This window comes from Pseudomonas sp. FSL W7-0098 (assembly GCF_005930585.1).
GTDB lineage: Bacteria > Pseudomonadota > Gammaproteobacteria > Pseudomonadales > Pseudomonadaceae > Aquipseudomonas > Aquipseudomonas bubulae.
This window is the reverse complement of the sequence record NZ_RXHW01000002.1, coordinates 1-57,671: the sequence shown is the minus strand read 5'-3', so window position 1 is coordinate 57,671 and position 57,671 is coordinate 1. Positions and strand designations below refer to the sequence as shown.

49 protein-coding genes and 2 tRNA genes (1 of these 51 running past the window's edge) are annotated in these 57,671 nt (G+C 56.3%); 25 read left to right on the top strand and 26 right to left on the bottom strand.

Features of this window, described 5'->3' with window-relative positions:
- Positions 1-576, bottom strand: the 5' portion of a protein-coding gene (locus tag FHL07_RS03265; RefSeq protein ID WP_095018272.1) for a tetratricopeptide repeat protein. It extends 186 nt beyond the left edge of the window; the window shows 576 of its 762 coding nt (coding positions 1-576); its start codon is at positions 574-576; its stop codon lies off the left edge, out of view.
- A 3-nt stretch (positions 577-579) separates the two neighbouring features.
- Complete coding sequence (locus FHL07_RS03260; RefSeq protein ID WP_095001596.1) at positions 580-1,260, bottom strand: Fe2+-dependent dioxygenase; 681 nt, start codon at positions 1,258-1,260, stop codon at positions 580-582.
- Between the two features lie 218 nt (positions 1,261-1,478).
- Here FHL07_RS03260 and FHL07_RS03255 point away from each other — a divergent pair, with 218 nt between their 5' ends.
- Positions 1,479-3,779, top strand: coding sequence for a TonB-dependent receptor (locus FHL07_RS03255; RefSeq protein WP_095001597.1), 2,301 nt, complete (start codon positions 1,479-1,481; stop codon positions 3,777-3,779).
- Positions 3,780-3,897: 118 nt separating this feature from the next.
- Entirely contained in the window at positions 3,898-6,408 is a 2,511-nt protein-coding gene (locus FHL07_RS03250; RefSeq protein ID WP_138738109.1) for a sulfite reductase flavoprotein subunit alpha, read from the top strand.
- A 179-nt stretch (positions 6,409-6,587) separates the two neighbouring features.
- On the opposite strand, the gene FHL07_RS03245 is transcribed toward FHL07_RS03250, so the two are convergent.
- The 3 genes from FHL07_RS03245 to ptsP are packed head-to-tail and all read right to left on the bottom strand — an operon-like array spanning position 6,588 to position 12,138.
- Positions 6,588-8,324, bottom strand: coding sequence for a PTS fructose-like transporter subunit IIB (locus tag FHL07_RS03245; RefSeq protein ID WP_138738108.1), 1,737 nt, complete (start codon positions 8,322-8,324; stop codon positions 6,588-6,590).
- Positions 8,325-8,335: 11 nt separating this feature from the next.
- On the bottom strand, positions 8,336-9,277 hold the full coding sequence (gene pfkB, locus FHL07_RS03240) for a 1-phosphofructokinase (protein WP_138738107.1): 942 nt from the start codon (positions 9,275-9,277) through the stop codon (positions 8,336-8,338).
- Complete coding sequence (ptsP, locus tag FHL07_RS03235) at positions 9,277-12,138, bottom strand: phosphoenolpyruvate--protein phosphotransferase (protein WP_095026378.1); 2,862 nt, start codon at positions 12,136-12,138, stop codon at positions 9,277-9,279. Before ptsP ends, pfkB begins: the two co-directional genes overlap by 1 nt.
- 339 nt (positions 12,139-12,477) lie before the next feature.
- Between ptsP and cra the strand changes: the two genes are divergently transcribed.
- Both cra and FHL07_RS03225 read left to right on the top strand, forming a co-directional pair.
- Positions 12,478-13,473: a catabolite repressor/activator gene (cra, locus tag FHL07_RS03230; protein ID WP_095001602.1), complete on the top strand. Its 996-nt coding sequence runs from the start codon at positions 12,478-12,480 to the stop codon at positions 13,471-13,473.
- Positions 13,474-13,475: 2 nt separating this feature from the next.
- On the top strand, positions 13,476-14,258 hold the full coding sequence (locus FHL07_RS03225; RefSeq protein ID WP_095038604.1) for a TatD family hydrolase: 783 nt from the start codon (positions 13,476-13,478) through the stop codon (positions 14,256-14,258).
- 57 nt (positions 14,259-14,315) lie between these two features.
- Here the strand turns inward: FHL07_RS03225 and ampE are convergent, their stop codons facing one another.
- The 3 genes from ampE to FHL07_RS03210 all read right to left on the bottom strand — a co-directional run bounded on the left by ampE (position 14,316) and on the right by FHL07_RS03210 (position 17,238).
- A complete protein-coding gene (ampE, locus tag FHL07_RS03220) occupies positions 14,316-15,152 on the bottom strand; it encodes a regulatory signaling modulator protein AmpE (protein ID WP_095001604.1) in 837 nt (278 codons plus the stop codon).
- Complete coding sequence (gene ampD / locus FHL07_RS03215; RefSeq protein WP_095001605.1) at positions 15,149-15,712, bottom strand: 1,6-anhydro-N-acetylmuramyl-L-alanine amidase AmpD; 564 nt, start codon at positions 15,710-15,712, stop codon at positions 15,149-15,151. The genes ampE and ampD overlap by 4 nt, the downstream gene beginning before the upstream one ends.
- 83 nt (positions 15,713-15,795) lie before the next feature.
- The gene (locus tag FHL07_RS03210; protein WP_446730756.1) at positions 15,796-17,238 is read right to left on the bottom strand and encodes a DUF1631 family protein; all 1,443 of its coding nucleotides are present in this window, start codon (positions 17,236-17,238) and stop codon (positions 15,796-15,798) included.
- Between the two features lie 402 nt (positions 17,239-17,640).
- Here FHL07_RS03210 and nadC point away from each other — a divergent pair, with 402 nt between their 5' ends.
- Complete coding sequence (gene nadC, locus FHL07_RS03205) at positions 17,641-18,489, top strand: carboxylating nicotinate-nucleotide diphosphorylase (RefSeq protein WP_095001607.1); 849 nt, start codon at positions 17,641-17,643, stop codon at positions 18,487-18,489.
- 122 nt (positions 18,490-18,611) lie between these two features.
- On the opposite strand, the gene FHL07_RS03200 is transcribed toward nadC, so the two are convergent.
- Entirely contained in the window at positions 18,612-19,103 is a 492-nt protein-coding gene (locus tag FHL07_RS03200) for a methylated-DNA--[protein]-cysteine S-methyltransferase (protein ID WP_095001608.1), read from the bottom strand.
- Between the two features lie 2 nt (positions 19,104-19,105).
- Complete coding sequence (locus FHL07_RS03195) at positions 19,106-20,596, bottom strand: DNA-3-methyladenine glycosylase 2 (RefSeq protein ID WP_138738105.1); 1,491 nt, start codon at positions 20,594-20,596, stop codon at positions 19,106-19,108.
- Positions 20,597-21,633: 1,037 nt separating this feature from the next.
- Between FHL07_RS03195 and FHL07_RS03190 the strand changes: the two genes are divergently transcribed.
- The gene (locus FHL07_RS03190) at positions 21,634-21,933 is read left to right on the top strand and encodes a hypothetical protein (RefSeq protein ID WP_138738104.1); all 300 of its coding nucleotides are present in this window, start codon (positions 21,634-21,636) and stop codon (positions 21,931-21,933) included.
- A 277-nt stretch (positions 21,934-22,210) separates the two neighbouring features.
- On the opposite strand, the gene FHL07_RS03185 is transcribed toward FHL07_RS03190, so the two are convergent.
- Positions 22,211-23,104, bottom strand: a complete 894-nt coding sequence (locus tag FHL07_RS03185) for a LysR family transcriptional regulator (RefSeq protein WP_019825723.1) — start codon at positions 23,102-23,104, stop codon at positions 22,211-22,213.
- 128 nt (positions 23,105-23,232) lie between these two features.
- On the opposite strand from FHL07_RS03185, the gene FHL07_RS03180 reads away from it, so the two are divergent.
- The 5 genes from FHL07_RS03180 to FHL07_RS03160 all read left to right on the top strand — a co-directional run bounded on the left by FHL07_RS03180 (position 23,233) and on the right by FHL07_RS03160 (position 27,762).
- A complete protein-coding gene (locus FHL07_RS03180) occupies positions 23,233-24,420 on the top strand; it encodes an MFS transporter (RefSeq protein ID WP_138738184.1) in 1,188 nt (395 codons plus the stop codon).
- A gap of 27 nt (positions 24,421-24,447) precedes the next feature.
- Positions 24,448-24,963 carry a cyclophilin-like fold protein gene (locus tag FHL07_RS03175; RefSeq protein ID WP_138738103.1) on the top strand — a complete coding sequence of 172 codons (516 nt, stop codon included), beginning with the start codon at positions 24,448-24,450 and terminating at the stop codon, positions 24,961-24,963.
- Between the two features lie 25 nt (positions 24,964-24,988).
- The gene (locus FHL07_RS03170; protein ID WP_138738102.1) at positions 24,989-26,017 is read left to right on the top strand and encodes an alpha/beta hydrolase; all 1,029 of its coding nucleotides are present in this window, start codon (positions 24,989-24,991) and stop codon (positions 26,015-26,017) included.
- A 191-nt stretch (positions 26,018-26,208) separates the two neighbouring features.
- Entirely contained in the window at positions 26,209-26,829 is a 621-nt protein-coding gene (locus FHL07_RS03165) for a tyrosine-type recombinase/integrase (RefSeq protein ID WP_138738101.1), read from the top strand.
- A gap of 192 nt (positions 26,830-27,021) precedes the next feature.
- The gene (locus FHL07_RS03160; RefSeq protein ID WP_138738100.1) at positions 27,022-27,762 is read left to right on the top strand and encodes a hypothetical protein; all 741 of its coding nucleotides are present in this window, start codon (positions 27,022-27,024) and stop codon (positions 27,760-27,762) included.
- A 259-nt stretch (positions 27,763-28,021) separates the two neighbouring features.
- On the opposite strand, the gene rclC is transcribed toward FHL07_RS03160, so the two are convergent.
- Together rclC and FHL07_RS03150 are read right to left on the bottom strand one after the other, a co-directional pair.
- On the bottom strand, positions 28,022-28,597 hold the full coding sequence (gene rclC / locus FHL07_RS03155; protein ID WP_016779378.1) for a reactive chlorine resistance membrane protein RclC: 576 nt from the start codon (positions 28,595-28,597) through the stop codon (positions 28,022-28,024).
- A gap of 177 nt (positions 28,598-28,774) precedes the next feature.
- Positions 28,775-29,116 (bottom strand): carboxymuconolactone decarboxylase family protein, encoded by a 342-nt coding sequence (locus FHL07_RS03150; RefSeq protein ID WP_016779377.1) that lies wholly within the window; start codon positions 29,114-29,116, stop codon positions 28,775-28,777.
- Between the two features lie 110 nt (positions 29,117-29,226).
- On the opposite strand from FHL07_RS03150, the gene FHL07_RS03145 reads away from it, so the two are divergent.
- Positions 29,227-30,138, top strand: coding sequence for an AraC family transcriptional regulator (locus FHL07_RS03145; protein WP_047273856.1), 912 nt, complete (start codon positions 29,227-29,229; stop codon positions 30,136-30,138).
- A gap of 180 nt (positions 30,139-30,318) precedes the next feature.
- On the opposite strand, the gene FHL07_RS03140 is transcribed toward FHL07_RS03145, so the two are convergent.
- Positions 30,319-31,257, bottom strand: a complete 939-nt coding sequence (locus FHL07_RS03140; RefSeq protein WP_016779375.1) for a LysR family transcriptional regulator — start codon at positions 31,255-31,257, stop codon at positions 30,319-30,321.
- A gap of 121 nt (positions 31,258-31,378) precedes the next feature.
- Here FHL07_RS03140 and FHL07_RS03135 point away from each other — a divergent pair, with 121 nt between their 5' ends.
- A complete protein-coding gene (locus FHL07_RS03135; protein WP_016779374.1) occupies positions 31,379-32,305 on the top strand; it encodes an alpha/beta hydrolase in 927 nt (308 codons plus the stop codon).
- Positions 32,306-32,816: 511 nt separating this feature from the next.
- Here FHL07_RS03135 and FHL07_RS03130 read toward each other — a convergent pair.
- Entirely contained in the window at positions 32,817-35,216 is a 2,400-nt protein-coding gene (locus FHL07_RS03130; protein WP_088500413.1) for a membrane-bound PQQ-dependent dehydrogenase, glucose/quinate/shikimate family, read from the bottom strand.
- Between the two features lie 874 nt (positions 35,217-36,090).
- Here FHL07_RS03130 and FHL07_RS03125 point away from each other — a divergent pair.
- Positions 36,091-37,383 (top strand): carbohydrate porin, encoded by a 1,293-nt coding sequence (locus tag FHL07_RS03125; RefSeq protein WP_047292077.1) that lies wholly within the window; start codon positions 36,091-36,093, stop codon positions 37,381-37,383.
- A 375-nt stretch (positions 37,384-37,758) separates the two neighbouring features.
- Here the strand turns inward: FHL07_RS03125 and FHL07_RS03115 are convergent, their stop codons facing one another.
- Together FHL07_RS03115 and FHL07_RS03110 are read right to left on the bottom strand one after the other, a co-directional pair.
- Positions 37,759-38,190, bottom strand: coding sequence for a hypothetical protein (locus FHL07_RS03115; RefSeq protein WP_133144166.1), 432 nt, complete (start codon positions 38,188-38,190; stop codon positions 37,759-37,761).
- Between the two features lie 293 nt (positions 38,191-38,483).
- Positions 38,484-39,302, bottom strand: a complete 819-nt coding sequence (locus tag FHL07_RS03110; protein WP_047292072.1) for a hypothetical protein — start codon at positions 39,300-39,302, stop codon at positions 38,484-38,486.
- Positions 39,303-41,346: 2,044 nt separating this feature from the next.
- On the opposite strand from FHL07_RS03110, the gene FHL07_RS03105 reads away from it, so the two are divergent.
- A complete protein-coding gene (locus FHL07_RS03105; protein WP_052959363.1) occupies positions 41,347-42,270 on the top strand; it encodes a phage integrase N-terminal domain-containing protein in 924 nt (307 codons plus the stop codon).
- Positions 42,271-42,494: 224 nt separating this feature from the next.
- On the opposite strand, the gene trfA is transcribed toward FHL07_RS03105, so the two are convergent.
- From trfA to FHL07_RS03075, 6 genes are all read right to left on the bottom strand, one after another.
- A complete protein-coding gene (gene trfA, locus FHL07_RS03100) occupies positions 42,495-43,367 on the bottom strand; it encodes a plasmid replication initiator TrfA (protein WP_238705497.1) in 873 nt (290 codons plus the stop codon).
- 14 nt (positions 43,368-43,381) lie between these two features.
- Complete coding sequence (locus FHL07_RS03095) at positions 43,382-43,585, bottom strand: helix-turn-helix transcriptional regulator (RefSeq protein ID WP_047292068.1); 204 nt, start codon at positions 43,583-43,585, stop codon at positions 43,382-43,384.
- 118 nt (positions 43,586-43,703) lie between these two features.
- Entirely contained in the window at positions 43,704-44,453 is a 750-nt protein-coding gene (locus tag FHL07_RS03090; RefSeq protein WP_047292067.1) for a hypothetical protein, read from the bottom strand.
- The gene (locus FHL07_RS03085) at positions 44,450-45,667 is read right to left on the bottom strand and encodes a tyrosine-type recombinase/integrase (RefSeq protein ID WP_047292065.1); all 1,218 of its coding nucleotides are present in this window, start codon (positions 45,665-45,667) and stop codon (positions 44,450-44,452) included. The genes FHL07_RS03090 and FHL07_RS03085 overlap by 4 nt, the downstream gene beginning before the upstream one ends.
- Before the next feature lie 164 nt (positions 45,668-45,831).
- Positions 45,832-45,907, bottom strand: a tRNA-Thr gene (locus FHL07_RS03080).
- 157 nt (positions 45,908-46,064) lie between these two features.
- Entirely contained in the window at positions 46,065-46,472 is a 408-nt protein-coding gene (locus FHL07_RS03075; protein WP_095001615.1) for a pilin, read from the bottom strand.
- Positions 46,473-46,683: 211 nt separating this feature from the next.
- Here FHL07_RS03075 and FHL07_RS03070 point away from each other — a divergent pair, with 211 nt between their 5' ends.
- From FHL07_RS03070 to yacG, 4 genes are read left to right on the top strand one after another with little or no spacing between them, the layout of a single operon-like run.
- Positions 46,684-47,901, top strand: a complete 1,218-nt coding sequence (locus FHL07_RS03070) for a type II secretion system F family protein (protein ID WP_095020321.1) — start codon at positions 46,684-46,686, stop codon at positions 47,899-47,901.
- A complete protein-coding gene (locus FHL07_RS03065; RefSeq protein ID WP_178084366.1) occupies positions 47,898-48,764 on the top strand; it encodes a prepilin peptidase in 867 nt (288 codons plus the stop codon). Before FHL07_RS03070 ends, FHL07_RS03065 begins: the two co-directional genes overlap by 4 nt.
- Position 48,765: 1 nt before the next feature.
- Complete coding sequence (gene coaE / locus FHL07_RS03060; RefSeq protein WP_095018262.1) at positions 48,766-49,389, top strand: dephospho-CoA kinase; 624 nt, start codon at positions 48,766-48,768, stop codon at positions 49,387-49,389.
- Positions 49,386-49,589 carry a DNA gyrase inhibitor YacG gene (gene yacG / locus FHL07_RS03055; RefSeq protein WP_016779444.1) on the top strand — a complete coding sequence of 68 codons (204 nt, stop codon included), beginning with the start codon at positions 49,386-49,388 and terminating at the stop codon, positions 49,587-49,589. The genes coaE and yacG overlap by 4 nt, the downstream gene beginning before the upstream one ends.
- Positions 49,590-49,701: 112 nt before the next feature.
- On the opposite strand, the gene FHL07_RS03050 is transcribed toward yacG, so the two are convergent.
- Positions 49,702-50,391, bottom strand: a complete 690-nt coding sequence (locus tag FHL07_RS03050; protein ID WP_095032559.1) for an energy-coupling factor ABC transporter permease — start codon at positions 50,389-50,391, stop codon at positions 49,702-49,704.
- A 109-nt stretch (positions 50,392-50,500) separates the two neighbouring features.
- Here FHL07_RS03050 and FHL07_RS03045 point away from each other — a divergent pair, with 109 nt between their 5' ends.
- The 4 genes from FHL07_RS03045 (at position 50,501) to FHL07_RS03030 (ending at position 53,250) form a co-directional block, all read left to right on the top strand.
- The gene (locus FHL07_RS03045; RefSeq protein ID WP_095001620.1) at positions 50,501-51,130 is read left to right on the top strand and encodes a DUF1780 domain-containing protein; all 630 of its coding nucleotides are present in this window, start codon (positions 50,501-50,503) and stop codon (positions 51,128-51,130) included.
- A complete protein-coding gene (locus FHL07_RS03040) occupies positions 51,127-51,654 on the top strand; it encodes an MOSC domain-containing protein (RefSeq protein ID WP_095020318.1) in 528 nt (175 codons plus the stop codon). Before FHL07_RS03045 ends, FHL07_RS03040 begins: the two co-directional genes overlap by 4 nt.
- Before the next feature lie 54 nt (positions 51,655-51,708).
- Entirely contained in the window at positions 51,709-51,882 is a 174-nt protein-coding gene (locus tag FHL07_RS03035; protein ID WP_088378952.1) for a DUF3094 family protein, read from the top strand.
- Positions 51,883-51,948: 66 nt separating this feature from the next.
- Positions 51,949-53,250: an NAD(P)/FAD-dependent oxidoreductase gene (locus tag FHL07_RS03030; RefSeq protein WP_095001623.1), complete on the top strand. Its 1,302-nt coding sequence runs from the start codon at positions 51,949-51,951 to the stop codon at positions 53,248-53,250.
- A 147-nt stretch (positions 53,251-53,397) separates the two neighbouring features.
- On the opposite strand, the gene FHL07_RS03025 is transcribed toward FHL07_RS03030, so the two are convergent.
- Positions 53,398-54,795, bottom strand: a complete 1,398-nt coding sequence (locus FHL07_RS03025; protein ID WP_095001624.1) for a glutamate decarboxylase — start codon at positions 54,793-54,795, stop codon at positions 53,398-53,400.
- A gap of 171 nt (positions 54,796-54,966) precedes the next feature.
- Here FHL07_RS03025 and glsA point away from each other — a divergent pair, with 171 nt between their 5' ends.
- Both glsA and FHL07_RS03015 read left to right on the top strand, forming a co-directional pair.
- On the top strand, positions 54,967-55,920 hold the full coding sequence (gene glsA / locus FHL07_RS03020; RefSeq protein WP_095001625.1) for a glutaminase A: 954 nt from the start codon (positions 54,967-54,969) through the stop codon (positions 55,918-55,920).
- Positions 55,921-55,935: 15 nt separating this feature from the next.
- Entirely contained in the window at positions 55,936-57,468 is a 1,533-nt protein-coding gene (locus FHL07_RS03015; RefSeq protein WP_095001626.1) for an amino acid permease, read from the top strand.
- Positions 57,469-57,586: 118 nt separating this feature from the next.
- On the opposite strand, the gene FHL07_RS03010 is transcribed toward FHL07_RS03015, so the two are convergent.
- Positions 57,587-57,662 (bottom strand) — tRNA-Lys (locus tag FHL07_RS03010).
- Positions 57,663-57,671 lie beyond the last annotated feature (9 nt).

Below are 57,671 nucleotides of genomic sequence, written 5' to 3'. Positions count from 1 at the left end.
CGAGGCATGGCTGAACTGGCCACGAAAATCACCGCCGCGTGCCGAGCGCTCGTACCAGAGACAGGCCTCGGCTTTGTCGGCCGGGCAATGCTCGCCTTCTTCGAGGTAACGCCCCAGCAGGTTCATCGACTTGGCATGGCCCGCCTGTGCCGCCACCCGGTACAGCTGGTACGCCGCGTTCTGGTCTTGGGTTACGCCGCGACCGGTAGCGAGCAAGTTGGCGTAGTTGTAGAGCGCCCAATCCAGTCCAGCTTCAGCGGCTTGTCGATATTCCAGGCTTGCCAGGGTGCAGTCGACGGGCCCGCCCCAACCATGCTCCCAGCAGCGACCCAGCATGTTGCGGGCCATCAAGTGGCCGGCATTGGCCGCAATCTGAAACCAGCGCTTGGCCAGCACCGGGTCGCGCTCGATGCCCTGGCCGTCGAGCAGGATCTGCCCCAGCAACGCCTGACCATCGACGATGCCCTCTTTGGCCGCCATCAAAATGGCCTGGGCCGCTTTGGCCGGGTTCTCGCTCAACATGGCGCTCAGCTGGTCACCATTGAGTACTTCTTCGCGGCGTAATTGAAAGCTCATGAATTACACCTCGGCCCAGCGACGCAACAGGTTGTGATAAGTGCCGGTGAGCTGGATCAGCGAAGGATGATCAGGAACGTCACGGGTCAGTTGCTGGATCGCGCCGTCCATTTCAAACAGCAACGTGCGCTGACTGTCCTCGCGTACCAGGCTCTGAGTCCAGAAGAACGACGCAAAACGTGCCCCACGGGTAACGGCATTGACCTTGTGCAAACTGGTACCGGGGTACAAGACCATATCGCCAGCAGGCAGTTTGACCTGCTGCACACCATAGGTGTCCTGAATCACCAGTTCGCCGCCGTCGTACTCCTCGGGGTCACTGAAAAACAGGGTCGCCGACAGATCAGTACGCACCCGTTCAGGGCTGCCCTTGGGCTGGCGCACGGCATTGTCGATATGGAAGTCGAAACTGCCGCCCCCGGTGTAGCAGTTCACCAACGGCGGGAAGACCTTGTGTGGCAGGGCCGCCGACATATACAGCGGATTTTTCCACAGCCTGTCTACCATCGCCGCGCCGATCTCCTTGGCGAGGGGATGGTCTTCGGGCAGTTGCAGATTGTGCTTGGCCTTGGCCGATTGAAAGCCGGCGGTGATTTTACCGTCAGCCCATTGCGTCTGCTGCAGCGCCTCACGGATGCGCTGCACCTCTTCACGGGAGAACAAGCCGGGGATATGCAGCAACATGACGCAATACCTGATAGCAAAGGGATGGCAATGGTATTGATTCTTATTGTCTGTGTAAAACTTTGTTAAGAGACCTGTAGACGAACGAGTGTGAAAAAACCGTAAAGGCAATTTGTAAAGAATGTAAATTCAGCGCAAATAGTAATGCCTCTCAATTGATAGTCAGAATTGTTTGCCATATATTTCGCGGCTCAAATTCTGGGGGAAGGGATCTTCAAATGTCGCGCCAACAAATAAAAATACCCGTCAGCTCACCGCGTTTACTGGCTTCGGCCATCGGTGTCGCGATTACCGCGACCTCGGCAGGCCATATGGTTCAGGCTGCCGAGAGCACTGACAGCAAGGCACAGGGCAGCAGTATTTCCCTTGGCGCGACCACAGTTACCGGTGAACAGACCGAGCAGTCTTATCAAACCGAAAAAGCCAGCTCCCAAAAATACACAGCGCCCCTGGTAGATACCCCGCGCTCTGTCACCGTGATCCCACAGCAAGTGCTGCAGGACACCGCAGCCACTTCGCTGCAGGATGCATTGCGCACCGTACCGGGCATCACCTTCGGCGCAGGCGAAGGCGGCAACCCACAGGGCGACCGTCCATTTATCCGTGGTTTTGACGCACAATCCGATATGTACCTGGACGGCGTGCGCGATGCTGGCGGCCAGACCCGGGAAATCTTCGACATCGAATCGATCGAAGTCAGCAAAGGCCCGAACTCCACCTTTGGTGGTCGTGGCTCGGCTGGCGGCAGCCTGAACATGGTGAGCAAGACCGCCAAGGCGGGTGACTTCCTCAACGGCGGCTTCACCTATGGCTCCGACCAGACCCGCCGCTACACCCTGGATGTAAACCGCCAGTTCCTGGACACCGCAGCGTTCCGCCTGAACCTGATGAGCCACGAGCAGAATGTCGCTGGCCGTGAGTCGGTCAACTACGACCGCTGGGGCGTAGCGCCATCGCTGACCTTCGGCCTGGGCACTGAAAACCGCCTGAACGTCAGCTATTACCACCTGGAAAGCAACGACCTGCCGGACTCGGGCATTCCATACGGCTACAGCAACAGCTCCAAGACCGCTGTTCACGCCCACGACAAACCGGACGATGGCGGCGACAGCAAAAACTTCTACGGCTTGAAAGACCGTGACTTCCGCAAGACCCGCGTGGACATCAGCACCATCTCGTTCGAGCATGACTTCAACGATGCGATGACCCTGAAAAACACCTTCCGTCACGGCAACACCGGCCAGGACTACATTCTCACCCAGCCGGACGACAGCCAGCACAACGTCAACCAGTACGGTACCGTATGGCGTCGCGCCAACACCCGGGTTTCGACCACTGAAACCACTACCAACCAGACCGATCTGTTCGGCAACTTCCAGGTCATGGGTTTCAAGAACAACTACTCCACAGGTGTTGAATTCACTCGTGAAGAGACTCGGGCCAGCGGTTACACCGTGACCCCGAACAGCAACCCCAACTGTACACCGGATAAAGTCGGTAACAGCGGCGGCCAGTGCACCTCGCTGTCCAACCCGAACCCGAACGATGTGTGGACCGGTACTGAAGCGCGTAACTACTACGGCACCAACACCGTGGGTGTGACCAAAGCTGCCTACGTATTCGACACCATCGAGCTTGATCCGAAGTGGCTGTTGAACGCCGGCCTGCGTTACGACGCATTCAGCACCACCGCCAATACCAATGCGGCGAGCGGTCGTACCAAGGCCTCAAACGACAGCCATTTCTTCAACTGGCAGACCGGCCTGGTCTGGAAGCCACTGGATAACGGCAGCGTTTACCTGTCCTACGCGACCTCGGCTACACCGCCAGGCGGCGTGGTGGGTGAAGGCGTTGAAGGCAACGGCCTGGTTGCCCCAGGCAGCACCATCACCAGCGACCTGAAGCCGGAAGAAACCGTCAACTACGAACTGGGCACCAAGTGGGACGTGTTCCACGATCGTCTGTCGCTGACAGCAGCCATCTTCCGTACCGAGAAGAAAAACACTCGCGTCCTGACTGACTCGTTCACCTACGAAAACGCCGGTGAATCCCGCGTTGACGGTCTGGAACTGTCGGCCAGCGGTAAAATCACTGACAAATGGCAAGTGTTTGCAGGCTACAGCTACCTGAAAAGCGAGCTGGTTGATCCAGGCCAGAAAGCCAACCGTAACGGCACTATCAATACCGCAGCGGTTTCGGACAAAGGCAACGAAATGCCGAACACCCCGAAAAACAGCTTCAGCCTGTGGACAACCTATGAAGTGATGCCAAAGCTGACCATCGGCGGCGGCGCGTTCTATGTTGACGAAGTCTACGGCGACACGGCCAACACCGTTTACGTGCCGGCTTACACTCGCTACGACGCAATGGCCAGCTACAAGCTGACCAAAAACATCGACCTGCAACTGAACGTACAAAACCTGACCGACAAGACCTACTACGACAAAGCCTACGCTGCGCATTTCGCCAGCCAGGCAGCGGGCCGTACTGCCCTGTTGACCACCAGCTTCCACTTCTAACTCGAAGTTGAGCTGAACCAGGCCCCGTCCATTCAATGGTCGGGGCTTTTGTGTGTAAAAAGACGTACACGGCATACTGCGCCGTGATGAATTCAATTGAGCAAGCAAGGCGGTCGTTGTGTTTAAGAAAACACTGTTTCAGCTGCACTGGTTTTTCGGCATAACCGCCGGGCTGGTTCTGGCCCTGATGGGGATAACCGGTGCCACGGTGTCGTTTCAGGACGAGCTGCTGAACTTGCTCAACCCTTCAGTGCTCAAGGTCGAGAAACTCGACAGCGGCGTGCTGCCACCGGCCGAGCTGGTGCGCAGGGTCGAGGCCACCGAGGGCAAGCAAGTCGCCATGCTCTGGGTGGGCGTGGACAGCGGCACCGCTGCACGCATCTTCTTCACCCCGCCACCGGGCGAGCGTCGTGGCCAGTTGCGTTATGTTGACCCCTATACCGGTACCTATCAGGGCGAGGCCAACGGCCAGGGCTTTTTCGACCTGATGCTGCAATTGCACCGTTTCCTGGCCATGGGCCAGAGCGGTCGCCAGATCACCGGTGCCTGCACCCTGATGCTGGTGTTCTTCTGCCTCTCGGGCCTGTACCTGCGCTGGCCGCGCCAGGCGCTTAACTGGCGCACCTGGCTGACCCTGGACTGGGCGAAAAAAGGTCGCAGCTTCAACTGGGATCTGCACGCCGTGGCGGGCACCTGGTGCATGGTCTTTTATCTGCTGGCCGCACTGACCGGCTTGTCGTGGTCCTATGAGTGGTACAACCAGGGCCTGCAAAAACTCCTGTCCGATGCCCCGAGCGGCGAGCAGCGCCAGGGCGGCGGTCGCGGCCCCCGTGGTCAGGGCGGGCCAGCCGGGCCAGCTCCGGTCGCCGATTACGATGCCATTTGGGCCAGCATCCAGAAAACCGCCGGGCCTGAGTTGAGCATGTACAACGTGCGTATGCCGCCAGTGGCCGGCCAGCCTGCCACGGTGTTCTACCTGTTGAACACCTCACCCCATGAGCGCGCGTTCAACCAGATTGTGCTCGACCCGGCCACCGGTGCCGTCAAAAAAGTCGATCGTTATGACGACAAGTCCTACAAGGCACAATTGCTGACCAGCATTTACGCGCTGCACACAGGCAGTTACTGGGGCATTACTGGGCGCGTGCTGGTGACCGTAGCCAGCCTGACCATGCCGCTGTTCTTTATTACCGGCTGGTTGCTGTATCTGGACCGTCGACGTAAAAAGCGTCAGATCAAGCAGGCACGCCAGGGTTTTGCCGCTACGAGCAGCGATACGCCGTCCTGGCTGATCGGTTTTGCCAGCCAGAGCGGCTTTGCCGAGCAACTGGCCTGGCAGACCGCCGGGCAATTGCAAGCCGCCGGATTGCCGGTACGGGTGCAGCCCTTGGCCGCCCTGAGCGAAAACGATTTACAACAGGCCAGCAACGCGCTGTTTGTGGTGAGCACCTTTGGCGATGGCGAAGCGCCTGATAGCGCGCGGGGCTTTGAACGCAAGATCCTCGGCCAGCCTTTGGGACTGAACCGCCTCAAGTACTCGGTGCTGGCACTGGGCGATCGTCAGTACCCGCACTTTTGCGGTTTTGCCACGCGGATCCAGCACTGGCTGAGCGAGCGCGGTGCCCAAGCGTTGTTCAGCCCGGTGCAGGTGGACAGCGGCGATGCCGAGGCCCTGCATCAATGGCAACAGCAGCTTAGCCAACTGACCGGAGGCACGCCGAATGCCAACTGGCAGGCGCCTGGTTACAACAACTGGCCCCTGACTGAGCGCAAGCTGCTCAACCCCGGCAGCAGTGGCTCGGGGGTGTACCTGTTGGGGCTCAGCGCGCCTGACACCAACAGCCTGTGGCAGGCCGGTGATCTGGTGGAAGTGATGCCGCGGCAATCGAGCTGGGCGGTTGAGCACTTCCTGGAGGGGCTGGGCCTGTCGGCTGACACTCCGGTGCAACTCGATGGCCTGCAGGAAACTTTGGCTCAGGCCCTGGCTGGCCGACAACTGCCGGAAAATCGCGGCCATCTTGTGGGCATGCACGCCCAGGCACTGGTGGACGCACTGATCCCGTTGAACATGCGCGAATACTCCATTGCCTCGATCCCGCAGGACGGTCTGCTGGAGTTGATCGTACGTCAGGAGCGGCATGCTGATGGCAGCCTGGGCATCGGTTCGGGCTGGCTTACCGAACATGCCGCAGTCGGCTCGGCGATCAGCCTGCGCGTGCGCCGCAACAGCGGTTTTCATTTGCCGGCCGAACCGGTGCCAATGATTCTCCTCGGCAATGGTACCGGCCTGGCAGGGCTGCGCAGCTTGCTCAAGGCTCTGATTGCCCAGAGCCAGCAGCGCAACTGGCTGTTCTTTGGCGAGCGTAATGCCGAGCACGACTTCTATTGCCGCGATGAGCTGCAGGGCTGGTTGGCCAGTGGCGATCTGGCGCGGCTGGATCTGGCGTTTTCACGGGATCAGGCGCAGAAAGTGTATGTGCAGGACCGCTTGCGCGAATCTGCCGAGCAGGTACGCCAATGGCTGGACCAAGGCGCGGCGATTTATATCTGTGGCAGTTTGCAGGGAATGGCGGCGGGTGTGGATCAAGCGCTGATCGACATGCTGGGGGCATCGCCACGGTTTGCCTGACAGACCCCAGTGCCTGCATCGCAGGCGAACCAGCTCCTACTGGATTTGCGGTGACATTGTGGGAGCGGGCTTGCTCGCGATGGCATCGCCACGGTTTGCCTGACAGACCCCAGTGCCTGCATCGCAGGCGAACCAGCTCCCACTGGATTTGCGGTGACATTGTGGGAGCGGGGATTGATTTATGCTTTGGCCGTCTCCAGCGCCATTTCAACCGGCTCCGGACGCTTGATCACCGCGTACACCACCGCCGTCACCAAGCTGCCCGCCACGATCGCCAACAAGTACAGCAGCGCATGGTTGATCGCGTTTGGAATCAGCAATACAAACAAGCCACCGTGCGGTGCCATCAGTTTGCAACCGAAGTACATCGACAATGCCCCCGTCAACGCGCCCCCCACGATGCTCGCCGGAATCACCCGCAGCGGGTCCTTGGCAGCAAATGGAATGGCACCTTCGGAAATAAAGCACAGCCCCAGCACCAGCGCCGCCTTGCCCGCCTCACGCTCAGTCTGGGCGAACTTGCGGCGCGCCAGGAACGTAGCAATACCCAAGCCAATCGGCGGCACCATGCCAGCAGCCATTGTGGCAGCCATCGGTGCATAACTTTGCGAAGCCAGCAGCCCCACCGAAAACGCATAGGCGGCTTTATTGATCGGCCCGCCCAGGTCTACGCACATCATCCCGCCCAGCAATACGCCCAGCAGGATGGCGTTGGTGGTGCCCATGCTGTCGAGGAAGTGGGTCAGGCCTTCAAGCATTCCGGCAACCGGCTTGCCCACCACGTAAATCATCACCAGGCCGGTAAACAGGCTGGCGAACAACGGGATGATCAAAATCGGTTTCAGCGCCTCAAGGCTCTGCGGCAAGCGCGCATAACGGTTGATCGCCTTGGCACAGTAACCGGCGATGAAACCGGCAATAATCCCACCGATAAAGCCCGCACCCAGGGTACTCGCCAGCAAGCCGCCGATCATCCCCGGCGCCAGGCCCGGGCGGTCGGCAATCGAGTAGGCGATATAACCCGCCAACAACGGCACCATCAGTTTGAAGGCGGCGTCACCACCGATCTGCATCAGCGCCGCCGCCAGCGTGCCGGGCTCTTTATAAGCTTCAATGCCAAATACGAAAGACAGCGCGATCAGCAGCCCCCCTGCCACCACCATCGGCAGCATAAAGGACACGCCCGTCAGCAGGTGCTTGTAGACCCCGGCCTTCTCCTGCTTGACAGGCGCCCCGCCCGCAGCGGCGGCACTCTCCTGCTTGCCTTCGCTCAACGCCTTGTTCAGGGTGGCTTCGGCTTGCTTGAGGGCGATGCCTGTGCCGCAACGGTAGATTTTCTTGCCGGCAAAACGCTCGGTCGGCACTTCGATATCCGCCGCCAGCAACACCACATCGGCGTCGCGAATGGCTTCGGCGCTCAACGGGTTGCGCGCGCCTACCGAACCCTGGGTCTCGACTTGCAAGTCGTAGCCCAAACGCTTGGCCGCTTGCTGCAAGGCTTCGGCTGCCATAAAGGTATGGGCCACGCCTGTCGGGCAGGCGGTGATGGCGACGATTTTTGGAGCTTTCTGCGCGTTTTCAACTGCAGCTGTTGGCACAGGTGCAACGTAGACCTCGGCCTCCTCCACGCCACGCTGCAACACCGCCTCTACATCTTGCAGGGCCTGGGCAGGCGTGCTCTGGAACACACGCTTGCCGATAAAACGCTGCATATCCAGCGGCGTACTGCTGACCAGCAACACCCACTCGGCTTCATCGATGGTCGCCGCCGATAACTGACGTTCAGGGTGCTTGGGGTCGTGGACTTCAACGCTGGTGCTCCAGCCCTTACGCTGAGCCGCCGCATCAAGCAAACGGGCGCACAGCACGCTGGTCACCATGCCGTTGGGGCAGCCCGTCACAATGGCTAATTTCATGTGGATTCCTTTTATTCTTCTGTCAGGGGGCGAACGCGAACGCCGCTTTCGAGCGTCGCCAGGTGCGCTGCATCGCTGATACCAAAACCGATCTGAGTAACGGCCATTGCCGCAATGGCAGTGGCGGTGCGCAGGGTCTGCTCGGGGCTATGGCCGCTGAGCAAACCGTGGACCATGCCCGCCAGCAGCGAGTCGCCTGCGCCCACCGTGCTGGCGACGCTGACCTTGGGCGGCAACGCTTGCAAGGCCGGCCCAGGGCTGAACCAGTTCACACCTTCTGCACCGTGGGAAATCACCACGTGCTCAACGCCCTGTGCCTGCAAAGCGGTTGCGGCTTCAACCTGGGCTGCAAGGTCGCTGATATCGCGGCCCAGCGCATCGCTGAGTTCTTCGGTGTTGGGTTTGATCAACCACGGCCCCGCTGCCAGGCCCTGCTTCAAGGCCTCACCGCTGGTGTCCAGGACCACTTTCAGGCCCTGAGCCTTCAAGCCCAGCAGCAGATCGTGCAGCCATTGCGGGCTGACGCCTCGGGGCAAACTGCCAGCCACCACGACCGCGTCATGCCCGGGAGCAATGCGCTCAAGGGTATCGAGCAAGGTTTGCTGCGCCTGTGCGTCAACCTGCGGCCCCGGCCCGTTGAGGTCGGTGACGCGGCCATCGTCTTCAGCCAGCTTGATATTGCTGCGGGTTTCGCCCGGCACACGGATAAAGGCATCGACAAAACCGCGACGCTTGAACAGGGCATCGAATGCTTGTGCATTGTCCTCACCCAAAAAGCCACTTACCGTCAGCGTGTGGCCCAGATCGGCCAGTACTTGCGCCACGTTCAGGCCCTTACCGGCAGCATGGGTCAGCATCAGCGGGCTACGGTTAACCTCCCCCGGTGCCAGTTGCCCAAGACGCACGGTCAAGTCCAGTGCCGGGTTGAGGGTGACAGTCAGAATACGGGCCATCAGAGCGCCTCCACCAACGCACGAACTTCATCCGGGCTGCCCACGCTCAACGCTTCGGCGGCCAGGGTTTTCAGACGATCCATGCTCAACTCGCGCACCCGCGCCTTGACCTCGGGGATGCTGCGCGCCGAAACGCTCAGCTCATCCACGCCCAGGCCCACCAGCACAGGCACGGCCAGCGGATCAGCCGCCAGCTCGCCGCACACGCCCACCCATTTGCCATGGGCATGAGCCGCACGCACGGTGATATCGATCAGTTGCAATACCGCGGGGTGCAAGCCGTCAGCCTGGGCCGACAGGGTCGGGTGGCCACGGTCGATGGCCAGGGTGTATTGGGTCAGGTCGTTGGTGCCGACGCTGAAAAAGTCCACTTCCCTGGCCAGCACGGGCGCCAGCAAGGCAGCCGACGGCACTTCGATCATGATCCCCAATTGCAGGTCAGCCACTGGAATTTCCAGGCGCAAACGCTCGGTCATGTCACGGGCGGCACGCCACTCGGCCACGCTGCCCACCATCGGGAACATGATACGCAGCGGGCGGTTGTCGGCTGAACGTAGCAAGGCGCGCAACTGACTTTCCATGATCTGCGGCCGCTGCAGCGTAAGACGAATGCCACGTACACCCAAAAACGGGTTTTCTTCTTTCTCGATCGGCCAGTACGGCAGCGGTTTGTCACCGCCCACGTCCAGCGTGCGTACCACCAGCGGCCGGCCAGCCAGGCCGTCGAGTACACGACGGTATTCGGCTTCCTGAGTCGCCTCGTCCGGTACTTGCGAATGGGCCATGAAAATCAGTTCGGTGCGCAGCAGGCCAATGCCTTCGGCGCCCTGCTCCACTGCCGTGGCGACGCCCTTGCTCTCACCGATATTGGCAAACACTTCAACCGCATGACCATCCTGGGTCACGGCCAGTTCGTGGCGCTGGGCAGAGGCTGCCAGCAAACGCTGCTCACGGCTGTCGCGCTCCTGGGTGGCACGCTGCAAGGCGTCGGCATCCGGGGAGACGTGCAGGCGACCGCGCTGGCCATCAATCAACAATTCAGTGCCCGGCGCCAGCAGCAGCACCGCCTCGCCCGCGCCAACCAGGGCCGGAATACCAAGCGCGCGGGCGACAATGGCGCTGTGCGCAGTCGCACCACCGCGGGCGGTTAAAATGCCTGCCACCCGCGCCGGATCAAGGCGCGCCACATCAGAAGGGCCGACCTCATCCATTACCAGCACATAAGGCTGGTCAGGCTCGGCCGGGGTTTCGACGCCACACAGCTGGGCCAGCACGCGACGGCCGATATCCCGCAGGTCCGCTGCCCGCTCGGCCAGCAGCGCATCCTGCAAGGACTCCTGCTGACGCGCAGCGGCCTCGATCACCGACATCCACGCCGCTTCAGCGCTTTCGCCCTGCTTGAGGCGCGAATCCACTTCATCGGTCAGCTCCGGATCATCGAGCATTTCCTGATGGGTAATGAAAATCTCGCGGATGGCCTTGGACTGGCTGCGCGTAATCAGGCCTTCAATGTCCTTGCGCACTTCGCTCAGGGCTTTTTGCAGACGCTCGCGTTCGACCACGGAAGACTCGCCACGCAGCGGGTAATCGAACGTTTGCAGCACCTGTATATGGGCCGGGCCAATGGCAATGCCGGGCGATGCGGCAATCGCCTGCACCAGGCTGCCAGCCGCCGGGGCGGTAAGCACCGTGGCAATTTCGGCGACACCGGGCACGGCTTCAGCCAACGCCGGCAACGGCTCGACTTCCTCACCCAAACCCGCCTCGACCGCAGCCAGTAGTGCAGGCAGCGCATCGTTGGCGATATTCGGCTCGGCGACAAATTCCAGCACCTGACCGCGACGGGCACCCAGGCTCAGCAGCTTGCTCAAGCTCTTGGCAGATACCGCCGAATCCTGGCCATCGACGATCCGGACGCGGATTTCGCCTTCAAAACTTTTCGCCAGTTGCGCCAGCACTTTGGCCGGCCGCGCATGCAGGCCGTGGGCGTTGGCCAAGGGAATACGGGCACTTGGCCAGTCGGCCGGCAGCTCGCCGCCCAATACTTCAAGCACGGCACGGCGGCTGGTTGCACTGCCCAGTTCGTGGCCACGACCGGCAATCAGTAGCGCGCACAAGCGCTCCAGCAAGGCCTGATGGGCCTCGCCCAGACTGGCTAGGCAGAACAGACCGCTCAGCGGCTGGCCCAGATAGCGCATCGGTTTGTCCGGTGTCACAAACGCCAGCCCCGGACGTTTGACGGTTTGCTCGCTATGCAGCCACCACAGGCCATCGCCCAGCGGCAGCGCATCGACTTGCTGCAGTACGGCAGCAAAGCCATTGCTCACGCAATCAGCCTGGCGCAGCAGACGGGCACCACGCCATACCAGTTCCTCAAAGTCATCGGCAGACACACCCAGGCCGATCATCTGTGCATCCAGCGCCAGTTCCTGTGGTGCGCCCTGCAGCAGTTTAAGCAAGGCTTCGGCGGAGCTGGCGCGACGCAGGGCCTCGCCCAGATCGGTTTCGCCCAGGGCACGGGTCAGCAGTTGCAGCAAACGTAAATGTTCGTCGGACTTTGCGGCAATACCGATGGCCAGGTACACCATCTGGCCATCACCCCAGTCCACCCCCTCGGGGAACTGCAACAGGCGCACGCCCGTGGTGAACACCAGCTCACGTGTTTCGGGCGTGCCGTGGGGGATGGCAATGCCCTGACCCAGAAAGGTCGAACCCTGAGCCTCACGCGCTTGCAAGCCACTCAGATAGCCTTCGGCTACCAAGCCATCGGCGACCAGTTTATCGGCAAGCAATTGCAGCGCCGCAGACTTGTCCACAGCCGTCTGGCCCATGGATATCTGCTCTATGGTGAGCTCGAGCATGCGTTCTCCTTTCCGGTACTCAATGGCAACCGGTATTGTTTTGAATTAAGTCAGCTTAGGTCGCTCTTCCCGTGCTGCGTCAGTTGATGCGTGGCAAGCACATCACTGCCGGGTTCGAGGCCTTTAAATGCGCAGGCTGAAACGTTTAATCAAGAATACCCGGCACGTTACTGCATAATTGCCCGCGCTTGAAGTCCAACTTGTCGTATTGCCTGGCGGCAGCGGGTAGATGTCGCAAATAAATACAGCGCACCCATGACAGACGATGGTCGGCTGCCTTTATCGGTTAGGATTGTTCACAATGTCGACATGTACTACAAAAAATAAGGAATTTTCGGCGTGAAACTCAGTGATATCGCTCAATTGGCAGGTGTTTCCGTAACGACTGCCAGCTATGTCATCAATGGAAAAGCCGAACAGCAGCGCATCAGCAGCAGCACGGTCGAGCGCGTACGTGCGGTGGTCGAGGAGCACGGCTTTACTCCCAACCCGCAGGCAGCCGGGCTGCGCAGCCGACACACGCGCACCTTGGGGTTCATCCTGCCGGACCTCGAAAACCCGAGTTATGCGCGCCTGGCCAAGCAGCTCGAACAAGGCGCCCGTGCCCGCGGCTATCAGTTGCTGATCGCCAGCTCCGACGATGCACCGGACAGTGAGCGCCAATTGCTCAAGCTGTTTCGTGCCCGTCGCTGCGATGCCCTGTTCGTAGCCAGCTGCTTGCCCGCAGAAGATGACAGCTACCGCCAGTTGCAGGACCTGGGCATGCCCATCATCGCCATCGACCGGACCCTGGAGCCGGAGCGCTTCTGCTCGGTAATCAGTGATGATTGCGAAGCCAGCCTGCAATTGACCCGCAGTCTGTTGCAGCCTTTGCCGCGCCAGATTGTGTTGATCGGTGCACGCCCCGAACTGAGCGTCAGCCAGGCCCGTGAAGCGGGTTTCAAGCAAGCGGTCGAAGGGTTCAAGGGCGAGGTCCTGATCGAACACGGCAGTGCGTTCAGCCGTGAATGTGGACGGCGGATCATTGATGATTTGCTGGCACGCCAGGGGCACTTCCCCGAAGCGCTGATCACCACTTCATATGTGCTGTTGCAAGGGATGTTCGACGCGTTGCTGGAGCACCCGACCCAGCGCCCGCCATTGCGCCTTGCCACGTTTGGTGACACCCAGTTGCTGGACTTCCTGCCGCTGCCAGTAAATGCTATGGGCCAACAACACAAGCTGATTGCCGAAACAGCCCTGAACCTGGCCCTGGCGGCGATTGAAGAGCAAAACTACGTACCCGGCATCCATGCCATTGCCCGTAACTTCAAACAACGTATCCATCAGGCCTGAGCATGCAGCTGATCGACACCCACACTCACCTCGACTTCCCTGAGTTCGACGCCGACCGCCCACAGATACTGGCGGGCAGTCGGGCACTGGGGGTTGAGAGCATGGTGGTTCTGGGGGTTTATCAGAGTAATTGGCAGAGCGTGTGGGACTTGATCCAAACCGACAGCCAACTGTATGCCGCGTTTGGCCTGCACCCGGTGTACATCAATGAGCATCGCCCCGAGCATATGATTGAACTGGGGCAATGGCTGAGCCGCCTGGCAGGGCATCCTCAGGTGTGTGCTGTGGGCGAGATCGGCCTGGACTACTTTCTGCCCGAGCTGGACCGCCAGATCCAGCAACAGTTGTTTGAAGCCCAATTGCAATTGGCCGCCGACTTTAATCTGCCCGCCCTGCTTCATGTTCGGCGCAGCCATGCGCAGGTAATCGCCACCCTCAAGCGTTTCAAGCTTCAGCGTGGCGGGATTGTTCATGCCTTTTCAGGCAGTCGCGAAGAAGCCCGTGAATATATAAAACTGGGATTCAAGCTGGGCCTGGGGGGGGCTGCCACCTGGCCACAAGCCTTGCGCTTGCGCAAAGTGCTACCTGATCTGCCGCTGGACGCCATCGTGCTGGAAACCGATGCCCCCGGCATGGCCCCGGCCATGTACCCCAACCAGCGCAACAGCCCGCAGTACCTGCCTGATATTTGCCGGGCGCTGGCCGAGATAATGGGCATCAGCCCCGAGCAATTGGCAAAGGCGACAACAGCCAATGCCTGCGAAGTCTTTGGCTGGAAGCGCTGACTTATACCCCTGTAGCAGCTGCCGAAGGAACGAGGCTGCTACAGATCTTGTGTAATTTCAGAGCAACAACGCCCACACCGCGAAGCACGCATACCACAACACCGCCGCCCGCAGCAGCAAGGCCCACAGGGTGTCGAGGCTGCTCACGCCCTCAGGCCCGGCCTGTGGCGCAGGGATTTCAGCAGCTGCGCAGCCGGCTTTGTTGATCAGCTGCGCAGCACTGATGTCCCAGCTCAGCAACTCATGCAACATCACCCGGCTAACCGCTGCAAAATTACCCACCAGGGCAAAACTCGCGGCCAGCAACCGCACCGGCAACCAGTCAAAAGCATGGCGCAATTGCCCGGCACGCTCCACCAGCGCCGGGTTTTGGCTGTGCTCCTGCGCCAGGGCCAGCAGGCGATAGCTCAGGATCACCACAGGCCCCAGCAGGAAGTACCAGAAAATAACCGCAAAGAAGCTCTGGTAGGCCTGCCATAACAAATGCCCCTGCACCCTCTCCAGCAATTGCTCACCGCTGTCCGCATTTATGCTCAGGTCACGCTCGGCAACATGGGCGGCGGCCTGCAAATCACCACGACGCCAGGCATCACGAAACGGCCCGAGCCCCCCCAGCAAGTCTCCACGCCCAAGGCTGTAGATCACCACCAATAAATGTATCGGCAGTGCCAACAGGCCATAAGCCACCGGATGCAGTACCACCAGCAGCAAGCCCAGCACCGCCGCAGGCAAGGCAATCAGGATAAACAACACCCACCATGGCTTGTTGCCAAGCCTTGGGCTGGTTTCAAGTTTGTGCAACTCGCGCAACCAGCCGCCATCACGCTGCAGACGCTGACGCAGCCCCGAGAATTTCTCGACCACAATCGCCAGCAGTAACACCACAAAACTCATTGTTTATCTCCTGTGTGCTGCAACGCGCTGCGAAAACGCGTCCAGTCAAAAGCCGGTCCCGGGTCCGTCTTGCGTCCCGGCGCCACGTCGCTATGGCCGCAAATCCTGTGCCGGGTAATGGCAGGAAACTGCATCTGCAATTGTCGGGTCAAGGTTGTCAGAGCCTGATACTGGGCATCCGTAAAAGGCAGCTCATCGGTGCCCTCAAGTTCAATGCCCAGAGAAAAATCATTGCAGGTCTCACGTCCTTCGAAGCTCGAAACGCCAGCATGCCATGCGCGATCAAAACAGGAGACAAACTGGGTAACAGTGCCGTCACGCTCGATCAGAAAATGTGCGCTCACGCGCAGGGCACTTATACCTTCAAAGTAAGGATGTTCTGTGACGTCCAGTCGATTCTGGAAGAATTCCTGGACCTTACCGGTGGCGAACTGCCCCGGCGGCAAGCTGATGTTATGAATGATCAGCAGGGAGATTTCATCACCCGGGCGCGCATTGAAGTTGGGTGACGGGCAATGGCGCACGCCTTGAAACCAGCCGCTCGCGGGGTCCATCTGCATACAGGCTCCTTTAACAGGCAAAACCAAAGGCCCAGTATGCCGCGATGCGCGCATCGATGGGGAGCAATCTGCGCTATACGCGATTACTCGCCGCCAGCCTGACGCAAACTGTCTATCACCGACTCCAGAGCCCGATCAATCAACAGGCGGTCATCGACCAGCAGGATACTGCCATTGCGCAGGTGCACGATTAAATCGTTGCGGCTTTTTTCCAGCACCTTGGCCCCGATACGGTTTACAAAGATATGCGTACCGTCCGGCTCAAGAATCGTAATCAGCTTGCAACGCAGGCGGGTGGTCTCATCTTCTTGCAGTTCGATCCAGGCCCCAACCCGCAACTGACTGACCAACAACAACCCCAACTGAGCTTGCTCATCGAGAACCGGTGAAGGCCATGAGCGCACCGGGTTGCGCTGCACCGCAGGGCGGCAGCGCACCTGTTCGGCATCACGGGTGCGCTGCTCAAGCAGCTCGGTGCGGCTGCGCTCGCCGCGGGTAAACATCGAAAAATCATGCAGCAACGACTCAAGCAGCGCCGGATTATTGCCCGCGTACCGGGCCAATTGCAGCACCACCTGCTCGACCTTGCGGTACAGCGGATCGTTGCAACTATTGGCACCGGCGTCCCAGCCAATGGCTGCATCGGCCATGACATTGAGCAGACGCCGGGCCGGATGGCTGTCACAGCTGAAGAAGTTCTGATCACGCCGGGCGATCTGGAGCATGGGTTCACGCAACAAGCCCAGCAGTTTTTTCAAAGGCTGCGAAAGGTTGCGATCATCGCTGATGTAGTCGAACAAAAGCCCGATCAGGTTACTCGCATCCTCACCCGCCCCTGGCAATTCCTGGGCATGGATATCGGCTTTGGCGGCGCAGCACGACTCCCTGTCCGACAGATCTGGCAGCACTCCGGTGGCAATCAACAGCTGGTTGGCGTCGGCGTACAGCTGCCCGGTCTGACTGAGCAGGTACTTGTCGAACAGGCGCAGCATGATCAGCTTGACCTTGATGTCCATGCCTTGGTCACGTTCGGCCTGCAAAAAATATTCGCACAGCATCGCCGGCCCCAGCGGGTTGTTCTGTTCATCCAGTGGCATGCAGCTCAGGGTGTTGAGGCGTGTGCTCAACTGGCACAAAGCCAGCTGGTTGCGGCTCAGGACCTTCGTCACCATTGCATTGGTTACCTGAGCGCGCTCAATGTTATCGGCCATCAGCGAGAACACCGCATGCCCCGCGGGAACGACGTGCAGGGCTGGCTCACTGACATCAGGCAGGGTCAGACGGATAAAGGCATCGAACAGACGCTCAAGAAAACCGCGTTCAATGCTTTTACGTTTGAGCCGCACATCGCGCATGGCCTCAAAGAACAGGCTCTGATCGGTATCGCTCTGCGCCTTGTCGGCCATTTCAAACAGGGTCTGGTCGGCATTTTCGAACAGCACCTGCAGTTCGTTGCGCAACTGCTGCGCAGCCTTGTCATGCACCTGCAGCAGGATCACAGGCAGGCGGGTAAGCGGCGAGTGCATCGCCAACTCCTTAGTGGTCCTGCTCCCAGGCCCCACTTTCCCGTCATTTTGCATCCTGGCCTCCCGGAAGGATTTCTTCGTTTGCCAGTGAACGCGCGTGGTCAGAGCCATTTTTGCCGCTCACTAACAGAAACCGGCGAGTGCATTGGGCACTGGCCGGTGAATCGGAATTTAGGGCAATGGCAGCACGTCAAAGCTATGGCGCCAATAGCAAGGCGGATTATCTTGTAAAAGATGGCGCTTGTACCAGCGGACTCTTCATTTGAGTGATTGCAGGTGCAAATTAATGTTCAAAGTGCCGAAAACAGCACATTGCAGGTATTTGCATGTGACTCTTCGCACACCTTGGGTTCACCGGTGGCATGCCCCTATAATCGGCGCACTTTGTTTGTGGAGCTCGTTATGCCGAATTTACGCCTGGCCGACCTCACTGCCGAAATAGAAGCCAACGTGCGCCGTGCGTTAGCCGAAGATATTGGCAGCGGCGATATCACCGCACGGCTGATCCCGGCCGAGCGCCTGGCCAAAGCCACGATCATTACCCGTGAAGCAGCAGTGATCAGCGGCACAGCCTGGGTCGACACTGTGTTCCGCCAGCTTGACCCTCGGGTTGCCGTGCATTGGCAGGTGGCCGATGGCGATCGCGTGAGCCCCGACCAGGTACTGTTTCATCTTGAAGGCCCGGCCCGCTCGCTGCTCAGCGGTGAACGTAGCGCGCTGAACTTTCTGCAAATGCTGTCAGGCGTCGCCACCCATGCCCAGCACCTCGCTGATCAGGTGGCCGATACGCGGGTCAAGCTGCTGGACACACGCAAGACCCTGCCGGGTTTGCGTATGGCGCAGAAATACGCGGTGACCTGCGGTGGCTGCCACAATCACCGTATTGGTCTGTACGACGCCTTTTTGATCAAGGAAAACCATATCGCTGCCTGCGGCGGTATCGCGCAAGCCATCAGTGCCGCGCACAAGATTGCCCCTGGCAAGCCGGTTGAAATCGAAGTGGAAAGCCTGCAAGAACTGAATGAAGCGCTGGCGGCAGGTGCGGATATCATCATGCTCGACGAACTGAGCATGGATGACATGCGCGAAGCGGTACGCCTGAACGCGGGCAAGGCCATGCTGGAAGCCAGCGGCGGTATCAACGAGTCGACCTTGCGTCCGATCGCCGAAACCGGCGTGGACTACATCTCGATTGGCGCCATGACCAAGGATGTGAAGGCGGTGGATCTGTCGATGCGGTTGAGCCTGTAAGCCCTGCACACCTTTGCTGTGGGAGCGGGCTGGCTCGCGATGGCATCACTGGGGTTCGCCAGATACACCGCGGTGCCCGCATCGCGAGCAAGCCCGCTCCCACAAAAAGCACAGGTTTTGCATCAGCCGTGCCGGCGGCACTTGATCTCATGCTCTAGCAGCCATTGCTTGGCTGCCAGACCTCCGGCAAAACCGGTCAAGGTGCCATTGCTGCCAATCACCCGATGGCACGGGATGATGATCGGGATCGGATTGCGCCCGTTCGCCGCTCCCACTGCCCGGGACGCCTTGGGCCGATGGATCTGCTGTGAAATCTGGCCGTAACTGGTGGTTACCGCAAAGGGAATGGTGGTCAGGGCCTGCCATACCGACTGCTGAAAGTCGGTGCCTAGCGGCTTGAGAAACAGGTCGAACGTCTGACGCTCACCCGCAAAATACTCCTCCAGTTGACGGCGAACTTCGGCAAGCTTTGGTGGCGAATGCACCCACCCGTCCTGTGGTACATGGGGCCGGCGATCCAGCTCGAAACGCACTTCGCGCAACCCTTCATCATCAGCGACCAGAAACAGTGGCCCAATCGGTGATGGCATTTGTTCGTAGTAAATCTGCGTCATGTTCACACCTTGCGCGCTGCAATCGAATCGGTAGCTGCGCGCCATAAATACATCACGGAATAGGCCCGCCACGGGCGCCAGCTTTCAGCCAGTGCCTGCAGCGCTTTGGTACTTAACGGCTCACCCTGGGGGTTGGCTTCACGGCGCAGAATCAGATCGGCGGCCGGAAATGCATCTGGGTGTTTGAGCACGCGCATGGCGATGTAATGCGCGGTCCATTCGCCAATACCGGGCAGTTGTACCCAGCGCTCGATAAAACGCTCCAGGGGTTGCTCCACGGCGAAGTCAACACGCCCGTGTGCAAGGGCGCGGGCGATGCCCTGGATCGTATTGATGCGCGCCTGGGTTATGCCCATTTGCCCAAGATCGGCTTGCGCCAGCTGCTCAGGGCCGGGAAACAGACGATCCAGCCCCGAGCCCTTGTCGGCTTCAATGGCAACACCATGGCGCTGCACGATTCGACTGGCCAGGGTGCGCGCTGCAGCCACACTGACTTGCTGCCCGAGCACGGCCCGCACCGCCACTTCAAAACCGTCCCAGCCCCCCGGCAATCGCAGCCCCGGATAACGCCCGATCACAGGCCCCAGCAGCGGGCTGGCACTCAAGGTACGGGCGATGGCCAGCGGGTCGGCATCCAGATCGAACATGCGCCGAATCCGCGTGACCACCGCCAGCATCTGCCCCGGCGGCACATTGCGCAGCTCCAATTGCAATGCATGCTGCTCACCCGGCCAGGCGCTGACCCTCAGCCAGCCGGGAGCTTCAGGGCTGCCAAACACCCGCTGATAACTGTGGCCATCGACCTGTTCGATACCGGGCAAGGCCCGGGTCTGCAGAAAGCCCAGCAAGGCTGCAAAGTCGTAAGGCGGGCGATAGCCCAGGCGCAACACCAGCGCCTTGTCTGCCCGTGCCTTCGGGCTGCGCCTGAAGGCACGGGGCTCGGCATGATTGGCTTCGGCAAAAGCCGCATTGAAACGACGCAGACTACCAAAGCCGGAAGCCATTGCCACTTCAGTGATCGACAGGTCGGTTTCGGTCAATAGTTGCTTGGCAAACAGCAGGCGCCGGGTGGAATGCACGGCCATCGGCGGCGCCCCGAGATAGTGAACAAACAGACGACGCAATTGCCGCGCACCGATGTCCATGCGCTCAGCCAACTCTTCCAGCGAGTGCTCTGCCAGGTAACCCTCATTAATCAGCGTCAAGGCGCGCGACACCAGATGCTCGCCCTGCAACCAAAGCTGATTGCCCGGTGCCAGCTCGGGCCGACAACGCAAACAGGGGCGAAAGCCTTGGGCCTGAGCCGCTGCCGCGCTGGGGTAATAAACCACGTTTTCGGCTTTTGGCGCACGCGCCGGACACACGGGGCGGCAGTAGATCCGGGTGCTGAGTACGGCAGTGAAAAACACCCCGTCAAACCGCGCATCACGGCTCAGGCGAGCGATTTCGCAGGCAGCGGTACTGGGCGTTGACAGGCGGTTATCTGTATTCATGGTCCGCAGAATAGCACCGCGTTTTGGCCGATTCTCGCCATTTTCGGACGTCAAAGTGCCTGGTGCTGCCCCTGAACGAAAAAGCCACCCGGCATTGACCGGATGGCTTTTTAAATGGTGCCGGAGACAGGAATCGAACTAATTTAACCAAGCCCAGTAAAGCTTAAATACTTGTAGCTACAAAAACGAAATAGGTACTCATTAAGGGACTCAGCAAAAACCAAGGTCTACCGCCAGCTCTTAACTGGTGAGGCACATATGCTTTGTCCAGCTGCTGCACTTGTGCTGCTGCTCCATCATCACGGTCAGGCTGCGCATGTGTTCGTCATCCTAGCGATTCCGTATCTTATCGGCATGCCACGGATCGACCTTGGCGCTTGCTTCGCTCCAAGCGGTTGTTTGTTAGTCGTTACGACTGGCAGCAATCGGCCAAAAGCAGCCGCTCAAAGGCGTCCAGGAAAGTCGGGGCAATTCATCCTGAGCGGATCCATCCGATTAAATGATGAGTAGCGCCCTCATCGCTGAAGGCTTTGTGTTGGCACTCCCGAACCGACTCGACCAGAGACTCTGCCTCTAGCCACAAACGTACCGCCTCTTCTGTGGAGACTTGAGAAATTGGCCCCCCTGTTAGTTAGTCAAGGCCGTTTAGGTCGCTTCGCACACAGTACCTGCCGTGGAGATTTTGTCGACAGCCCGGAATAGGGAATCGCGGAACTTATAGAACTTCAGAAGCAGTATCGTCATTCTTAAATTTAGTGCGAAAGACAGGAGTCTCCCACGGCGCACGACCTCATCAAAGTGCAAAGCGAAACTTCCTCACTCTTTCAAACAAGAAATAAATTGCAACAAAGGCCTATTGAAATATTCTAAACACCAAGAAACCAATATTTACCGACCAAAAATGAGAAGCCTTGCCTTTTATAGCTGGATGGAAACCCAGTTCAATAAAACCACACCCAATGGTAACGTATGCTTTCGCATTGCTCAGAACAAGAAAAAACATGAGCAAACTTGTTGATTGAATAAAGGATTAACGAATGACTATCGAGCGAGAGATTTTCTCGGCCCTTATCGCGCAGAACGCATTTCAAGGTGAAAAGCCAAGCGTACACAGCTTCGCCCAGATAGCTGTAGACAAGGGGTTTAGAGCACTTTCGTCAAGGCAGCAAGCGGTGGTAAACCCCTTCCTGAAAAAACAATGCGAAGGGATAAAACAACCAAATGAAAAACATAACAACTGCAAAAATAGTATAGGCGGTCGTGATTTGGTTACAGCGCTTGAGAAATCCGAAAGTTATAAGGGATGGCGCTGCGAGAGCTGCCGAAGCGCAGTTTAAAAACAATAAAGCAACACAAGAGAGTAGCGACCCAGGACTCTACAAAAACAAAAAACACTATTGCCCTTGCTACTCCTGAATATTACTGCAGCAGGCCATCATGGCCTGCTCGCAGGTCTTTATTTTCTTTAAACCCTATCAGCCCACCATCAAAACGCTGCTCACTCGTCACTCATTTGAGCGCTTCGAAAAAATAGTGCACGATGCAGCCAAATTTTTCTGCGCGTCTAATTTTCCAGAGAGAAAATAGTGCCCATACATCAGAAGTCCGTCCCCTCTACCCAGCTTTGCGCAATGCATTGGCAACCAGCGTAAAGGCGGGTGATGGTTGTCGACGGCTGGGGTAATACAAATAGTAGCCAGAGAACGGTGGGCACCAATCTTCCAGCACCCGCTCCAGCCTCCCTTCGCGCAGGTGCGGATCAAACTCCTCTTCTGGCAGGTACGCAATGCCCAGCCCGGCCAAGGCCGCATCCACGATATGGCTCGACGTGTTGAAAATGAGCTGGCCGTCTACACGCACGTTTACCTGCTTGCCTCCCTGCTCAAAGTCCCACACATAGAGCCCGCCAGATGTCTGCATACGCTGGTTGATACAGCTATGGTTCATCAGGTCGCGCGGGTTTTCGGGAATGCCACGGCTGGAAAAGTACCCTGGCACCGCGACAGCAGCCATCCGCAATGGCGGGCCTATCGGGACTGCAATCATGTCTTTGTCGATGGTGTCACCCAGGCGCACGCCTGCATCAAAACGATCCGCCACAATGTCCCTGAATCCGTAACTCACGTCGAACTCAACGTTGATGTCCGGGTATTCGTGGAGCAGCGCAGTGAGCTTGGGTAGCAGCGTGGTGCGCAGAACATGATCGCCGCAGGTGATACGTACGGTGCCCGCAGGCTTGTCGCGCATTTGCGTCAGATTATCCAGCTCTGCCTCGATTTCATCGAAGCGATTCCCGATCGCTTGCAGCAGTCGATCGCCCGCGACAGTTGGCGAGACGCTGCGGGTGGTGCGCGTCAGTAACCTGATTTGCAGACGCGCCTCCAGACCACTGATGGCCTGGCTCAGTGCCGACTGGGTAACGCCCAGTACCCCGGCGGCACGGGTGAAGCTGCCTTCGCGCGCCACTGTCACGAATGAAAGCAGATCGTTGAGGTTTCCTCTGACCATGATATGCAGAACCTTTTACAGCCATTAATTAGCTGATCTTATAGCCTCGTTAAGTATTCATTAGCTAGTCGCGTGAGTATTCGTTCGTCACCATCACCGGTATGAATACAATTAACCGCAAGGCCCCGATGGCCACTGTTTCAACCAGCAACGAGGCTCCTGCCTACTGGAGCGGTGTCTTTGCAATGACGCTGTGTGTTTTCGCCCTGATCGCTTCTGAGTTCATGCCTGTCAGCCTGCTGACGCCGATGGCCGTTGATCTTCAGGTTAGCGAAGGGATGGCCGGGCAAGGCATTGCGATTTCCGGGGCATTTGCCGTGCTGACCAGCCTGTCGATCTCGTGGCTTGCCAGAACCCTTGATCGCAAGCTGCTACTTTTGGCACTGGCCGGGTTGATGGCTGTCTCGGGCTTGATCGTCGGGCTGGCCCCCGACTATCAAACTTACATGGTCGGCCGTGCGCTCATCGGTGTGGTCATTGGCGGTTTCTGGGCGATGTCCGCGGCGACAGCCATGCGCTTGGTACCCGCCCCGCAGGTGCCTAAGGCGTTGGCCATCTTCAATGGCGGTAACGCGCTGGCTACCGTAGTTGCCGCACCGCTGGGCAGTTATCTGGGCTCCATTATCGGGTGGCGCGGGGCTTTTTTCTGTGTAGTGCCCGTCGCGGCAATTGCGCTCGTCTGGATGCTCATCAGCCTGCCGCCCATGCCGGTGGAGCCGCGCAAACCAGGCTCCGGGAATGTGTTCAAACTGTTCAAGAATCGATCAGTAGCACTGGGCATGGCCGGTTGTGGGGCCTTCTTCATGGGGCAGTTTGCGCTATTTACCTACCTTCGGCCCTTCCTTGAAACGGTAACGCGCGTCGATATATCCACGTTGTCGTTGATCTTGCTGGTGATCGGTGCGGCAGGCTTTATCGGCACCCTGATCATCGGCCGTGTTCTGAGGAGCGGCCTGTTCCAGACATTGATAGTCATTCCGGTGTTGATGGCCTTGATCGCTCTGGCTCTGATCCCTTTTGGCTACTCGATCATCGCTGTTGCTGCACTGCTGGGCTTATGGGGGCTGTTGGCGACTGCGGCCCCTGTGGGCTGGTGGAGCTGGATAGCACAGGCCATGCCAAATAATGCCGAGGCTGGCGGCGGCCTGATGGTAGCCGTGATTCAACTGTCCATTGCTCTGGGCTCAACCGTGGGTGGAATGCTGTTCGATAGTCACGGCTATCAGAGCACGTTTGTCGCTAGTGCATTAGTGCTGCTGCTGGGTGCAGCGGTGACCGTACTGACGTCACACGCTACCCCCTCTCGAACTGCTTGAACCACGCAACGATCCAGGAGACGGGTTATGACCGGGAGCATTCACCCCGCCGCAAATGCCGAGCTGCGCAAAGGCTGGGGCAAGCGGCCATTTCGTTGGCCTGGCGTGCTGTATTCAGCTCTCGTGCTTGGCAGTTACATCCTAATGAATGATGCCGCGTCGGCGTCCACGATCACGATCACGATCACGGAGAAATCTCGCATGTGGATGACAGTCGGCGAACAACGCTTCGCCATCACCTTGGCCGACAACGCAGCCGCTCGTACGTTTGTCACGCTTCTGCCACTAACGCTGGAGATGAGCGATCTCAACAGCAATGAAAAATACGCCAGCCTTCCTGGAGCTCTGCCTACCAATGCGAGCAAACCGGGAACGATACACGCGGGTGATCTGATGCTGTATGGCACGGATACCCTGGTTGTTTTCTATTCAACCTTTGAATCGACATACGCATACACCCGCCTTGGGCGTGTGGACGACAACGCGAGCCTGGCACAGGTTTTAGGTCGTCATGCGGTAAACGTGATGTTTTCCCAAAACTGACTGCTCTGCATCGATAGGAATTCCAATGAAAAAGATCATTGTTTTATTAACGCTTCTTGTCAGTTCACTCTCAGCAATAGGAGCCGATATGTCCAACGGCGCGGATAATTTTTATACCAGCGACAAAGTGACCGTGCAGAAGGTCAATTTCAAAAACCAGTATCAGATGAACGTGTCAGGTAATCTCTTTATCCCCAAAAACCTCGACGCCAACACTAAAAGTCCTGCGATTGTTGTTGGCCACCCGATGGGCGCGGTCAAGGAGCAAAGCGCTAATCTGTATGCCACCAAACTGGCAGAAAAGGGCTTTGTGACACTGTCACTGGATCTTTCATTCTGGGGTGAAAGCGAGGGGCTGCCACGCAATGCAGTTTCGCCGGATATTTATGCCGAAGACTTCAGTGCTGCGGTGGACTTTCTTGGCACCCGGCCTTTTATCGATAAAGAACGGATAGGCGCACTCGGCATCTGCGGGAGCGGCAGCTTTGTTATCAGCGCGGCTAAGATCGACCCACGCATGAAAGCCATCGCAACAGTCAGCATGTATGACATGGGCGCAGCCAATCGTAATGGTTTGAAGCATGGGCAGACGCTTGAGCAACGCAAAGAGACCATCGCGCAAGCCGCACAGCAGCGATATGTAGAGTTCACGGGCGGTGAAACCCTCTACACCAGCGGCACAGTGCACCAACTGGACGAAAACACGCACCCGATCCAGCGAGAATTCTATGACTTCTATCGCACGCCACGGGGTGAATACACGCCAGCCAGTTCGTCCAAAGATCTGACCACGCACCCGACGCTTACGAGCAATATCAAATTCATGAACTTCTACCCTTTCAATGACATTGAGACGATTTCACCTCGTCCAATTCTGTTCATTGCCGGAGCCGACGCGCACTCAAGAGAGTTCAGCGAAGAAGCTTACAAGCTTGCTGGCCAGCCCAAGGAGTTCGTTATCATTCCTGGCGCGGGCCATGTTGACCTTTATGATCGGGTCGAGCTCATTCCTTTTGGCAAGCTGGCGAGCTTTTTCCAGAGTAATTTGAAGTGATGATAGTGAGATCGAATTAACCAATTCGGTTCAAACGGTGTTTTTTCAACGTCCGCTTCTGGCCGGCAGCAGCCTTTTGTGACTGGCAGCAATTGGCCGTTAGCTGCCCTCCGTAAAGGGCAGCTTTGAGTCGGTTAGCGACCGTTGCTCTGATTAGCCATCCTTGTCCTTCCCCACGTGGAGGACTTGTCATGAACATCATTGCTACCTGCAGCCGTCAGCCCTGGAACAAAGGAAAACTGGTCGGGCAGAAAACTCCACTCCGACTGAGAGATATCTGGGCCATCCGAGTAAGGCTTCAAATTGCGGAAAGAACCCGAGATCTGGCTCTTTTCGATCTGGCCATCGACAGCAAGCTTCGAGCCTGCGACTTAACCAAGCTCCGCGTGCGCGATGTCGCTCATGGCGAGCACGTATCATCACGAGCCATGGTGATGCAGCAGAAAACGCAGCGGCCTGTGCAGTTTGAGATCACTGAGCAAACACGGTCTGCTCTCGCGGCCTGGATACATAGGGCCCAGCTACGCAGCGAGGACTGCCTGTTTCCTAGCCGGCTGCATACTTCAGACCATCTATCTACTCGTCAATACGCTCGTATCGTCAAAGGCTGGGTGAAAGCCGTGGGCCTTGATCCAGCCATGTATGGCACCCACACAATGCGACGTACGAAGGCATCACTGATCTATCGCAGGACGAAGAACCTGCGGGCGGTTCAGTTGCTGCTCGGCCATACGAAGCTGGAGAGCACTGTTCGATACTTGGGGATTGAGGTCGATGACGCCCTGGAGATGGCAGAACAGACTGAGGTTTGACCATGTATAGCGACGGTCGAAGTTAGACCGTCGCTAACCGGCCAGATCTACCTTTTTGATCAGCAGCAATTCATATATAGCGGCCGATCGACGTGTCCGCTATCGTAGGAGTGATTTTGGATTTCGCCAAAATAGTGTAAAACCTTTCAGAACGCGTTTGACTGATAGAATCAAACTGAAAGATGCTTTTACGTGATTGATTGGGAACAGGTCGGCAATGAGATGCCAGTCAAGCGATCTAAAAACCAAGAGCAACCCATCATGCTATCAACAGAAGACCAGGATTTCATATCAAATGAAATGAGCATTTCGCTGGCATCCATTAGCTCCAAACTCAGCGAGCATGCTTTATTGCCATATACAGATCGTCTTGAATCTGCGATTTCTTTCTTTATACGTTCAATTCTAGCTCAAAATAAATCCGGATATTTCTTTTCTGAAGGCTCTTTCCAACTCAGCCCGGCTCAAGTGCAAATTAATAATTATAGCGCCAAGTTGTCTGAAGATCTTTCAGGCACTGAAGCATTACCTACCCTTGACACATTGAGGTATGCATTTTCCTTGTTTGCCCGCAACGGACTTCATGAGCTGTTTACGTGCCAGGAAAATGTGGGGTGGTATCCCAAAGTAATCCTAAAAAAAGAATTAAGGCCGAACGATATTAACGATCTGCCAAGCCTGGTTACTCTATACAGAGGCACAGATATTGCCGAGCACAACACATCGAGCTATGGGCAGTCATGGACTACATGCAAAGAGATAGCCCATCTTTTTGCTTTTAAACATTACGTGGGTGAGCCTTCGTTTGAGGTTGACAATAGAGTGATTTTGATAACAAAAATATCAAAAGAGCATGCGTGCTTTTCCAATCAAACCGGTGAGTTCGAGGTTGTTATAGACGTTGGAAAAATTTCACACGTCGAAGTGGTCTAATTATCACGCTCATCGTGTTGCCATGACAACAGCCCGCACCAAGAAGTCATTTTTATCGCAAGGAGGCCTTTTATGAGTGGTATTGTTTCTCAAATTAATCAAGGAAGGTATGAATTGCCCCGGCCTTCCTAGACGCCTTTGAGCGGCTGCTTTTGGCCGTGAGCAGCCCTTCGTGACAGGCTGCTATCGGCCACAAGCAGCCTCTCGGAGGTATCTACGAAGCTTGAGGCGATTCAGATTTCAAGGCTTTAAAAGAAAACTAGGGGCGCCGCTCTTGCAATAACTGACGGGCGGAATCAGCCATCACCGGAAGAGCGCCGGCCAGCATCAAGAGATCTTTGAGCACTAGGCGTCCTGCACCAGACAGGAATGGAAAGCCATGTTCACCATCACCAAGATCCGGTACCCAGGCTTCAGGTGTGGTGAGCAGGAAGGTTAAGGTCACCAGCGGTGTACCGAAGGCCAGCGCCCCACCAAGCAGACCGGCGCGTCGCGAGATCGGGTTGGAAAGCACCAGCAGACCGATCAGAATTTCTACTACGCCCAGGCCGTTGGAAAAGATGTATGTGTTATTTGCGGTCTGCCAGACGCGCTTTTCCGCATTCAATTCACCCTCGTGGGTCAGGTGTGCCTTGTAATCCTCGGGATGTTCATAAAAAAAAGACATAAACGGGCTGTTGGCGACAAATGGGGTAATGCTATCGGCTTCGTAAGGCGCGAATTTGAGCGCCCCGATCCACAAGAAAACTACGGCGATCGCCAGTCTCATGAGGTGTGTGCCAAGGGTGTCGAGCTTGCTGATGAATTGCAGCCATGTAGTGAATGAAGCGAGCATCAGACTTATCCGAATATTTGGAATGTGAAACCAGTCTGAAGCTTAGCCGCGAGACGCTTTTGTGCGTCATGCTCAAGTTATTGTTCGATCGTCTCAACAAGTGGCTGACGTCTGGATGTATCAGGTAAGCCCCGGCACGTTTAAGTGTGCGGGGCCGGTGGAGTTATGGCGAAAGAGCTATTTTTTCAAGGTGTCGTACGCCTCAAGAGCGCGCAGTGAATAAATATAAGCGGCGCCTGCGTTCAACGAGATCGCAGTGGCCAAGGTCGCAGCCACTTCCTCGCGGCTCGCACCAGCCTTAATGGCCGCATCAGTGTGAGCTGCAATACAGCCGTCGCAGCGTGTAGTGATGGCGACTGCAATGGAGATCAATTCGCGGGTCTTGGTGTCGAGCACATCGTTTTCGGCAGAGGCTTCTCCGAGGGCCATGTAGGCTTTGACCATTTTTGGATTACTTTTGCCCAGCGCGCCGAAAGCTTTCTGGATGGAGGGTAATAATTCGGACCAGTTAATGAACATTGCGGTAACTCCTGAGGGGGGTTGGGTGTAATGTTTAACCTTGTTTAGTGTATGCCCTAGTCCTATTTTGATTAGTTCGATACGCTCTGTTTTTTCTGCGATGCGCTCAAATGAATTCGATCGACAAGCTCATCAGCCTCGCCAATGTTCGTGGCAGTCTGGATTTACGTTGCCAATTTCAGGGTGACTGGTCCCTGGAGCATGAGCAGGAAGCGCTGGGCAAAGCGCCATACCACGTGGTGCTGTCGGGTGAGTGTCGGGTGGAGCTTCCAAGCGGGCAGCGTCTTTCTATGCGCGCCGGCGACGTTCTGCTCCTGCCGGGTGGTGCGCCGCATGTGCTGCATAGTCCGGGCAAAGCTGTTGCGCCAACATTGGTATCGGCAAAGCGTATCGACGCTGGCATATTGCCCATACATCGCATTGGCGGCGTGAGTGCGGATCTGGACATGCTATGCGGCTGCTTTCACTTCAACCGAACTTCGTTGCTATTTGCTTCATTACCTGACTACCTGTTGATACCCAGCGGCACGCTCCCAGCGGATGGACCATTACAGTCTCTGGTCGATTTATTACGCGGGGAAGCAGACGGCGATCAGATTGGAGCAAAATTTTTGCTCGATGCTCTTTCTCAGGCGTTATTCACCCTGATCCTTCGCGCCCATCTATCTAGCCATGGCCAAGACATCGGCACGCTCGCCTTGCTCAGCGATAAACGTCTGGGCCCCGTATGGCAGGCGATGTTGGCTGATCCTGCGCACGAGTGGACCATCCAAAATCTAGCAGATATCGCGTGCATGTCCCGAGCATCTTTCATGCGGGCGTTCGTTCGTGTGGCTGGTGTGTCGCCATGGGTATTGCTTACGCAAGTCCGTATGGAATTGGCGTTCAGCCTGCTGAGTCATTCGCATCTGGGATTAAAAGATATTGCCTTGCAGGTTGGTTACCAATCGCAGGCGGCGTTCAGCAAAAAATTTAAGGAGGTTTATGGGGCGCCTCCAGGGAGAATGCGCCGCAGAATTTAGAGCTGTCACTTAGGTAGGGGTGACCAGAGATGGCCGTTTTCTGCCTGTTGTGATCGGCGGAGAGCGGCCAATAGCGTCCCTTCAAATATTTGAGTTGTAAACTGTTGGAAATACAGACGCCATGATTAAGGTCGAGGTGATCTAGGGTGTCTGAGCGTCGGTTCAGCCAGACGGCTTCGCTTAGGGTGCAAACGTAGGAATTGCCGAATCACGCTCCCATGGCGGACAAGGCGACCAAGCCTCCACAAGCTTATCGATGAAGAGACGAATTTTTGGAGAGAGATGTCGCTTGCTAGGGTAAATCACCCGAATAGGCTCTGCGGCCTCTGCATACCCTGCGAGCAATTGAACGAGTTTGCCGCTCCTCAAATCGTCATTTACCACATAGGAAGGAAGAGTCGCGATGCCTAGGCCAGCGACAGCTGACTGGTGCAATGACTCAGCACTGTCCATCTGTAGCCTTCCACCATGAGTAACGGGCACGGAGCTACCATTCACGCGAAAATTCCAAGGAAGCAATCTCCCACCGCTCACGAAATGCAGGCACTGGTGCTCGGACAAATCCTCAGGCGTTTTGGGCTCGGCATGCTCAGCCAGATACTTGGGTGAAGCGCAGGTAATCATTTGTTGATAGGCCACGGTACGCGTGAGCAACCGAGAGTCTTCCTTCGGTGGCCCGATGCGCATGGCCAAATCAAATCCCTCATCGATCAGATCGACCAGCCTGTCGGAAAATGTGATATCGACGCTCAAGGAGGGCCAATCCTTAAGACAGCACTCGATGTGCTGAAGGACATGAAGTCTGCCTAATGCTACCGGCAGGCTCATCCGCAGTCGCCCACTGGGTGTTGAACGACGAAACGCAAGGGCATCCTCCACGTCGTCCAGATCCTGAAGAACGCCCACGCAACGCTCATACAGAACCTGGCCGTCATCCGTCATGCTTAAACTGCGCGTAGTACGATTCAGTAAACGTACCTGTAAACGAGCCTCGAGCCTGACTATCGACTTCCCCACTGCAGAGCGCGTAAGGCCAAGCTGCTTGGCCGCCGCAGTGAAGCTTCCAGCGTTTACCGAGCTTACAAACGCTGCGATATCATTCAGGTTATGGAGTTCCATGGGGCCTCAAGGGTCTCAACGTTCGGGCGGCTTAGCACCTGTTATGGGGAACCCTATTCCCCAATACTAAGCATAGTATCTCAATTAGCTAATCCACTCCCATCGATCAATTGAGGTCATTATGAACACTAAAGTCCAAGCAGCCGTCCAAACCTGGGCCAACAGCCTTAGCGATCTGGTACCCGTTCTTAAGGGAATTGATACCACCACAAAAATGAGCGACATCCGCGACTCTTACGCAAAAATGCTCGCGCAAAATCCAGCGCCAGCTGGCGTTAAATTCGAAGCAGTCAACATGGGCGGCGTCCCCGGCACACTGGTTACCCCGGACGAGATCAAAACTGACGCAGTAGTGATGTATATCCACGGCGGCGCCTACATTGTAGGTCGTCCAGACGGCTACCACGGCATCGGAGGCAATTACGCGAAAATGCTCGGTGCTCGTGTGTACATGCCAGACTATCGTCTTGCTCCTGAGCACAAGTTCCCAGCCTCTGTTGACGACACATTGCGCGCCTACGAATGGCTGCTTGAGCAGAAAATCCCAGCTAACAAAATTGCGTTCTCTGGCGAGTCGGCTGGCGGCGCGATGGTTGTCAGCATCATGGTTGCTGCTAAGTCGAAAGGGCTTCCATTGCCTGCGGTTGGCTCCTCCATCTCACCATGGGCGAACCTTGAACACACCGGTGCTTCCATGAGCAACCGTGAAGGTCTGGATCCTCTGAACTCCAAGCCTGTCCTGGACATCCTCGCCAGAGCATTCCTAGGCGACACATTGGCCAATCATCCTCTGGCCTCACCTGTGTTCGCGGACGTCACCGGTCTTCCACCAATCCTGGTGCAGATCGGCGAGAACGAGCTGATGTTGAGTGATGCAATGCGCCTTGCAACTCACCTGGCTGATAACCGCGTTCGCGTAAACCTGGAAGTATGGCCTGCGATGTTCCACGCCTGGCACTTCTACGCCACCATGCTGCCAGAAGGTCAGCAGGCCATGGAGAGTTCGGTGCGCTTCATTGAAGCAGGCTTGGCCGAGGCTAATCCTTAACGCGTAGATCAGCCGCGACAACTATCCCGGCTGTCGCAGTTAACACATTGACATTAAAGCAAAGGTGCTAACCCAGGATGGGTATGAGCCTGCGCTGACGACGAGGCCCAAAGCTAGAGTTTTTCCGGCGCTCATGTTGAGTCGCCCCTGCTTTAGTTGACGGTCGATGACCGCTATTGGCCCAGAGTGTGTAAAAACGAGTCGCCAAATTCGAAGTGCGCGCTTCTGCGTTAAATCTGAAATTCATCAGCACATCAGCAGATGTGGATTTGGGGTAGAAGCGCGGTTTCCAGTCTGGTTTTGAGTAACTTTCGCACCGAAAAACGTTTTTACACAGCCTGGGCCGAAAGCAGACTACCGGACCTATGAGATCAGTCGAAGTCCTCTTCTCGTAACAAGCACAAAATTTAATGCGTTATTTAGGCCGAAGCCGAACAACAACTGGTATAGAACAAAAAAGCCCACCTGTTGGAGAGCAGGCGGGCCATTTGAGTTAACGTCAATTAAGAGGTTATTTCTGGATGATGCTGTCCGGCAATGCATAGGCAATGATGTAGTCACCGACATCAGGCGAGTGGCTCATGCCACCTGCGGAGATGACTACGTACTGCTTCCCGGTATTGGGTGATTTGTAGATCAGCGGGGCTGCAACCGCGCCAACCGGCAGGCGGGCTTTCCAGACTTCTTTACCGGTGGCCGAATCCAGCGCTCGCAGGTAGTAGTCCTGGGTGCCGGCGAAGAACACCAGGCCAGATGCCGTTGAGGTCGGGCCACCCAGTGTTGGCATGCCCAGCGGGATTGGCATGTGCGTTTTGATCCCCAGAGGGCCAGTGTCCTGGACGGTGCCCAACGGAACCTGCCAGACCAGTTTCTGGGTGTTGAGGTCAATGGCGCTCATGCTGCCGAAGGGAGGTGTGTTGCACGGTACGCCCAGTGGCGACTGCAGAATGTCGATTTTCACCCCGCCATAGATACCGGCGACTTGTGGGCGAATGGTTCCCATGAAACCCGGGACTTCATCGGTCGACACGTTGAACTTCTTGGTGTCTTCCTTTTTGACTAGTGACATCCGCAGCGGCATGCGCATGTCATTGACGAACATCATGCCGGTGTTTTCGTCGATGGAGATACCACCCCAGTTCATACCGCCCAGCAAGCCAGGCCATTCGATGTACGGTTTTTCACTTGGCGGTGTAAACGGACCCAGGTAGACGGAGTCTTTGAACATGATCCGGCAATACAGTTGGTCGAAAGTTGTCACGCCCCACATCGACTTCTCGGTCAGCGGGTCGACACCAATGGTCGGCATCCCGACCGAGAACGGTTGGGTAGGCGACAGGTGCTCGCCTTCTGCTGCTGGAGAGGTAGGAACCGCACGCTCTTCAACTTCTGTAACCGGCTTGCCGGTACGGCGATCCAGCACAAAAATGTTGCCTGTCTTGCTGGTCTGGATCAAGACCGGAGTCTTCTCGCCCTGGGCGTTTTTGATGTCATAGAGCACAGGCTGCGAAGGCAGGTCATAGTCCCAGACGTCGTGGTGAACGATCTGATAAACCCATTTGGCTTTACCGGTTGATGCATCGACTGCAACAACGGCCGTACCAAACTTCTCTTTAACCTGGTTGCGATCACCACCCCAGTAGTCGGGCGGGCCATTGCCCGTAGGCAGGTAGACCAGATTCAACTCTTTATCGTAGGTCGGAATTGTCCAGACGTTAGGCGTCTCCAGAGCGAACTGATGATCGTCTGCCACTGCGTTCTTGCCCTCGGGTGCACCTACATCCCAGGCCCACACCAACGCACCTGTCAGAACGTCGAATGCGCGTACGGCACCGGAAGGTTCGCCCGCCACAATGTCCCGTACCCAGCCGCCGACCACGGTGAGGTGGCCCATGACAACCGGCAGCGAGGTGGGGTGATAGCGCTTGCTGTTTTCAGTCGGGCCCATGCCTTTCTTGAGATCGACATAACCGTTGTCGCCAAAGCTCGGGCACAGGGTGCCGGTATGCGCATCAACCGCAAACAAACGGGCATCCACAGACGACACCAGTATACGCTGGCGGCACTGCTGCTCATTGCCATATGACGCCTTGACTTCAGCGCTTAGGCTGTCGTCTTTATCGATGTCGTAATAACCCACGCCGCGGCAAGTCACGTGCTCTTCGCTTTTGGCTTTGGGATCGAATTTCCAGAGCGGGGTCCCGGTATCACCGTCCAGGGCGGTAATCAGGTTTTCCGGTGTGCACGAGTACAGAACATTGCCGATCTGCAACGGTGTATTTTCATCTACACCCGCGCCGGCACCTGTGGTGCGACGACCTGTTCTGTAGGTCCAGGCAACCTGCAGGTCCTTGACGTTGTCCGAGGTGATTTGCGTGTAAGGAGCAAACCGTGTTCCCGAGGCATTACGCCCAAAGAACTCCCAGTTTTCAGGGACGTTGGAGGGCTCTTCTGCCTTGGGTGCGTCAGTGGCGGCGACCGGGTTCGAGATCCCGCCGTGCGGGTAGAACGCAGCAATAAATGTCGCGACCAGTGCCAGGAATACGGCAAACCCGAACCGGTTAGCGGCGCGCCGGGTGCTCAAGGACGTGTCCGGCAATGCGGCGCCGACCCACAGGCTGAGTGTCAGGATGATGGCAGGAATGACCAAGCGTGGAAGCAGTTCCCAATAGCTGAACTGACCCACTTCATAAAAGGCCCAGGCACAGGTCGCAAGGAATATGGCAACAGAGAGAGTAATACCCGAACGCTTGCGAAACAGAAATAGTGCCGCCAGTACGAGATAAGTCAAGCCTGCGATCAAGTAATAACTTGACCCGTCCAGCGCCACTAGTTTGACCCCGCCATAAATCAAAGCTAGTGCCACGGCAAATACAAATAGGGAAAAGAGTACCCTCGCGATAGTGCTCATTGAGCGTCTTGAAGTTTGAGATGGTTGGTCATTCGTCATTTAGTGAATGCTCTATGGGTGAATACAAAACTGCCCGCACGCTGTGCGAACAGCTGGGTCAAATGTTCAGTTCAACCCGAACAGGACTGGGCATGGCAGGTGTTGGAATCAGAACTACCGCCCTGCCGACAGCAAGCGAGCACCGGCAATCAGTGTAGCAGGTTGCTGCAGTCGCAATGAATATGCCGAAGGCTCTACGAAACGCGGGAAGGTGTTTGTCCGGGCACTGCTGGCTCGACGTTCCGAGAGTGAGCTGAAGACTCTGAGCTAGTTTATACAGGTGCTTCTTGGGATAAATCCAAAGGTTTGAGAAACATTGTTGGTGAAACAGTAATAATCCATGGTAAGGAGGGGGGTTGAAGTCCCAAATGTTTTCTCTTCTTTTTGACGTGCGAGTGACCTCAAAAGCAATAAGCGCTGAACACTAACGATCGCCGTTTCTGCAAGCGAAAGGCCGGATATCGCCACCGCGATTATTACTGTCTCCCCAATAATGTTTCTTAGTTCCCTGGATTTATCTGAAAAAAATATCGACATAAACTTAGCCTTACGGCTCACACGGGATGACATTCACCAGCCCTGCCACTTTCAGGGCCTGTTAGTCATGTGAAGCGAACATCCGAACGGTTTCGAGCACCCGCACCCCCGTCATATACCCGCTCATGGACACCCTCTTGCACAGCCAAGGAGGGATCAACTCGGCCCGGGTTCAGGTTATGACACCGCAGTTCTCAAGACGGTATCAGGCCAGAAAAGCTAAAGCGGGCCAGTTTCCTGCCGTGCCAGCGTGTCGTTGAGCGATACACCAAAATTTTTTGCAACGGAGCACACCCCAATGTTTTTTTCTTTCCGCGCGCTGCTGACCACCAGCCTGTGCAGCGGTTTGTCGCTGTGTATCTTGAGCCCGACTTCAGCACTGGCTGACACTTCCGACCTGATGAGTCGTTCGACACTAACCGGCGATTGGGGGGGGGAGCGCCAAAAACTGGTGGACAAGGGCATCACACTGACCGGTGACTACAGCTCTGAAACGATTTCCAACTTGCATGGCGGGATCAAGCGAGGTACGCGCTATGCGCAACAAATACGCGTGGGCGCCAAGTTTGATCTGAGTAAACTGCTGGACACCCCGGACGCTGGATTTGTGCAAATTCTGGTTAACGACCGTCGCGGCCACAGCGCCACGGAAGACTTGCTCGGCAACCGCCTTTCTGCGCAAGAAAACTACGGTGGCGAATACACGCGACTGACCGAGTTCAGTTACCAGCGCAATCTGTTTTCTCCGGACGTGTCTGCCAAAATCGGTTACATGGTGATGGGCACCGATTTTGGTGGCATGCCGATCCTGACCAACTTTGTGAGCGCCGGCTTTTGTGCACACCCATTGACCATGTCCAGCGGCAGCGGGTGGGGCAACTACCCGACGGCCCACTGGGGTGGAGAGTTGCGTTACGACGTCAACGACTCACTGACGCTGCAAACCGCGGTATTCCAGGTCAACCCAGAGCACAACAGCCTTCCCTCTGAAGCGTTTTCCATGCCCAGCCACGACTCCACCGGGGCCATTCTGCCTCTGGAAGCCATCTTCAATAATAACGCCTTTCTCAATGGCCAATACAAAGTCGGCTGGTACTACGACAGCTCTAACTCGCAAAAAATTGGCAGCACAGAAAAAAGCAGCAATCGCACCGGGGCTTACGTGTTGATGGACCAGGCAATCTGGAGGGATGAGCAAGACCCTGAAAGGGTGCTACGCCTCTTCGGCCAGGCAGCCACCAGCAACGCAGCCACCTCACCAATGCGTCGCTGGTACTCGGTCGGCCTGGTTAAGCAAAAGCCTTTTGCCAGCCGCCCGCATGACAGCATTGCTTTGGGTTATGGCCGGGCCGTGCTCAACTCCCGTACGCGTGATGTACAAGAAGCGGCGGCGACCAGCTTCGGCGAATACGAGATGATTGCCAACCTCGACAATGGCGAGCAGATGATTGAGCTTAACTATGGCGCGCAGGTCACCCCTTGGCTGCTGCTGCGTCCTGACCTGCAGTACTACATTGAGCCTGGAGCGTTCTCCGGCAAAAAAAGAGGCAACGCTTTGGCCGTGGGCTTACAGATCAAAGCGACGTTTTAAACAAATGGAGTTTGAATCGCCCCGGCTTTCCTAGATAACTTTGAGCGGCTGCTTTTGGCCGGTTAGCGACGGCTTGACTTCGACCGTCGCTATGCATAATCAAACCTCAGTCTCTTCCGCCATCTCCAGGGCGTCATCAACCTCAATCCCCAGATATCGAACAGTGCTCTCCAGCTTCGTATGGCCGAGCAGCAACTGAACCGCCCGTAGGTTCTTCGTTCTGCGATAGATTAGTGATGCCTTCGTACGGCTCATACAATCTAAATCAGCAGCCCTACTCGTCCTGATTGCTTTGATTCTATAAATAGCAGTTTACTTTTACACATTAGCTTTAAATCAGACGAAAAAACCTCTAGGAAAAACAAATCCATTTCGCTATTTGTTCCCCTTGTATTCTAACAACCACTTCCTAATATCGTTAATTTGCGCCTCAAGCATAGCCTGCTTGGCTTCCAACAAATACAGACTGTATCGCCCAGCAATATCTATTTCGTAGATAGCTGGCACATTGCATTCCTCTACAGGCTTGAGCGAAATCTCAGTAGCAGTAACCGTTTCCACGACATATAACGAGCGTAACTTTTCCGAACCATCAGTGGCACCGAAAGCGACATACAAACCTTGCTGAAGTCCAACAACATTTATTTTTAATCCTTCTTTATCCTTTGGCAGGAATGCTGCAATCTTTACTCTTGCATTTGGTCTATGAACAAGAGCACTCCAACCTCTTTTATAATACTGTCTATCCATACTTGAAAAATGAGGATTTTCAATACAACCGGCATAATCGATAGGTAGTAAAAGCATTATAAACCTCACAGTTATTTGTAAAAATAACCCTATCAACTTTCCTTCTTGCCCTCCACCGAACTTGATGCAGTTTCGTGTGCTCGGCGGCACACCCACGAGTTCGCGTCAGATTGCCGCAGTTCGACCAGCATCTAGTACCAACCGGCACTGGCAGAGATAGGTCAATGGGCATGGGCAGCGGATGGGGCAAAGTAGTTGAATTGGCCCCAATCTACCTGCGTACCTTGGGTTAATCTGACGTCGGCGAGCTCCCGCAAGCATTCACCGACGCCGGTCACCTAGAAGTGTTACTACGGGTTTCCAGCTATCTTCCGGGCGTAATAACGATCACTGAGATCCTTCTTCGGATCAGCCTTGACCCAGCTCACTGGTTTACTACAGCCCATGCAGATCAGTACATTTTTGTCCGCGCTAAGGGTATACAGGGCAGCGCTAGAACCAGCTCCGACCTTCAAGCCAGTATCCGTCACCTCAAATTCTGGAGCCTCATACCCCAGTCGATCCATATTCTCAAATTTGAACGACCAGACTCTAATCTGTTTTGCACGCCAGATGCCCATTATGGTTAAAGGATCATACTTCGTAGTGCGCTGATAAACCCAATCACCTTCATATGGTGTCAGCTTCGGGGCCTCTGAATCCCGGTGTATCTTATCCAGGGTTTTCTTCTGCATTTTTTCCAACTCGACATTCAGAGTTTCCTCTTTTCTACGGGCTTGCTCCTCAAGCATCTGACCCACGTCATACGGCCCTTTGGGGTCATACTGCCAAACATGCTCATCCGCACTCATGCCTAGAACCTTGCAATTAAGGCAGTCAAGATTTCGCTCATCGACATTACGCTTCATAACCAGACGAGTCGTGCCACTCACAGCATCAAGAAGTAGCTTTTCATCTTTAACCGACACTTTCATTTTACCGAGCGGTTTGATGCCGTCCTTCCCAAAGTCCCCGAAGACTTCTGCTTCAGAGCCATGAATATTGAGAACCATGGTTCCGTTCATGCTTGAGTCTTTGAATCGGTATGCACCAGTGAAATCTTCACCGCCGCAGCCAGAGAGAAGAGTTCCAGCAACAGCGGCTGTGGCGAATTTAATTAGCGTACGCATGACGTCCTTCCGTTGGTTTTATATCGTCTTTTAGCAACAGTGATTTGCACCTATAAATTGACATCAAGCTGCCCCCACTCACTAAGCTGAGGCGACTCCATTGCGGTTGAGCTCCCCGATGAAAATTCCGGCGCGATATTCATCCATCCACAGTAATAAGGGCATCCAGTACAGGCGCAGGACGTTACCTTCTCTAGAGATGAGTACATGCCGCGTCACGGAGGACGACCACTTCATACCAGGACACAGACAGCTAACGACCATCAGTTCATCAAGATCAGCCCGCATCATCGGTCACTCTCCCGCCGCTCTAGCCATATCGCCAGCAACCACAGGCCAGCTCCGATAAAGGCCAACACCAAGATCGCCCACAACGGCACCAGACGATAGGAGCCCAACCATAAGCCCGCGCCTACGCAGGCAACACCCACAAAAACTCGCCCCATACAGGTCACCTCCACTCGTAATGAGTCGCCACGCTACCCCGTGGTCCCTATGTGTCATCGAGAAGCAGGGAAAAATCGTCGGCTCCCGCACTGGGATCTGAAAGCGCCGCAGCGGGGTTGAAGGGAATAACCACGGCACCCTGATGGTGAAGCAGTGAAGGCCGCTTACTTCTCAGTGGTTTTTGCGGGTTTCCCAATGGCTGGGGGAATTTTCGCCAGGATGCTGCGGCGGATTCACGATGCACTCCCAGCGTCAGGGAAGTGTGAATGCAGTATTTCTCAGTGCATTTCTGCAGCCGCGCAGAAGCAGTACGATGCTACCGAGCGGTTTGCCGTTAGGTTTCTGAGGTTTCTGGATATGGTGGGCCGTGCCGGCGAGCCCCAACTATCTGACGTCAACGCCGACACCAGGGCGGTCGCTGCCGCCCCTCCTGCCCTGAAACTATTCGCCCTTCAACTCTGAAGGCTCTGAACTTTTACTCTCCGCCTGAGTGCGCGTCGTGTGAGTTGTAGAACACTACACCAAACATATTCACATGCTCTCCTGCATCGATTGATGACTAGTCCGCGTGCACCCAAATCGCTGAGGAAGCCTATCTAGAACCCGATGCCTTTGGCGGGGAGAAAACCCTGCTTATGGTGTCCCATCATTGTTGATCTGACCAGCCGAGATAACGAGCGTCCGGTCTGCCTCTACTGAGCCCCTATGTGCTCATCACCATCATCGCGCGTCGTGTGGGTTCACCCACTCTCTTTTCTGAGCTGAAAGCCAGAAAAGAGAGTGGGGTGTAGCAACTGCACCGAGTTCGGTTGCACTGGGCTTGATGGTCTGCGAGAAATGATCACAGCAGGTGAAGAAAATTTTCGCGCACGACTGATGAGCCCTGCAAAGGGCGAAACTCGCGACAACGAGTCTCGTGCTACAGGTTGTTTGATTCTCTGGAACAACCGCCTTCGCTCTCACCGCGTCATCGCAGTGAGAGCCGGGGTCGATGTGGGTTGAGGCTGTCATCAGCCTGACCTGCAACTACAGACCAAAGGCGTCCGTACCAACGCCCTTGGCGTCGTAGTTTGGACGGGTGCCAATCTACGAAGGAGGTGGTTCTCAACGCTTGGCTTGGGATCTCGGTTCGAGCTTGATGCAGTAATGATGATCCATTGAGAGCGCCTGGCGCTTCCCGCCCAAGGTGTGGTCTGCCAGTGGGGGCAGACAGTGAACGTGGGTGCAATCCGTACTTGCTTCACTGGCACACATCACGTCACGACCAGGGCGGTTGGAGTCCTGGAGCGCACGTTACGTAAATAGCAGTAACCGCATCCAGGTGCGAAGTTAGGGTGCTGGCAATCCCCATCGCGCTTTTCATCGTTGCACGTTTTGAGCATTGCTCGCGGCTCGATGATGACGCAACAGGGTTCGTCACACCGCAGACCGTATCAACGATGCAAAACCAGCCCAGCAGGCTGGCCGGAACCCAAAATGGGTTGTCCGCCCTCCGGGGTGCCTTTGTGTGCGGGAAACCGTGCTACTGGCAGCAAGTTCGCTTTCACGTATCCCCCTGCGCGCAACTACATATTCATTGGAAACACCAGGAGCAGTTATGGCCGGATGGAAATCCTCACTGGCATCCGTGCTCAAAGAGCACAACAGCATCAAGGCCTCGGATGGGACAGTTGCCAGTCATGAGACGCAGCACAAGCGCTCGACCGTGCTTTATCAGGTATTCACCGATCTGAGAGAAATGGGCTACAAGCTCGACAGTGTCAGTCAGCTCAAAGGCCGTCATGTGGAGGCGCTGACCCGACACTGGCTGAGCAGGGAACTTTCCTCCTCAACCCTGCAAAACCGCCTCTCCACCCTAAGAACATTCACCTCCTGGATTGGTAAAGAAGGCATGGTGGAGAGCACCGAGCGTTATTTTCCGAACCATGAGGCAGCCAGAACTTCGATCAATACTCAGGACAAGAGTTGGGAGGCAAACGGAGTGAGTGCGACGCAAAAACTGGATGACCTACGCGCCCTGGATGAACGTGTAGCACTTCAGGTGGAGCTTCAGCTCCGGTTTGGTCTCAGGGTAAAGGAATCAATCATGCTGCGCCCTCACCTGGCGGACAAGGGCAGCTACTTGGCTGTCAGCATCGGCACGAAAGGCGGTCGGGACCGCACAGTACCCATCGATACTCCTGAGCGCAGAGAGCTGATTGATAGAGCTAAGGCTTATGCAGATCGCCGTACCGCGAGCACTTCCGATCCAAGCAAGTCGTTGAAACAAGCGCTGGGCCACTACAGCCGTATTGTCGCCAAAGCTGGGCTGACCAAGGCTCAGCTTGGCGTTACCTCACATGGCCTGCGTCACGCCTTCGCCAATGAGCGTTATACCCACTACTCAGGTAGCAGCTCACCGATTGAAGGAGGAAACCTCAGATCCCATAACTGGGAGTTGGATCGTTTTGCACGCATGGCGGTTGTCGAAGAATTGGGACACTCTCGTGAGGACGTGTCCACGCATTATCTCGGACGTTAGAAATAGCGCTTCAGGGACTGAAGATTAAGAATGATTAAAAACTGATTAGTGCCTCCTGCAAAAATCTGTACAACGCCTATTCCTACTGGGCTCCGGACCGATCTCAGCACCGTGATACAGGAGTGCTGGAACGGTAACCATAGGGGGGCAAGAACTGTATTGTCGGAGTGCTGGAACGGTAGTCGCGGGTGCTAGAACGGTATCGAACGGGCGCTGGAACGGCATCAGCACTTATTGGTCAGGTGTCGACGCTGCGAAGAGCTCGGAGTAGTTTTGACTCGCACCAAGGCACCCTCAATTGTATAGCTGAAGGGCTGACCTGCGGCGTTGCTTGCTCGTGCCAAGGAATCGAGAGCTTTGACCAGATCCGTCTTGAAGTCATCTAGAGATTTGGCTCTACTCCCACATAGTCGGTGCAGAGTTTCGATTTTTAATCGAAATGGATTAGCATGGGATGCATAGAAACCATGCAACCACTTCGCAATTGGTTTTCCACGCAGTTCCTGACGAATAGACCAATCCACATCAGTGAAGTGGTCAGCCTCAAATAATTTAAGGAGCTTTGGATTCAAGCGAATCACATAACTTTTAACACGAGCTCCGTGGTCGCGATATATCTCATTAATCAGGCTTCCCTCATACGAGTAGTCACCGACTCTTAGCTGTAGCGCGGTCGCGGTCATTCGGCTAAGTTGCCCACCAAGGATTTCACGGTTTTTCCCCGAATCAGTTTTACCGAGCGCTTTCAGTAGCTGATAGGCTGTTATCCTACACTCTGCGCCGAGTTCCTGAAGCCGCGCCATGTGCAGAATGGCCTCCCATGCATCCAAATCAAGCTGATCGAGCAGAACCCCTGTGTATAGGATACTGATTCCACCTAGCGCATGGATTTCACTTTGCTCCACGTATGGGCGCGGCCCTTTGCCCACAGCACTAAATAGCGCTGAACGAAGAACAAAGTTCGGCACACGCCGAACTGAGTCTGACCAGTTCGGCAATAGGCTACGAACATGTTCACCCTCAACGTCTTGGGGTTTTATACGAGAGCGCCTGTGATTCTCATCTAGCAGGGCATAAATGCGGCGAGGGATTGGCATATTGGTAGCCATCATTAACGAATGGATGCACTGATTTTTTCAGCAACCCAGGCATTAACTTGCTCAGAAGGCCATGCTACAGAATTCGCCCCGAGCGAAATCCCAGCGGGAAACTCGCCCGCCCGAATCAGCCGATAAATTTGAGATTTGCTCAGCCCCACTTGGGCACAGACACCAGGAAGGCGAAGCAGTAAAGGTGAGGCGAATTGAGTAGCCATCTGGACGGGTCTCCTAAGAACCGGATTGGATGGCTAGGGATTTAATGGCACCTCAAGTGGGGAGTCATGAGGATCCCCAAATTCTCATAGGGATCCCCAAAATTTTCGCTTTAAAAATTCATGCACTTCTATTGGGTTTGGACTGTGCACGCATGTATTTTCTCAATGTTTGATGATCTGTGGGTATATCAACTTCTGCATCCTCAGCGAAAGATATCAAAGCAGAGTACATATCGAAGTTTTTGCGTGGAGGATTGTTGAGCCTAGAGGCATGAATCTTAATTTTCTCTGCGCGCTTCCTGCCGAAGGAATCAGTTGGCGGTTCACGATGAGCCTTATCAACTTCCTTAATGAGATCAACCAAGCCATTCATGATTTTACTAATGGTTCCCAGCTCTTGCTCCTTAAATTCACTCCACCTTTTATCCTTCTCTGCACCTTCACCCGCATTAGTACTTAATATGAAATCCGGGGGCTCAATCCCTGCATCAAGAACCCACTTACCGAGTGCCGCCCTCGATAAGTATACGATGCCTGCTGGAATATCTTTAGCGCCACTATCGCTCACACAGTAGCAACGAACCAGACCATCATCAACCTCTGGCAGCGGACTGAATAAATTATTGAAGTAGTCAATCAATCCATTAAAAAACAGCTTATAACTCTTTGTTGATAATTGCGAGCCACCGACTCTTCCAACCCAAAATATGTGATGAGGAACTACCATTTCCTCCCGCTTTACATGGTATTCGGAGTATAAATCTAAAATCAGCTCATGAAGAGCATATGAAGCCTCTTGAGGACTAGCTTTATAGTGGCGAGCGTACTCCGGCACCAAATCAGATAGGCGTATCACATCATCGCTCACACGATCTCCTCCATGCTTGTAATGGAGGACTCGGAATTACTGTGCGGCAATATATCCAGATGGTCGGCGTACCACTGAAGCATTTCGCGGCGCCCCTCTAGGTACTGTGCGTGGTTGTAAGTGCCGCGAATGCTATTTTTGTCTACATGCGCAAGCTGGGTTTCGACCCACTCACTTCGATATCCCTGCTCATGTAGTGTGGTGGACATCGTGTGACGGAATCCATGGCCAGTAGCACGCCCATCATATCCAGAACGCTTCAGCAGTTGGTTGATCGCAGCTTCACTCATAGGCTTGGCCGGATCGTTACGGCCAGGGAATGCGAGCGTGTAACCACCAGTAATGCTTTCCAACTCACGCAGTGCAGCTACTGCCTGTTTACAGAGCGGTATCAGATGGGCGCGGCGCATCTTCATACGCACAGCTGGAATCAGCCACAGCGCCTTGTCGAGATCAAACTCCGACCAAGGTGCGCCTCTGAGCTCAGCCGTGCGCACTCCAGTGAGAATTAGCAGGCGGGTTGCGATCTTAACTACGTCATGACCAGAGCAACCTTGAAAACTGCGTATGAGCGCCGGGATTTCTGAAATAGGCAAGAAGGGATAGTGTCGAGATATAGGGGTTTGAAGAGCCCCTCCGATGTCTGCGATTGGGTTGTAGTCCGCGCGACCAGTGGCAATCGCGAAGCGGTAGACCTCCTGGCAGCGCTGCCGGACCTTGCGCAGCTTCTCCAAAGCACCTCGCGACTCTATGCGGCGAAAAACCTGTAGCCACTGCATGGGCTTGATTTCGGCTAAGGGGAAACTTCCCACATGGGGGAAAATATCTAACTCAAAAGCTTCTATAACGTCATCAGCATAACCTGCTGACCAGCGTGGCGACTTATGTTGATGCCACTCCAGCGCAAGGCTCTTGAACGTATTGGCGCGAGAGATTGCGGCTTGGGCTCGCGTAGCCTTACGCTCGACCCCAGGATGCCGCCCTTGTGCCACAAGCTGGCGAGCGTCAGAAGCAAGCTGCCGCGCCTGTGCGAGGGTTACCTTATCGATAGTGCCAAGAGAAATGTGCGACTGCTTGCCATCGAGACGGAATCGCAAACGCCAAGACTTACCGCCCACCGTGCGAATCCATAGGAAGAGACCACCGCCGTCGGCAAGGCCATAGTCCCTCTCGCGCGTCGCAGCATTCTTTACCTGCAAAGCCGTCAAAGACATCCTGAGTACCCATAGATTATTGAATCACTTAAGGTACTCGCAAGGGCACTAATAAGACAAGCGCTCGGACTGGACTGGATGGCACCAGCCTGAACAGAAAACCCGCATTAAGCGGGCTTCTTGGAGCTACATGATACTGCCTGGCACTGCCTGAACCTATTAAATGGTGCCGGAGACAGGAATCGAACCTGCGACCTTCGCGTTACGAGTGCGCTGCTCTACCGACTGAGCTACACCGGCGGTATCAGTAAAACTAGCAGCGCTGGCAAAAACCGGCAATTGCCGCATGTGTGCCGCTGCAGGAGCGGGCCTGCTGACCAAAGTCGTTAGTAAATCGCGATATTCTTGAGCCCTTGGCGCCCAGGCTTCACACACTCGGCATTACGACCATCACGGGTTATTTGCACGCACCGCTGGCCAGGCAGGTGCCATTTTGCGTCCAGTTCAGGGTGCCCCCCGAATTGCTCGGGGTCGGCACCAATACGCTGACCCAGCCGCCTGCTGCCTGGGTCCCCGCCATGGTAATCACACCATCGACTACCGTCATGCCCGCTGCCAGGTTTTCCGTCGCTTCGGCCGGCCCCGGGATGCCGTTGGTGCCCGCATCACAGGCCATCAGATCATTGGTCTGGCTGTAGCACAGGGCGACGGCAGTCTTGTAGGTATTGCTGATGGTGTTCACCTCGGCAAAACGGGTCTTCATCACGTGCTCGTGGTAAGCCGGAAATGCGAACGAAGCAATCAGACCAATAATTGCAACCACAATCATCAGTTCGATCAGGGTGAAGCCTTGTTGTTGTTTCACATGAAGTCTCCAGAAAAGGGGCACCCACAGGTGCCAGGCAGTGCTGTGCAGGCAAAAAAGTGCGCACAGGCTATCAAGGTTAGTGGGCAGTTGCTCCACAACTGCATCGCTGACACTTCTGGTCACTCTCAACTTGCCGGGTCAAGGCTCGGTGCATCTAGTCTTTGGGCTTACAGCACAGCCGGGCGCGCCGCGCTCCAAGGATCGATGCATGGCAACACAGGCCGTTAAAAACAGCCTTTACCGGTGGGAAGGCACCGATCGAAATGGCATTAAAACCAGCGGGCAAATCACGGCGGAACACCACACAATGATTCGGGTCCAGCTACGCCGCCAAGGTATTACCGTTAGTAAAATCCGCCGCCATTACAGTCACACACTGAATGCGGGCAAATCGGTCACGGCACTGGATATCACCCTGTTCACCCGCCAACTGGCTACCCTGATCAGCGCGGGCATAACTATGCAGCAAGCTCTGAAGGTTATCGCCAACGGTTTCGAGAGCCGTGCCATGCGCCAGCAGGTCACCGAACTCCAGCAAGACATCGGCGCAGGCACCAGCCTGTCGGCGGCGCTGCGCAAAAAACCGGCACATTTCGATCCTCTGTTTTGCAGCCTCGTCGAAGCTGGCGAACTGGCCGGGGCTCTGGACGTGTTGCTGCAACGGGTGGCGACCTACAGGGAAAAGACCGCCACTCTGAAAAAGAAAATCAAAAAAGCCATGACCTACCCCAGCGCCGTGCTCGTGGTCGCGCTGGCGGTGTGCGGCATTTTGTTGATCGAAGTGGTTCCGCAGTTCCAGGGCGTTTTCCGCTCATTCGACGCGCAACTGCCAGTGCTTACCTTGTGGGTGATCGGCCTGTCTGACAGCCTTCAGGCGCATGGTCTATGGCTCCTGTTTTTTTGCGGCATCACCCTTGCAGGCCTTCACCATCGCTACAAGCACTGCGCAACCTGGCGCCAGCGTGTTGATCGCTGGCTGCTGAAACTGCCCGTCATGGGCAATCTGCTGCACATGTCAGCCATGGCCCGTTTTGCCCGCACGCTGTCGACGACCCTGGCTGCCGGCGTGCCATTGCTCGAAGCGCTGAACTCCGTAGCCAGCGCCACTGGCAATAGCCTGTACAAAGACGCGGTGCTACGACTGAAGAAGCAGGTTGCAACGGGTAGCCAGATCCATGTGGCCATGGCCGCTGCCGGAGTATTCCCGGGCATGGCAATCCAGATGACAGCTATTGGCGAAGAATCCGGCACATTGGACAGCATGCTTGACCAGGTTGCCGCCTATTATGAAAGCGAGGTCGACACTCTGGTCGACAACCTGACAACCTTGCTGGAGCCGATAATCATGGTGGTACTTGGAGTCATGGTTGGCGGGCTGGTCATCGCCATGTACTTGCCGATATTCAACCTTGGCCGGGTAATATGAGCATGATTGATTTGCTGAGCCGTCACCCCGACGCTTTTATTGCCTGCGCACTGATACTCGGCTTGCTGGCAGGCAGTTTTATCAATGTGCTGGCGTGGCGATTGCCAAAAATGCTTGAACAGGAATGGCAAGCCCAGGCCCGCGAGGTGCTGGATTTGCCCGAGCCAGCCAAAGGCCCTGTGTATAACTTGCTGCGCCCGCGCTCTCACTGCCCCAATTGCCAGCATTCGCTGCGCGTCCGGGAGAACATCCCGCTACTGAGCTACCTGTTTTTGCGTGGCAAATGCTCGCAGTGCAAAAGTGCCATTAGCCTGCGCTATCCCCTTACGGAACTGACCTGCGCGGTATTGTCGGCTTTTGTCGCCTGGCATTTCGGTTTTGGCGCCCAGGCGGGCTGGATGCTTCTGCTGACCTGGGGGTTATTCGGCATTTGCCTGATCGATATCGAGCATCAAATCGTGCCTGATGTGCTGGTTTTGCCTCTGCTGTGGCTGGGATTGTTGCTCAACAGCTTCTCCCTGCTCACCACTTTGGGGCAGGCCGTATGGGGGGCCGCGCTGGGCTATGCAAGCCTGTGGTCGGTGTTCTGGATATTCAAACTGGTCACCGGCAAGGACGGCATGGGCTACGGCGATTTCAAGTTGCTGGCCGTACTCGGGGCATGGGGCGGGGTTGCGGTTCTGCCGCTAACCCTCCTGCTCTCTTCACTGCTGGGGGCGACGGTGGGGCTGGGGCTTTTGGCCATGCGGCGGGCCAAAACCAGTACCCCGATCCCCTTTGCGCCGTATCTGGCAATTGCCGGCTGGATTGCATTGCTCTGGGGTGGTCAAATAACCGGCTTCTATTGGCAGGTTTCGGTTTGACATGATGACTCCACCCTCCAAACCCTGGATTCTCGGGCTTACCGGCGGTATCGGCAGTGGTAAAAGTGCCGCTGCCGAGCACTTTGCCGCGTTGGGCATACATGTGGTGGACGCCGATCATGCGGCGCGCTGGGTCGTTGAGCCGGGACGCCCGGCGCTGGCCAGTATTGCCGAACACTTTGGAGCACAGGTGCTGCAAGCCGACGGGCAACTCAATCGTGGCGCATTGCGCCATCTGATCTTCACCGACCCCGAGCAACGCCGCTGGCTTGAAGCACTGCTGCACCCACTGATTCGTGAAGAGATCGCAAACAATCTGGCACAGGCGAAATCGCCTTACGCCATTCTGGTTTCGCCGCTGCTGATCGAGTCCGGCCAATACACCACAACTCAACGTGTACTGGTGATCGATGCACCGCAAGCCCTGCAGATGCAGCGTACCCTTGTGCGTGACAACACCACCGAACAGCAAGTCCAGGCCATTCTCAAGGCACAGGCCAGCCGCGAAGATCGCCTTCGTCACGCTGACGATGTGCTGGTCAATGACAAGGATCTGAAGGCGCTGCAGACTGAGGTCGAGCGCCTGCATCACTTTTATTTAACTTTGCGTGGAGGCCAACCATGACCAAACCTATGACCATCGACTGCCCGACCTGTGGCACAGCCGTGCAATGGGATACCACCAACGCTTTTCGCCCGTTCTGCTCGGACCGCTGCAAGCTGATCGACCTGGGTGCCTGGGCCAGCGAGGAACACAAGATCCCGGTCAGCCCGGATGCTGAAGATGATCTGTTTTCCGAAGACCTGAGCGAGCGCTTACATTAAAAGCCAAATCCTGTAGTCGCTGACGAGGTACGAAGGCTGCGATCGAGCCCTAAGGGGTCGTGCTTTAAAAGAGCACAGGCCCTGCGGTTTATCTCGCAGCCTGCGTCGGCGATTACGGCTTTTCTCCATCATCCTTCCATGGCGCCGCCAGGTAGCGGGTGCGGTTAAAGGTCTCAAGCCACTCCGGGCAGAACACCACCAGTGCGGTTACCAGCATCCCGTTGATAAACGCTTCGGGAAAGATGATCAGCCACAGATAGCCGACAAAGTCCTCCAGCCAATACGGCATGACGAACAACCCGTCCAGCCACAACACACCCAGCACCGCCCCTATGCACAGCAACGCCGCCAACGCTGCGGCAAAAAAACCCGAGCAAAAGATATACACAAAGGGGTTACGCGGTTGCGCACGCTCGACCATACGCGCACACCCTTCGGTCACTGCTATCGGCAACAGAATCAGCAGCACGCCGTTGACACCCATCGCGGCCAACTCCTGACGCCCCAGCAACACCAGTCCGACTTGCGCCAGAAGCGCACCGACCACTGCCAGCGGCCAGTCGAGCAGCAACGTGACCACCGTCAGGCCAATAAAGTGGTAAGACACCCCGCCATCAAAGTCACGCCGTACCAGCCAGAGCAAAAACACCCCGAACACCGTGCCAAACAACAGGTGCTGGCGCCGCGTATCGGTAAACAGCTCAACCCAGGGAGCACGCCAGATGGCCCACAGCACAACGGGAACATAGATCAGCCAGCCGATGACCAGCGTTTGTGTGGATAACACCTGTGTACTTATCATCGGCCTTGCCCTGCCTTGTCAAAACACACCGTTCAACCCTCCCTGTCGGATGCGACTGAGTCTACACCCGGACTTTCAGTAACACCTGTTTCAAGGCTAAGCTGCGTGCATGGACGACTCAGATTATTTACGCCTGCTCACCATTCAGGCCGAGCAAGCCAATGCCTTTTTATCCAATGCCCGCAAATGGGAGCGTGAGCGTTGGGTCTGCCAGCGCCTGTTGCAAGGCCTGAATATCCCCTACCACAGTGAAGACTTCCGGCAGGCGGGCCAGGAGCCTCCCGATGTGCTGTTCGGCGATGCACGCTTTGAGGTGTTCTTTGTCCTCGATGAGGGCCGGCGCCTGAACGATGAATGGCGCGCGGAACTGCAGCGCAGGCGCAGCGCCTACTCCCTGAGCCAATTGGTCCGTCGCGAAGCACGGCCCAAACGGATTCCGGCGAGCAAGCTGTTGCAGCGGCTGGGCCCCACCCTGCATAAAAAAGCCACTAACTACAAAGAGCGCGATATCGACCTGGGGCAGCTGGATATCATTGCGTTTTCCAGCCTCAAGCGCGAAGTGCTGGACCTTAACAGCCACTTTCCGCCGCCGACTGAATATTTGCGCCAGGGCTGGCGCTCGCTGTCGCTGGTAGGGCCGACCTTTGCCCGGGTGCTGTTTGCCCAACCGGACGCACCGGATTTTTTGCGCAACAACCTGGGACGCAGCATTATTTTTGATGTGGGTATCAGCCTGTGAGCCCGTTGCAGGCGCTTATTGCCAATGTGCCGCAAACCGGGCGCGTGTGCTGGATCGGCGTACGCCCCGAGTCCCGGGCAGACATGCTCGAACTCGACGCGGTTGAAGCCCGCCGCGAAGCCGGGCTGACCGGCGATCATGCCCGGCCCGGCGCCCGCAATGCCCGCCAGGTGACGCTGATACAATGGGAACACCTGGCCGTTATCAGCTCACTGCTGGGGCGCACGGCGGATCAACCGATCCTGGCGCAGGACTTGCGCCGCAACCTGGTGATCCGCGGAATCAACCTGTTCAGCCTCAAAGGCCGGCGCTTCAAGGTTGGCCAGGCCATTTTCGAAACCACTGGCTGGTGTCAGCCTTGTGCCCGACTGGAGCAGCGTCTGGGCCAGGGGACTTTTCAGGCGGTACGTGGCCACGGCGGGATCACGGCCCGGGTAATCGAAAGCGGGATCATTCGTCTAGACGACGAACTGCGGGTCGAGCCATTAGGCCCGCACGGCTATGCTTCATTTCATCCCGGTTGATCAATGCTGTAGCTTTTACACACCCAGCAACGTCTATTTGACGAGGCCAAAAATATGCCCAGTCGCCTGAACCCCGATGATCTGAAGCGTGTCGAAGAGTACCTTCAATTGCCACAAAATCAGGTTGAGCGCCGCCCTTTCAGGCCCTGGCTGCTCCTTGCCATAGTGGTGATCGCGGTGATCGGCATGGGCCTTTTGAGCCGCCTCCTGAGTTACCTGGCGCTATGAGCTGCATTGCGCTCGCCCGGGGCCACTCAGGCACAGAATTTTTTTCAAGCCTTGTGAGTGATATCCATGACCCATCGTATTGTTATCGTCGGCGGCGGCGCCGGCGGCCTGGAGTTGGCGACCCGCCTGGGCAAGACTCTGGGTAAGCGCGGCAAGGCCAGCGTCACGCTGGTCGATGCCAACCTGACCCATATCTGGAAACCGCTGCTGCATGAAGTTGCTGCCGGCTCATTGAACTCATCGGAAGACGAGCTCAACTACGTCGCCCAGGCCAAATGGAATCACTTTCAGTTCCAGCTGGGCCGCATGAGCGGGCTGGATCGTGAACTGAAAAAGATCTCATTGTCGGCAACCCTCGACGAAAACGGCCAGGAACTGGTACCTGCCCGCGAGTTGGGTTACGACACCCTGGTGATTGCGGTGGGCAGTACCACCAATGACTTCGGTACCAAAGGCGCGGCCGAACACTGCCTGTTCCTCGATACCCGCAAGCAGGCCGAGAAATTTCATCAGCAACTGCTCAATCATTACCTGCGTGCCCACGCAGGGCAAAGCGATACGCTCGAACAGATCAGCGTGGCCATTGTCGGCGCAGGTGCAACCGGAGTCGAGCTGGCTGCCGAACTGCACAATGCCGCCCACGAACTGGCAGCCTATGGCCTGGACCGGATCAAGCCGGAAAACATGCATATCACCCTGATCGAAGCGGGCCCACGGGTATTGCCTGCCCTGCCGGACCGTATCGGCGGGCCTGTGCATAAAACCCTGGAAAAACTCGGGGTCACCGTGCTGACCAACTCCGCAGTCAGCGAAGTAACTGCTGACAGCTTGATAACCAAAGATGGTCAGGTGATTCCTGCAAGTTTGAAGGTTTGGGCTGCGGGCATTCGTGCACCTGGCTTCTTGAAGGAAATTGCCGGGCTGGAAACCAACCGCATTAACCAGTTGGTGGTACGCCCTACCCTGCAAACCACCCGTGACGAGAATATTTTTGCCTTTGGCGATTGCGCCGCCTGTCCGCAACCCGGCACCGACAAGCTGGTGCCGCCTCGCGCCCAGGCTGCTCACCAGCAGGCGTCGTTGCTGGCCAAGTCGCTGAAATTGCGCATTGAAGGTAAAACTCAGCTGCCGGACTACACCTACCGCGATTATGGCTCGCTGATTTCCCTGTCGAGCTTTTCGGCTGTGGGTAACTTGATGGGCAGCCTGATGGGTACCGTTATGCTGGAAGGCTGGTTGGCGCGGATGTTCTATATCTCGCTATATCGCATGCACCAGATGGCGCTGTACGGCACCTTCCGCACCTTGATGCTGATGCTGGGCAGCAGGATCGGACGCGGCACCGAGCCGCGTCTGAAACTGCACTAAGTGCGACTACTCTGTAGTCGCTGCCGAAGGCTGCGACAGTAAAAACTGCAACTGTGGGAGCGAGCCTGCTCGCGAAGGTCGTTCGCGAGCAGGCTCGCTCCCACAATAGGGCTTGATCTACAACAGAGTATCTACAGCTCCGCGTAATCAGCGCCCCGCGTGATTACCCGCCTCGGCTTCACGGCCTTTAAAGCCGTGGGGCTGATGCTCGTCAAAGAATTTCACCGCGCGCACAAAGTCCTCCAGCAACAACTTGGCCATGTCGATCGACATACCCTGCTTCACCAGAATCCGCTGCACCACTACGTTCTCGACATTTGCCGGCAAGCTATACGCAGGTACCAGCCAGCCACGGGTGCGCAACCGGTCTGCCAGGTCATACAGCGAATATGAAGTTTTCGCCCCTGGCTTCAGACGCCAGGTCAACGCCGGAATCCCCAACTGCGGGTCACCGTTATAGAGCATCTCGAACGGTCCGACCTTGACCAGTTCAGCCGCAAGAAACTGTGCCGTCTGGTAGCAGGCTGAATGAATACGCTCATAGCCTTCACGCCCCAGACGCAAGAAGTTGTAGTACTGCGAGATGATCTGCCCGGCCGGACGTGAAAAGTTAAGGGCGAACGTAGGCATATCACCCCCCAGATAATTCACATGAAACACCAGCCCTTCAGGCAGTTCCTTTTCATCCCGCCAAACCACCCAGCCCGCGCCCAGCGGAGCCAGACCGAACTTGTGCCCGGAGGTACTGATGGACTTGACCCGCGGCACGCGGAAATCCCAAAGAATATCCGGCGCACAAAACGGAGCCAGCATCGCGCCACTTGCACCGTCGACGTGCAGATCAATATTCAGACCCGTGCTTTTTTGCAAGTCATCCAGAGCATCGGATAACGGCTTTACGGTTTCATACAGCCCGGTGAACGTCTGGCCAAAGGTCGGCACTACGACGATGGTATTTTCATCGACCCGCTCCAGCATGTCCTCGGGGGTCATAAACCAATGCCCTTCCGACATCGGCACTTCACGAATTTCGACGTCCCAGTAACGGGCAAATTTGTGCCAGCACACCTGCACCGGACCGCACACCATATTCGGCGTAGTTGTCGGCTTGCCTGCCGCCTTGCGCACCGCACGCCAGCGCCACAATGCAGCCAGACCACCCAGCATGCAGGCTTCGCTGGAGCCTACGGTGGAAGTACCGATGGTGGTAGCCGCTTCCGGCGAATGCCATAAGTCCGCCAGCATATGAATACAGCGGTTTTCCAGCTCCGCAGACTGCGGGTACTCATCCTTGTCGATCATGTTCTTGTCGATCGACAGGTCCATCAACTTGTGGACCTCGTCCTCTTCCCACGTCTGGCAAAAGGTCGCGAGGTTCTGCCTGGAGTTTCCATCCAGATACAACTCATCGTGGACCAGTTGGAAAACCTCACCCGGCGCTTGCTCAGCCTCGGGGAACAGCTTGATTGCAGCGGCATGAGCCAGCGCAGAAGAACCAAATACGGGGTCGACGTCCTTGTTGCGCTTGATACGGTGCAGTGCCATGTGAACTCTCCTTGAGTATTGGTCAATCTATGAGCCCGCCGTTGCAACTCTGGCTCAGCTTCGGCCCAGCCAGCATAGCCAAGCATTTGAGGTCTGCCGTCCGATTTCCGACCACCGTGCATTTTCCGATCTATAGTCTCGATTCTCGATAGTACTCACGGAGCGAGCACGATGAAGCAAAGACCCACGACCGTAGACAGCACGGTAAAACAGGCGCTGGACCAGTCCCTGCAACGGTTTGCCAGCAATCAGCACGGCAAGAACGCCAGCTACATCCCTTACCTGGCCTCAGTGCCATCCCATCTGTTCGGCATCAGCATCATGTTCTGCGACGGTACCCATGCAGAAGTCGGCGACACCGATTACGCCTTCGCCATCGAGTCGATTTCCAAGGTATTCACCCTCGCCCATGTACTCGATGAAGTGGGACCGCAAGCCTTGCGCAGCAAGATCGGTTGCGACCCCACAGGTGAGCCGTTCAACTCGGTGATTGCCCTGGAACTGCATAAGGGCCGACCGCTCAACCCCTTTGTAAACGCAGGCGCCATGGCCACTGTCAGCCTCCTCGAAGCCGATACGGCGCAAGCGCGCTGGGACCAGATCCAGGCGACTTACAACCTTTTCGCCGGGCGTGAACTGACGGTCAACGACGAGGTTTATCAATCGGAAGCCAAGACCAACCAGCACAACCGCGGCATTGCCTGGCTATTGCAGAGTTACGGCTATATGTACGCCGACCCGATGGAAGTGTGCGCCGTCTACACCCGTCAATGTTCCGTGGCGATCACCTGCCATGACCTGGTGACCATGGGCGCTACCCTGGCCAACGGTGGCGTCAACCCGATCAGCGGAAAACGCGCGGTTCGGGCCAACAACGTGGCGCCAATCCTCTCCGAGATGACCCTGAATGGCCTGTATGACACCACCGGAGACTGGTACTACAAAGTCGGCCTGCCCGGAAAAAGCGGGGTCGGCGGCGGCATTCTGGCGGTGGTTCCGGGGGTGTGCGCCATCGCCGCCTTTGCCCCGCCACTGGACGGAGCCGGTAACAGCGTTCGCGGTCAACTGGCCGCCGAATACCTTAGCCGCACGCTCAATCTGAGCCTGTTGCACGAATTCGCGTAAGGGAGCGGGATACTTATGGCTACCACCAGCAAAGCTAAAACCTACATGTCCTGGCTGACCATCTGCTTTATGATGGTTGCCGCTGTTGCCAGTATTCGTTCGTTACCCAGCATGGCCGTCTATGGTCTGGGCTCGGTCTTTCTCTATGTCATCCCCGCACTGCTGTTTTTCATTCCGGTATCCCTGGTCGCCTCTGAACTGGGCACAGGCTGGAACGGCGGGATTTATGGCTGGGTAAGACAAGCCTACGGCGACCGCCCGGGCTTTTTCATCATGTGGTTCATGTGGGTACAAGTGGTGGTCTGGTACCCGATTGTGCTCGGGTTTGGCGCCAGCACCATGGCGTATCTGATCAACCCTGAACTGGCCAAAAGCGGTGTATTTACTGCCGCCGTCATCATCGTTTTATACTGGCTATCGACATTTGTGGCACTTAACGGGCTGACAGCACTGTCGAAGCTGACGTCATGGTTCATGCTGCTGGGCACCGCATTACCCGCCGCGCTGCTGGTTTTGCTCGGCGTCGCCTGGCTGGTGCTGGGGCATAAATCAGCCACCCCGTTGACTTGGGATGCCTTGATCCCGGCCATTTTCGATACCCACTCCACAGTCAAATCCGGCTCGCGCAACCTGCACCCGGACTTCTGGCAGGAATTTACCGGCGCCATTACCGGCCTGGTACTGATTGTGAGTAACTTCCTGGCGTTTGCCGGTATCGAAATGAACGCCATTCACGCCCGTGAATTGCGTAACCCGCAAAAGGAAATGCCCCGGGCGATTCTCTTGGCCTTCTTTATGATCCTGCTGGTGTTTATCCCGCCCACGGTGGCGATTTCGCTGGTGGTACCCGCTGACTCAACCAGCCTTACCGCCGGGGTTATCCAGGCTTACGCTGCGTTCTTCCAGGGCTTCGACATGCCATGGGCAACCCCGATCATGGCCATTTTGCTGATTATCGGTGCGTTGGGCGGGGTACTGGCCTGGACTGCCGGGCCGTCTACCGGCTTGCTGTTCGTCGGTAAGGCCGGAATGCTTCCACCTGTGATGCAGGAAGTGAACAAAAAAGGCGTGCAAAAAAACATTCTGTATTTACAGGCCGTTATCGTCACGCTGCTGTCGACGATTTACATCTTTCTCGACAATGTATCCGATGCCTTCTGGATGATCAGTGCGATGGCGGCGCTGATGTACCTGATCATCTACGTATTCATGTTTATGGCGGCCATGAAACTGCGTAAAACACAGCCCAATGTAAAACGCGGCTATGTGCTCAAGGGGCTGCATGGCTGGTGCTACTTGGGGTTGTTTTCAACCTGCGTGGCGCTGATTTTCGGCTTTATTCCGCCCAACAGTTTCAGCAGCATGCCGTTTTTCGAATATGCGGGGATTTTGTTGCTGGGATTGATCGTCGCAGGCGTGCCGCCGTTTATCTTCTATGCATTGCGCAAGCCGTCATGGCAGATGGTTCCCAAGGCAGAAGCAGATCAGTATTCGGCCGCGCTGCAGGATCTTCAGGACGCGGACAACAAGGCTGCAAACCCAAGCTGAAGCAAAAACCTCGTAGCAGCTGCCGAAGAACGAAGGCTGCGACTACAGGGTTACGTTTCCTACAGGCATAAAAAAAGCGTCCAATGGACGCTTTTTTTATGGCTACTGGAGCCGAACATGGTGGGTCGTGTGGGATTCGAACCTACGACCAATTGGTTAAAAGCCAACTGCTCTACCAACTGAGCTAACGACCCAAAAATTCT

Coding starts and splice junctions, on each gene's coding strand:
- FHL07_RS03085 (WP_047292065.1), bottom strand. CDS start 45,667: ATGTCTTTGACGGCTTTGCAGGTAAAGAATGCTGCGACGCGCGAGAGG.
- ptsP (WP_095026378.1), bottom strand. CDS start 12,138: ATGCTCGAGCTCACCATAGAGCAGATATCCATGGGCCAGACGGCTGTG.
- FHL07_RS03065 (WP_178084366.1), top strand. CDS start 47,898: ATGAGCATGATTGATTTGCTGAGCCGTCACCCCGACGCTTTTATTGCC.
- FHL07_RS03125 (WP_047292077.1), top strand. CDS start 36,091: ATGTTTTTTTCTTTCCGCGCGCTGCTGACCACCAGCCTGTGCAGCGGT.
- ampE (WP_095001604.1), bottom strand. CDS start 15,152: ATGAGTTTTGTGGTGTTACTGCTGGCGATTGTGGTCGAGAAATTCTCG.
- FHL07_RS03115 (WP_133144166.1), bottom strand. CDS start 38,190: ATGCTTTTACTACCTATCGATTATGCCGGTTGTATTGAAAATCCTCAT.
- FHL07_RS03150 (WP_016779377.1), bottom strand. CDS start 29,116: ATGTTCATTAACTGGTCCGAATTATTACCCTCCATCCAGAAAGCTTTC.
- FHL07_RS03045 (WP_095001620.1), top strand. CDS start 50,501: ATGGACGACTCAGATTATTTACGCCTGCTCACCATTCAGGCCGAGCAA.
- FHL07_RS03070 (WP_095020321.1), top strand. CDS start 46,684: ATGGCAACACAGGCCGTTAAAAACAGCCTTTACCGGTGGGAAGGCACC.
- glsA (WP_095001625.1), top strand. CDS start 54,967: ATGAAGCAAAGACCCACGACCGTAGACAGCACGGTAAAACAGGCGCTG.
- FHL07_RS03140 (WP_016779375.1), bottom strand. CDS start 31,257: ATGGAACTCCATAACCTGAATGATATCGCAGCGTTTGTAAGCTCGGTA.
- FHL07_RS03030 (WP_095001623.1), top strand. CDS start 51,949: ATGACCCATCGTATTGTTATCGTCGGCGGCGGCGCCGGCGGCCTGGAG.
- nadC (WP_095001607.1), top strand. CDS start 17,641: ATGCCGAATTTACGCCTGGCCGACCTCACTGCCGAAATAGAAGCCAAC.
- rclC (WP_016779378.1), bottom strand. CDS start 28,597: ATGCTCGCTTCATTCACTACATGGCTGCAATTCATCAGCAAGCTCGAC.
- FHL07_RS03095 (WP_047292068.1), bottom strand. CDS start 43,585: ATGGCTACTCAATTCGCCTCACCTTTACTGCTTCGCCTTCCTGGTGTC.
- FHL07_RS03185 (WP_019825723.1), bottom strand. CDS start 23,104: ATGGTCAGAGGAAACCTCAACGATCTGCTTTCATTCGTGACAGTGGCG.
- FHL07_RS03165 (WP_138738101.1), top strand. CDS start 26,209: ATGAACATCATTGCTACCTGCAGCCGTCAGCCCTGGAACAAAGGAAAA.
- FHL07_RS03245 (WP_138738108.1), bottom strand. CDS start 8,324: ATGAAATTAGCCATTGTGACGGGCTGCCCCAACGGCATGGTGACCAGC.
- FHL07_RS03025 (WP_095001624.1), bottom strand. CDS start 54,795: ATGGCACTGCACCGTATCAAGCGCAACAAGGACGTCGACCCCGTATTT.
- FHL07_RS03110 (WP_047292072.1), bottom strand. CDS start 39,302: ATGCGTACGCTAATTAAATTCGCCACAGCCGCTGTTGCTGGAACTCTT.
- FHL07_RS03170 (WP_138738102.1), top strand. CDS start 24,989: ATGAAAAAGATCATTGTTTTATTAACGCTTCTTGTCAGTTCACTCTCA.
- FHL07_RS03190 (WP_138738104.1), top strand. CDS start 21,634: ATGACTATCGAGCGAGAGATTTTCTCGGCCCTTATCGCGCAGAACGCA.
- FHL07_RS03260 (WP_095001596.1), bottom strand. CDS start 1,260: ATGTTGCTGCATATCCCCGGCTTGTTCTCCCGTGAAGAGGTGCAGCGC.
- FHL07_RS03105 (WP_052959363.1), top strand. CDS start 41,347: ATGGCCGGATGGAAATCCTCACTGGCATCCGTGCTCAAAGAGCACAAC.
- FHL07_RS03175 (WP_138738103.1), top strand. CDS start 24,448: ATGACCGGGAGCATTCACCCCGCCGCAAATGCCGAGCTGCGCAAAGGC.
- FHL07_RS03015 (WP_095001626.1), top strand. CDS start 55,936: ATGGCTACCACCAGCAAAGCTAAAACCTACATGTCCTGGCTGACCATC.
- yacG (WP_016779444.1), top strand. CDS start 49,386: ATGACCAAACCTATGACCATCGACTGCCCGACCTGTGGCACAGCCGTG.
- FHL07_RS03135 (WP_016779374.1), top strand. CDS start 31,379: ATGAACACTAAAGTCCAAGCAGCCGTCCAAACCTGGGCCAACAGCCTT.
- trfA (WP_238705497.1), bottom strand. CDS start 43,367: ATGCCAATCCCTCGCCGCATTTATGCCCTGCTAGATGAGAATCACAGG.
- FHL07_RS03255 (WP_095001597.1), top strand. CDS start 1,479: ATGTCGCGCCAACAAATAAAAATACCCGTCAGCTCACCGCGTTTACTG.
- FHL07_RS03210 (WP_446730756.1), bottom strand. CDS start 17,238: ATGCACTCGCCGCTTACCCGCCTGCCTGTGATCCTGCTGCAGGTGCAT.
- FHL07_RS03145 (WP_047273856.1), top strand. CDS start 29,227: ATGAATTCGATCGACAAGCTCATCAGCCTCGCCAATGTTCGTGGCAGT.
- FHL07_RS03050 (WP_095032559.1), bottom strand. CDS start 50,391: ATGATAAGTACACAGGTGTTATCCACACAAACGCTGGTCATCGGCTGG.
- FHL07_RS03180 (WP_138738184.1), top strand. CDS start 23,233: ATGGCCACTGTTTCAACCAGCAACGAGGCTCCTGCCTACTGGAGCGGT.
- pfkB (WP_138738107.1), bottom strand. CDS start 9,277: ATGGCCCGTATTCTGACTGTCACCCTCAACCCGGCACTGGACTTGACC.
- FHL07_RS03200 (WP_095001608.1), bottom strand. CDS start 19,103: ATGACGCAGATTTACTACGAACAAATGCCATCACCGATTGGGCCACTG.
- FHL07_RS03035 (WP_088378952.1), top strand. CDS start 51,709: ATGCCCAGTCGCCTGAACCCCGATGATCTGAAGCGTGTCGAAGAGTAC.
- ampD (WP_095001605.1), bottom strand. CDS start 15,712: ATGCAGATGGACCCCGCGAGCGGCTGGTTTCAAGGCGTGCGCCATTGC.
- coaE (WP_095018262.1), top strand. CDS start 48,766: ATGATGACTCCACCCTCCAAACCCTGGATTCTCGGGCTTACCGGCGGT.
- FHL07_RS03195 (WP_138738105.1), bottom strand. CDS start 20,596: ATGAATACAGATAACCGCCTGTCAACGCCCAGTACCGCTGCCTGCGAA.
- FHL07_RS03130 (WP_088500413.1), bottom strand. CDS start 35,216: ATGAGCACTATCGCGAGGGTACTCTTTTCCCTATTTGTATTTGCCGTG.
- FHL07_RS03225 (WP_095038604.1), top strand. CDS start 13,476: ATGCAGCTGATCGACACCCACACTCACCTCGACTTCCCTGAGTTCGAC.